The 57,671-nt window shown below is 65.6% G+C and carries 51 protein-coding genes and 2 tRNA genes (2 of these 53 running past the window's edge); 37 read left to right on the top strand and 16 right to left on the bottom strand.

Annotation, left to right across the window (positions count from 1 at the left end; translation table 11 throughout):
• The 6 genes from SPMU_RS09575 to SPMU_RS09550 all read left to right on the top strand — a co-directional run.
• Positions 1–1,558, top strand: partial view of a type VI secretion system Vgr family protein gene (locus SPMU_RS09575; RefSeq protein ID WP_140418441.1) — the 3' portion only. 473 nt of this gene lie to the left of the window's left edge; only the last 1,558 of its 2,031 coding nucleotides appear in the window; the start codon falls outside the window, past its left edge; it ends in the stop codon at positions 1,556–1,558.
• 31 nt (positions 1,559–1,589) lie between these two features.
• Positions 1,590–3,023, top strand: a complete 1,434-nt coding sequence (gene tagH, locus SPMU_RS09570; RefSeq protein ID WP_088333611.1) for a type VI secretion system-associated FHA domain protein TagH — start codon at positions 1,590–1,592, stop codon at positions 3,021–3,023.
• A gap of 29 nt (positions 3,024–3,052) precedes the next feature.
• Positions 3,053–3,388 (top strand): PAAR domain-containing protein, encoded by a 336-nt coding sequence (locus SPMU_RS09565; RefSeq protein ID WP_088333610.1) that lies wholly within the window; start codon positions 3,053–3,055, stop codon positions 3,386–3,388.
• Positions 3,360–6,695 carry a DUF4123 domain-containing protein gene (locus tag SPMU_RS09560; protein ID WP_088333609.1) on the top strand — a complete coding sequence of 1,112 codons (3,336 nt, stop codon included), beginning with the start codon at positions 3,360–3,362 and terminating at the stop codon, positions 6,693–6,695. The genes SPMU_RS09565 and SPMU_RS09560 overlap by 29 nt, the downstream gene beginning before the upstream one ends.
• A 1-nt stretch (position 6,696) precedes the next feature.
• Positions 6,697–7,389, top strand: coding sequence for a hypothetical protein (locus SPMU_RS09555; protein WP_088333608.1), 693 nt, complete (start codon positions 6,697–6,699; stop codon positions 7,387–7,389).
• Positions 7,390–7,640: 251 nt separating this feature from the next.
• On the top strand, positions 7,641–8,015 hold the full coding sequence (locus SPMU_RS09550) for a hypothetical protein (protein WP_140418440.1): 375 nt from the start codon (positions 7,641–7,643) through the stop codon (positions 8,013–8,015).
• A 412-nt stretch (positions 8,016–8,427) separates the two neighbouring features.
• Here SPMU_RS09550 and SPMU_RS09545 read toward each other — a convergent pair.
• A tRNA-Ser gene (locus SPMU_RS09545) sits at positions 8,428–8,517 on the bottom strand.
• Between the two features lie 118 nt (positions 8,518–8,635).
• Here SPMU_RS09545 and hspQ point away from each other — a divergent pair.
• The 8 genes from hspQ (at position 8,636) to ychF (ending at position 14,460) form a co-directional block, all read left to right on the top strand.
• Complete coding sequence (hspQ, locus tag SPMU_RS09540; protein WP_088333606.1) at positions 8,636–9,013, top strand: heat shock protein HspQ; 378 nt, start codon at positions 8,636–8,638, stop codon at positions 9,011–9,013.
• Between the two features lie 112 nt (positions 9,014–9,125).
• A complete protein-coding gene (gene rplU / locus SPMU_RS09535; RefSeq protein WP_046406359.1) occupies positions 9,126–9,431 on the top strand; it encodes a 50S ribosomal protein L21 in 306 nt (101 codons plus the stop codon).
• A 25-nt stretch (positions 9,432–9,456) separates the two neighbouring features.
• Positions 9,457–9,726: a 50S ribosomal protein L27 gene (rpmA, locus tag SPMU_RS09530; RefSeq protein ID WP_046406357.1), complete on the top strand. Its 270-nt coding sequence runs from the start codon at positions 9,457–9,459 to the stop codon at positions 9,724–9,726.
• 177 nt (positions 9,727–9,903) lie between these two features.
• Positions 9,904–10,458, top strand: coding sequence for a GNAT family N-acetyltransferase (locus SPMU_RS09525; protein ID WP_245832977.1), 555 nt, complete (start codon positions 9,904–9,906; stop codon positions 10,456–10,458).
• 193 nt (positions 10,459–10,651) lie between these two features.
• The gene (locus SPMU_RS09520; protein ID WP_088333605.1) at positions 10,652–11,248 is read left to right on the top strand and encodes a TetR/AcrR family transcriptional regulator; all 597 of its coding nucleotides are present in this window, start codon (positions 10,652–10,654) and stop codon (positions 11,246–11,248) included.
• Positions 11,249–11,339: 91 nt separating this feature from the next.
• Positions 11,340–12,389 (top strand): GTPase ObgE, encoded by a 1,050-nt coding sequence (gene obgE, locus SPMU_RS09515; protein WP_088333604.1) that lies wholly within the window; start codon positions 11,340–11,342, stop codon positions 12,387–12,389.
• Between the two features lie 271 nt (positions 12,390–12,660).
• Entirely contained in the window at positions 12,661–13,245 is a 585-nt protein-coding gene (locus SPMU_RS09510) for a TIGR02466 family protein (protein WP_088333714.1), read from the top strand.
• Positions 13,246–13,359: 114 nt separating this feature from the next.
• Positions 13,360–14,460, top strand: coding sequence for a redox-regulated ATPase YchF (gene ychF, locus SPMU_RS09505; protein WP_088333603.1), 1,101 nt, complete (start codon positions 13,360–13,362; stop codon positions 14,458–14,460).
• 54 nt (positions 14,461–14,514) lie between these two features.
• Here the strand turns inward: ychF and SPMU_RS09500 are convergent, their stop codons facing one another.
• From SPMU_RS09500 to SPMU_RS09490, 3 genes are all read right to left on the bottom strand, one after another.
• Entirely contained in the window at positions 14,515–15,663 is a 1,149-nt protein-coding gene (locus SPMU_RS09500; protein WP_088333602.1) for a hypothetical protein, read from the bottom strand.
• Between the two features lie 73 nt (positions 15,664–15,736).
• Positions 15,737–18,655: a glycosyltransferase gene (locus SPMU_RS09495; RefSeq protein WP_088333601.1), complete on the bottom strand. Its 2,919-nt coding sequence runs from the start codon at positions 18,653–18,655 to the stop codon at positions 15,737–15,739.
• A gap of 223 nt (positions 18,656–18,878) precedes the next feature.
• A complete protein-coding gene (locus tag SPMU_RS09490) occupies positions 18,879–19,859 on the bottom strand; it encodes a hypothetical protein (RefSeq protein ID WP_140418439.1) in 981 nt (326 codons plus the stop codon).
• 220 nt (positions 19,860–20,079) lie between these two features.
• Here SPMU_RS09490 and SPMU_RS09485 point away from each other — a divergent pair, with 220 nt between their 5' ends.
• Positions 20,080–23,613 carry a glycosyltransferase family 2 protein gene (locus SPMU_RS09485; RefSeq protein ID WP_088333599.1) on the top strand — a complete coding sequence of 1,178 codons (3,534 nt, stop codon included), beginning with the start codon at positions 20,080–20,082 and terminating at the stop codon, positions 23,611–23,613.
• Positions 23,614–23,640: 27 nt separating this feature from the next.
• On the opposite strand, the gene dnaA is transcribed toward SPMU_RS09485, so the two are convergent.
• Entirely contained in the window at positions 23,641–25,038 is a 1,398-nt protein-coding gene (gene dnaA / locus SPMU_RS09480) for a chromosomal replication initiator protein DnaA (protein ID WP_088333713.1), read from the bottom strand.
• 430 nt (positions 25,039–25,468) lie between these two features.
• Positions 25,469–26,434, bottom strand: a complete 966-nt coding sequence (locus SPMU_RS09475; RefSeq protein WP_342746442.1) for an MDR/zinc-dependent alcohol dehydrogenase-like family protein — start codon at positions 26,432–26,434, stop codon at positions 25,469–25,471.
• An 86-nt stretch (positions 26,435–26,520) separates the two neighbouring features.
• On the opposite strand from SPMU_RS09475, the gene SPMU_RS09470 reads away from it, so the two are divergent.
• Positions 26,521–27,024, top strand: a complete 504-nt coding sequence (locus SPMU_RS09470) for a DUF1003 domain-containing protein (protein WP_088333598.1) — start codon at positions 26,521–26,523, stop codon at positions 27,022–27,024.
• Between the two features lie 7 nt (positions 27,025–27,031).
• Here the strand turns inward: SPMU_RS09470 and SPMU_RS09465 are convergent, their stop codons facing one another.
• A complete protein-coding gene (locus tag SPMU_RS09465) occupies positions 27,032–27,628 on the bottom strand; it encodes a histidine phosphatase family protein (RefSeq protein WP_088333711.1) in 597 nt (198 codons plus the stop codon).
• Between the two features lie 195 nt (positions 27,629–27,823).
• Between SPMU_RS09465 and SPMU_RS09460 the strand changes: the two genes are divergently transcribed.
• From SPMU_RS09460 to SPMU_RS09420, 8 genes are all read left to right on the top strand, one after another.
• Positions 27,824–28,942: an NAD-dependent epimerase/dehydratase family protein gene (locus SPMU_RS09460; RefSeq protein ID WP_088333597.1), complete on the top strand. Its 1,119-nt coding sequence runs from the start codon at positions 27,824–27,826 to the stop codon at positions 28,940–28,942.
• Entirely contained in the window at positions 28,939–30,030 is a 1,092-nt protein-coding gene (locus tag SPMU_RS09455) for an SDR family NAD(P)-dependent oxidoreductase (protein ID WP_088333596.1), read from the top strand. The genes SPMU_RS09460 and SPMU_RS09455 overlap by 4 nt, the downstream gene beginning before the upstream one ends.
• The gene (locus tag SPMU_RS09450; RefSeq protein WP_245832974.1) at positions 30,027–31,154 is read left to right on the top strand and encodes a glycosyltransferase family 4 protein; all 1,128 of its coding nucleotides are present in this window, start codon (positions 30,027–30,029) and stop codon (positions 31,152–31,154) included. The genes SPMU_RS09455 and SPMU_RS09450 overlap by 4 nt, the downstream gene beginning before the upstream one ends.
• Complete coding sequence (locus SPMU_RS09445) at positions 31,151–32,263, top strand: CgeB family protein (protein ID WP_088333594.1); 1,113 nt, start codon at positions 31,151–31,153, stop codon at positions 32,261–32,263. Before SPMU_RS09450 ends, SPMU_RS09445 begins: the two co-directional genes overlap by 4 nt.
• Complete coding sequence (locus SPMU_RS09440; RefSeq protein WP_088333593.1) at positions 32,260–33,348, top strand: CgeB family protein; 1,089 nt, start codon at positions 32,260–32,262, stop codon at positions 33,346–33,348. Before SPMU_RS09445 ends, SPMU_RS09440 begins: the two co-directional genes overlap by 4 nt.
• Positions 33,345–35,429 carry a bifunctional glycosyltransferase/UDP-glucuronate decarboxylase gene (locus tag SPMU_RS17470; RefSeq protein ID WP_169715668.1) on the top strand — a complete coding sequence of 695 codons (2,085 nt, stop codon included), beginning with the start codon at positions 33,345–33,347 and terminating at the stop codon, positions 35,427–35,429. The genes SPMU_RS09440 and SPMU_RS17470 overlap by 4 nt, the downstream gene beginning before the upstream one ends.
• Positions 35,430–35,440: 11 nt before the next feature.
• Complete coding sequence (locus SPMU_RS09425; protein WP_169715653.1) at positions 35,441–35,596, top strand: hypothetical protein; 156 nt, start codon at positions 35,441–35,443, stop codon at positions 35,594–35,596.
• 150 nt (positions 35,597–35,746) lie between these two features.
• Positions 35,747–37,705, top strand: a complete 1,959-nt coding sequence (locus tag SPMU_RS09420) for a hybrid sensor histidine kinase/response regulator (protein ID WP_245832971.1) — start codon at positions 35,747–35,749, stop codon at positions 37,703–37,705.
• A gap of 101 nt (positions 37,706–37,806) precedes the next feature.
• Here SPMU_RS09420 and SPMU_RS09415 read toward each other — a convergent pair whose 3' ends face one another.
• Complete coding sequence (locus tag SPMU_RS09415; protein ID WP_088333591.1) at positions 37,807–38,886, bottom strand: alkene reductase; 1,080 nt, start codon at positions 38,884–38,886, stop codon at positions 37,807–37,809.
• 63 nt (positions 38,887–38,949) lie between these two features.
• On the opposite strand from SPMU_RS09415, the gene SPMU_RS09410 reads away from it, so the two are divergent.
• The 6 genes from SPMU_RS09410 (at position 38,950) to SPMU_RS09385 (ending at position 45,053) form a co-directional block, all read left to right on the top strand.
• Positions 38,950–39,864, top strand: a complete 915-nt coding sequence (locus tag SPMU_RS09410) for a DMT family transporter (RefSeq protein ID WP_088333590.1) — start codon at positions 38,950–38,952, stop codon at positions 39,862–39,864.
• 80 nt (positions 39,865–39,944) lie between these two features.
• Positions 39,945–40,613 (top strand): COQ9 family protein, encoded by a 669-nt coding sequence (locus SPMU_RS09405; RefSeq protein ID WP_425442163.1) that lies wholly within the window; start codon positions 39,945–39,947, stop codon positions 40,611–40,613.
• A gap of 81 nt (positions 40,614–40,694) precedes the next feature.
• Entirely contained in the window at positions 40,695–40,949 is a 255-nt protein-coding gene (locus SPMU_RS09400; protein ID WP_088333589.1) for a FeoA family protein, read from the top strand.
• Between the two features lies 1 nt (position 40,950).
• Positions 40,951–42,807, top strand: a complete 1,857-nt coding sequence (gene feoB, locus SPMU_RS09395) for a ferrous iron transporter B (protein ID WP_088333588.1) — start codon at positions 40,951–40,953, stop codon at positions 42,805–42,807.
• Between the two features lie 9 nt (positions 42,808–42,816).
• Positions 42,817–43,386 (top strand): single-stranded DNA-binding protein, encoded by a 570-nt coding sequence (gene ssb, locus SPMU_RS09390; RefSeq protein ID WP_088333587.1) that lies wholly within the window; start codon positions 42,817–42,819, stop codon positions 43,384–43,386.
• Between the two features lie 122 nt (positions 43,387–43,508).
• The gene (locus tag SPMU_RS09385; protein WP_245832968.1) at positions 43,509–45,053 is read left to right on the top strand and encodes a sensor histidine kinase; all 1,545 of its coding nucleotides are present in this window, start codon (positions 43,509–43,511) and stop codon (positions 45,051–45,053) included.
• Here the strand turns inward: SPMU_RS09385 and SPMU_RS09380 are convergent.
• The 3 genes from SPMU_RS09380 to metX are packed head-to-tail and all read right to left on the bottom strand — an operon-like array spanning position 45,028 to position 47,158.
• A complete protein-coding gene (locus SPMU_RS09380) occupies positions 45,028–45,423 on the bottom strand; it encodes a response regulator (RefSeq protein WP_211275757.1) in 396 nt (131 codons plus the stop codon). The two genes, SPMU_RS09385 and SPMU_RS09380, sit on opposite strands and share 26 nt — an antisense overlap.
• Positions 45,420–46,046, bottom strand: a complete 627-nt coding sequence (gene metW, locus SPMU_RS09375) for a methionine biosynthesis protein MetW (protein WP_088333585.1) — start codon at positions 46,044–46,046, stop codon at positions 45,420–45,422. The genes SPMU_RS09380 and metW overlap by 4 nt, the downstream gene beginning before the upstream one ends.
• Positions 46,043–47,158 carry a homoserine O-acetyltransferase MetX gene (gene metX / locus SPMU_RS09370; RefSeq protein WP_088333584.1) on the bottom strand — a complete coding sequence of 372 codons (1,116 nt, stop codon included), beginning with the start codon at positions 47,156–47,158 and terminating at the stop codon, positions 46,043–46,045. Before metX ends, metW begins: the two co-directional genes overlap by 4 nt.
• A 185-nt stretch (positions 47,159–47,343) precedes the next feature.
• Between metX and hisC the strand changes: the two genes are divergently transcribed.
• Positions 47,344–48,441, top strand: coding sequence for a histidinol-phosphate transaminase (gene hisC / locus SPMU_RS09365; protein ID WP_088333583.1), 1,098 nt, complete (start codon positions 47,344–47,346; stop codon positions 48,439–48,441).
• A gap of 145 nt (positions 48,442–48,586) precedes the next feature.
• Positions 48,587–49,495 carry a prephenate/arogenate dehydrogenase family protein gene (locus tag SPMU_RS09360; protein WP_088333582.1) on the top strand — a complete coding sequence of 303 codons (909 nt, stop codon included), beginning with the start codon at positions 48,587–48,589 and terminating at the stop codon, positions 49,493–49,495.
• A gap of 19 nt (positions 49,496–49,514) precedes the next feature.
• On the opposite strand, the gene SPMU_RS09355 is transcribed toward SPMU_RS09360, so the two are convergent.
• The 4 genes from SPMU_RS09355 to ftsE are packed head-to-tail and all read right to left on the bottom strand — an operon-like array spanning position 49,515 to position 52,359.
• Complete coding sequence (locus SPMU_RS09355) at positions 49,515–50,228, bottom strand: lysophospholipid acyltransferase family protein (RefSeq protein ID WP_342746441.1); 714 nt, start codon at positions 50,226–50,228, stop codon at positions 49,515–49,517.
• Complete coding sequence (locus SPMU_RS09350; RefSeq protein WP_088333581.1) at positions 50,229–50,762, bottom strand: YdcF family protein; 534 nt, start codon at positions 50,760–50,762, stop codon at positions 50,229–50,231.
• Positions 50,759–51,655, bottom strand: coding sequence for a cell division protein FtsX (locus SPMU_RS09345; RefSeq protein WP_088333580.1), 897 nt, complete (start codon positions 51,653–51,655; stop codon positions 50,759–50,761). The genes SPMU_RS09350 and SPMU_RS09345 overlap by 4 nt, the downstream gene beginning before the upstream one ends.
• Positions 51,652–52,359 (bottom strand): cell division ATP-binding protein FtsE, encoded by a 708-nt coding sequence (ftsE, locus tag SPMU_RS09340; protein WP_088333579.1) that lies wholly within the window; start codon positions 52,357–52,359, stop codon positions 51,652–51,654. The genes SPMU_RS09345 and ftsE overlap by 4 nt, the downstream gene beginning before the upstream one ends.
• A gap of 154 nt (positions 52,360–52,513) precedes the next feature.
• On the opposite strand from ftsE, the gene SPMU_RS09335 reads away from it, so the two are divergent.
• The 3 genes from SPMU_RS09335 to trhO all read left to right on the top strand — a co-directional run bounded on the left by SPMU_RS09335 (position 52,514) and on the right by trhO (position 54,596).
• A complete protein-coding gene (locus SPMU_RS09335; protein ID WP_088333578.1) occupies positions 52,514–53,362 on the top strand; it encodes a zinc-ribbon domain-containing protein in 849 nt (282 codons plus the stop codon).
• A gap of 149 nt (positions 53,363–53,511) precedes the next feature.
• Positions 53,512–53,598 (top strand) — tRNA-Leu (locus tag SPMU_RS09330).
• Between the two features lie 65 nt (positions 53,599–53,663).
• Positions 53,664–54,596: an oxygen-dependent tRNA uridine(34) hydroxylase TrhO gene (gene trhO / locus SPMU_RS09325; protein ID WP_088333577.1), complete on the top strand. Its 933-nt coding sequence runs from the start codon at positions 53,664–53,666 to the stop codon at positions 54,594–54,596.
• Between the two features lie 223 nt (positions 54,597–54,819).
• Here trhO and SPMU_RS09320 read toward each other — a convergent pair whose 3' ends face one another.
• Complete coding sequence (locus tag SPMU_RS09320; RefSeq protein WP_088333576.1) at positions 54,820–56,151, bottom strand: MFS transporter; 1,332 nt, start codon at positions 56,149–56,151, stop codon at positions 54,820–54,822.
• Between the two features lie 150 nt (positions 56,152–56,301).
• Here SPMU_RS09320 and cyoA point away from each other — a divergent pair, with 150 nt between their 5' ends.
• Together cyoA and cyoB are read left to right on the top strand one after the other, a co-directional pair.
• On the top strand, positions 56,302–57,474 hold the full coding sequence (cyoA, locus tag SPMU_RS09315; RefSeq protein ID WP_088333575.1) for a ubiquinol oxidase subunit II: 1,173 nt from the start codon (positions 56,302–56,304) through the stop codon (positions 57,472–57,474).
• A 16-nt stretch (positions 57,475–57,490) separates the two neighbouring features.
• On the top strand, positions 57,491–57,671 hold the 5' end (the start) of the coding sequence (cyoB, locus tag SPMU_RS09310; RefSeq protein WP_088333705.1) for a cytochrome o ubiquinol oxidase subunit I. It continues 1,808 nt past the right edge of the window; 181 of the gene's 1,989 nt are visible here — the first part of the coding sequence; the start codon lies at positions 57,491–57,493; its stop codon lies off the right edge, out of view.

Here is a 57,671-nt window from a genome sequence, read left to right as displayed (position 1 = left end):
CCGCCTGATGGAGGAAGAAGGAATCTATTATTTCTTCCAGCACAAGGCCGACCGGCATGTGATGGTGCTGTGCGAGGGGCCGTCCGCGCACCAGCCGGGCACGCCGGCCAAGCTGCGCTTCAACGCCAATGCCATGTCGGTGTTCACCGCCAATTCCAAGAGCCGCTTTGACACCAGTCCGAAGGACATCCTGCAAAGCTGGGTCGAGCGCGTCGCCTCCACCGGTCAGGCCAAGGTGACGGTGCGCGATTTCGACTTCGAGTCGCCCGACCAGCCGCTAGCGACCGAGAGCGCCGGTGAGGGCGGCCATGCCCGCGACGACCGTGAAATCTTCGTCTATCCCGGCCGCTACACGCGCGAGAAGACCGGGCGCGGCGAGCAGGAACAGACTGGCAAGGAACGCGGCCAGACGATGCTCGACGCCCAGCGCGCCGGCCGCCGCACCTTCACCGGCGCCAGCCAGGCTTCGGGCATCTGCACCGGCCAGCGGCTCGACGTGACCGACCATCCCGCGGGCCGGCTCAATGGCTCGTTCATCGTCACCTCGGCGGTGCATTCGATCGCGTCCGAGGCCTATCGCTCGGGCGAGCAGGACGATGAGGAGCCGTTCAACGTCCAGTTCGAGGCGATCCCCGCGGACACCACTTTCCAATCGCCCGCCGACACGCCCCGGCCCCGGGCGCTGGGACTGGAGACGGCAACCGTCACCGGCCCCGCGGGCGAGACGCTCTTCACCGACGAATACGGCCGGGTGAAGGTGCGCTTTCCCTGGGATCGTGGCGATACGCCGGGCGAGAAATCCACCTGCTGGATCCGGGTGTCACAAACCGGCGGGCTGGGCAACGTCATCCTGCCGCGTGTCGGGCATGAGGTGCTGGTCGATTTCCTCGACGGCGATCCCGACCGCCCGATTGTGATGGGCCGCGTGTTCAACAAGTCGCACATGCCGACGTACGATCTGCCAGCGAACAAGACGCGCGCCTTGTGGCGCACGCTTACCTATGGCGACTCGGGCGAGTATCCGGAGACCGAGCCGCTCGACAGCGGGCAGAATCGCACCTCCAACGAGATCCGCTTCGAGGACAAGGGCGGTGCGGAGGAGATCTTCGTTCACGCCGAGCGCGACATGAACAGCCGGGTTCGCTTCGACCAATCAAACCATGTGGGCCATAACCAGAACCGACGCGTCGGCCTTGACCGGACGACCCGGATTGGGCGTGACGATACGAAACTGATCGTTGGTAAGCGCGAGACACACGTTCAGAAGACTGACGCCTTGCTCGTCGATGACGTTCTGTCGATCGAGTCGAAAACCGCGATCACGATCCGTGTCAAGAATTCCAAGATTACGATCGGGCCCGACAAGATCACCATTCAGTCGCCCACTGTCGAGATCCAAGCCAACGATCACGCGCTGGTCAACGGCGGCACCGACACACGCGTGAACGGCGGCAGCAAGCTGCTGCTCAACGGTGGCCAGACCGACATCAACCCCGAGGGCCTCTCGGGCGACGCGTTCGGATCGCCGGCCGATCTCGGTCCTGCGGCGGGCGATTGAGCATGATGATCGCGGGGGCTGCTGACCAGCGATGATGCTGACGCTGTCGATACGAGGCGGGGCTACGGCCGGCGGCACCGTGCCGCCCGAACTCGTTCTTGATCGTCACGGCGCCTTTGTCGGGCGAGCGGCGGAATGCGACTGGGTGCTGCCCGATCCGACGCGGCACCTCTCCTCGCGCCATTTCGAGATTCGCTACGACGGCAGCAATTACCTGCTCGTCGATCATAGCTACAACGGCACCTTTCTTACCCGCACCGGCGAGCAGGTGAGCGGCCAGCATGTCATTGGTGATGGCGACCTGATCAGCGCCGGCCCGTTCACGATCGCCGCCTCACTCGGCGCAAATGGTCAGCAAGCCCCATGGCGTGGCTGGCACGATGAGGACCCTGGTGAGCCTTCGGCTACTGGATGGGCCAGCGAAGCACCCGCTCCACCCGTTGGCTGGGCACCGGCGCCATCGGCCGGCAACACCGGCTGGGGGCCGCCCCCCTCGCGCAGCCAAAGCTGCGATTGGAAGCCGCAGACCGGACCCGCGCTTGCCCGCCAGGATCCACACCGCGCCGCCGCCGGGTGGGACGCAGTACCGGCCCCGCCAGCATCGCACGCCGGCTGGGCGACCCCAGCCGTCCCCCCCACCCCGGTCCGATCGGCGTGGGACACCGCTGCTCCCCCATCCGATCCTGCCTCGGCGTGGTCGAGTGCGGCGCCAGACCGCCCGCCACCTCCCTCGCCAGACGACCTCTGGGGCCGGATCGCGGAGGGTAATGTCGTGGATTGGGCACGCGGCGGCTTCGGTCAGCCGGTTGAGCCTCCCCGCGACCCGCTCGGCCTCGCGCCGCCCCCCACTTCGCAATCGGCACCGCCACCGGCCAGCCCCGCACAACCCGCCCCTCAGCCACCCGCCGATGCCTTTCTGTCCGCGCTGGGTCTGGATCAGGCCCGCCTCGGGCCCACAGCAGTCACGAGCGCCGCCCTTCTGTTTCGCCGCCTTGTCGCGGGCATGGTGGTGATGCTGGAGGCGCGCGCGCGCGCCAAGGCGCAGTTGGGCGCGGAGCCCACTGCCTACAGTCCGGACGGCCACAATCCGCTGAAGTTTGCCCGTGCACCCGAAGACGCGCTAGCAATGCTGCTCGGCCCACCGCAGCCAGGCTTCATGCCTCCTGATCGCGCCGTCGAGGATGCCTTTGAAGACCTGCAGTCCCACCAAATGGCCACGCTTCGCGCCATGCAGGGCGCCCTTCGCACCACCTTGGAACGCTTCTCACCCTCCGCGATCCGCGCGCGCGCCAAGGCGAATGGTGTTCTCGAACGCATCTATCCCGCCGCGCGCGATGCTGCGCTCTGGCAGGCCTATGAGCGCGAGTTCGGCGGCGTCGCACAAGGCTCCGACGAGGCATTCCTCGACATGTTCGCCAAGGAATTCCGTGAAGCCTACAACCAGCAGGCACGCACCCGCCGATGAGCTTGTCTCTCGCGTTCGCAGGATAGACCATGCCCCCAGCCGCCAGAGTAACCGATATCGAATCCTGCCCGCACACGTCTGCCGGCCCGATTGCCTTGGGCTCGCCCAGCGTCACGATCGAGGGTCTGCCCGCGGCCCGCGTCGGCGACAAACTGGATTGCCCCGGCGGGCCGACGCAGATCGAATCCGGCGCGCCGACCGTTAAGATCAACGGCCACAAGGCGGCGCGTATGGGCGACACGACCTGCCATAAAGGCAAGATCGTGAAGGGCGCCGCGACGGTGACCATCGGCAACGGCAGCGGCGTCCGCTCCACCACATTGGACCAGGCCCATCGTGACGGCACGCCCTTCGTCCGCGGCTGAACCGCCGCCGCCGGCGGTGCGCATCCGGCCGGCCGAGTCGGCGCTGGTGCAGCGCGCGGCCGAGGCCGGACACCTTTACGCCGTGGTCGATCCGTGCGTCGATGATGGCGCAATCGGCTGGCTTCGCGCACTGGGCGAGGATCGTGCGTCGAGCCTGTACATCGGCGAGGCGCAGCAGAACTACGGCGACAAGGCTCCGCACGTGGTCCGGGTTGATCCCGCCCTACTGGCGACACTGCCCGCGCGCTTCGGCGACAGCGCGTGGGGTTGCCTTCTCGTCAGCGATGCGCCGCCGGGGCGCGTGCGGCAGCATCTGCGCTCCTGGTTGCAGGTGCGCTCGCCCGAAGGCGAGATGTGGCTGTTCCGCTTCTGGGATCCACGCACGCTGCCGATCTTCCTGCGCGCCTCGACCGCGGCGGAACTCGACGCCTTCTTCGGCCCGCTCGCCGCCTTTGCGATGCTCAGTGCCGCGGGGCAGACGTTCGTTGCGGAGCGCGCAGTGGCGAGCCCGACCCCGCGCCGCCGCGTCGGTGAGCGATCGACGATCAGCCCCGCACAGATTGCTGCGCTTCGCCGCGTCGGCCTGGGCGACCGGCTCGCGGCGAGCTTCGCCAATACGAAACTGGAGGCGCGCCGAGAAACGGGCAGCGGGGACGTGCTGCTGCGCGCCCCCGACGGTGGGGTCAGCCGCATCCATCTCGCCGACGATGGCCAGATCGGGGGCACGACCAGCCCATCCGGCCGTCGCTGGCGCACCGTCCACCGCGCGGACGGCAAGCTTGCCACCATGACCACGCCCTCCGGCGCGCATCTCGCAATTGGCTATGACGCTGCCGGCAACGTCGAAACCGTAGCGCGCAACGGCAAGGACCGCTTCCGCGCCGAACATGACCGCCACGGCCGAATGGAGCGCGTCCAGTTCCCAGACGGCACCGATGCCCGCATCGCCTATGCGTCGCAGGGCTACGCCGCACTTGCCGATCCCAGTGGCGAGATGATCGAGGCTCGCCGTGACCGGATCGGCCGCACCGAGCGCTTCGAATATCACGGCCAACAGCTCGCGACGATCATCGACGGGAACGGCAACCGCACCGAGGTGAAGCGCGACGACAGCGATCGCCCCGCCGGCTTCCGCTTCGCGGACGGTCGCGAGGAGAGCTACCGCTACGATCCCGCCGGCCACCTCGCGGCAATCGTCCGGGGCGGCGGCGCTAGACTTGATGTGACGTGCGACGCGAATGGTCGGGTGAGGCTCCTGCGCACGACGGACGGCGAAGAAGCTGCGTTCGACTACGACGAGGCCGGAAGAATGATCGCCGCGACCAACGCCGCGGGAACGGTCGTCTGGCATTACGACGAGATCGGTCGCGTCGTGGAGGAGCGTAGCGCCGACGCGACGGTCGGCTACGACTATGACGAGGTCGGGCTTGTCGGCCTCACCTATCCCGATGGCTCCACGATTCACTACGTCCGCGACCGGGACCAGCGTCTCGAGGCGTTGTGCGACTGGACCGGTGGCTGGCATCGTCTAGAGTACGCGCCCGACGACACCGGCTGGCGCAAGACCTCACCAGACGGCACGATTGTCACGACGATGCTTGACAGCATCGGCCTGCTCGCCAGCCAGCAGGTAGAGCATAACGGTAAGCTGCTTTGGCAGTCTCGTCACGTGCACGATGACGAGGACAGGCTGCACGAACGCCACGATAGCCGTCTCGGCACAACGGGTTTCGACTACGACGCCGAGGGCCAACTCACCCGCCACGTCCGTTCCAATGGCGCGGTCGACGAATTTAGCTACGACGGGAACGGCAACCGTACGCACAGCCCCGCCGGCTCCGCACAGTTCGATGCCACCGACCGCATCGTCGAACAGGGCACCTCGCACTACACGCACGACGACAATGGCTCGATGGTAGCCCGCGTCGGCCCGGACAGTGCCTGGCGCTTCGCTTATGACGGCTTTGGCCGCCTGATCACCGCCGAGGACGCCACCGGCAGACGCATCGGCTACGGCTATGACGCGCTCGGCCGCCGCTTATGGAAGCGCGTCACGGGCGACGGACAAGATCGAACCACGCGCTTCATTTGGGCCGGAGAGCAGGTAATTCGGGAAGTCAGCGATGGCGCCGCGCCGCGCGACTATTGCTACTGGCCGCAGACCTATACGCCCCTCCTGCTCCGCGATGGCGACCAACTTTATCACTTCCACTGCGATCAGACCGGCACGCCGCAGCGGCTGACCGCCACCGACGGCAGCATCGCTTGGGAGAGCGACGGTGACGCCTTTGGCAACACGTGCGTGCTCCACGCAACCGTAGCACAGCCGCTGCGCCTTCCCGGGCAATACGCCGACGAAGAATTCGGCCTCACCCTCCACTACAATCGCTTCCGCTTCTACGACCCCGCGCTCGGCCGCTACATCAGCCCCGACCCGATCGGCTTCGCCGGCGGTCTGAACCTCTACACCTACGCCGGTGGCGATCCCGTCAACCGCGCAGACCCGCTCGGCCTGTGGTGGAAAGCCGCGCTTACCATCGCTGCCGGCGTCGTCGCTGCCGTCGCAGTCGTCGCATTGGCCCCCATCACCGGACCATTGCTCATCATCGCCGCAGGTGCCGCAGCGGGCGCCGCCGCGAGCATGATGAACGAGGCGCTCAATCAGGAAACGTTCTGCGCTTCGTGCATCCTGCTGGCGGGTATTCGCGGCGCCGCCGTTGGTGCGCTTGCCGCCCTGCCTGTCGCCTGGCTGCCCGCCACCGCCAGTTTGGCGGCATTCTTCGGCCTCAGCGCGCTCAGCGGCTTCACCGGTTACGTCTCCGAATGGGCACTGAGCCCGGGCATGGAATTCAACTGGCAGCACGCCGCGATCGCGACCGGTGTCGCCGCCGCCACAGGCGGGCTCGGGCGCGTTGCTGCGGGTGCCTTCCGGCCGCGCCCGCCCGCGGTCGCACCGCCGCCCGCCCCGCGCCTGCCGCAGGATCTGCGCGTTAATCCGACCCCGCCTGCGCCGCTGCCGCTCAGACGTCCAATCGGGCAGAGCCCCACCCAGAATGCCGCGATGCAATCGGACATCGCCGCTGCCCGGGCTGCGGGCGCGACCGATTTCCGGGTCAACCAGCAACAGGTCAACGCCAGCGGGCAACGCGTGGGCACGAACCGTCCCGATCTGCAATATACCGACGCTAATGGGCGCCGCGTCTACATCGAATATGATACGTCCAGTTCGACGCGTGGCCCCGGCCACCAGACCCGCATCAACTCCAACGATCCGTCCGGACAGGTGATCTTGAAGGAAGTCAATTGACATGAACGAGTTATTTGGCGGCAGGTTCGCGCCAATCACCGACACGATCGGGTTTCTGCGCTGCAATCCAGACCGTGCCGTGGAGGCGTTCCTTTCGTGGCAAGGTGACGTCCAGAGCCAGCGTGGCGTCGAGTTGGAGGCATCGACAGCGCAGGTCGACCTGAGTGAGGCCTTGCCGAAGTTGCTGCCGTTGACCAGTGTTGAGCGGCGGCGGTTCCTCTTCGTTCCTACGCGCTCCGATTGGACCGCATTCGTCGACAACGGCCACGAAGGCACCGATGCCTTTTCGCACATTTCCTACCTGGCGGAGCAGATCGGCTGCGACGGCGTGCGGGCGACCTGGGTGCCCGAGGAACGGCCCGGCCAATGGCCTGCGACGGTCCTGGAACTATACGGGCCGGAGAAGACGGACTTCCTCAACACGATCCGGTCGATCGCCGTCTCGTTTGACGGATCCAAATGGTTCTTTTCCGCGGATGGGGAGGTGCAGTCGTTTGAGGAGGTGTCGCGTTATAAGGAACGCTCGATCAAGAAGCGCTTCGACGGCTCGCTTCTCGACACCTACCTTCGGCATCTCGGCATCTCCATGTTCGACGAAAGCTTCTTCACGCCGACTGGAGCCCGCACTACCCTGGTAGAGAAGTTCGGCCCGATCGCTCCGGCAGCGCAGGAGTTCGGCCTTAAGATGCGCTAACAGCCGTCCGCAGCGGTTTGGCGCCGCAGAGAGCGCGGGAGCACGGCCGGCAAGCCGCTGCCTTCCGCGACCATCGCCGAATCTGCTTCGCGGCTAGTCCTGGACGGTAGGCAAAGGTCGTTAATCACCATACTGATCAGACCCGCATCAACCTCAACGATATTCGTTTAATTGACCTTGAAGGAAGTCGTCTGACATGAATGGTTTATGCGGTGACAACTTCGCACCGATTTTCGCCCCATGAGCAAGCCATGAGTGCGGCGTCAGGCGCCCAGATCTCGCCCGGGAGCATGTTGGCGCTCCAACGCCTGGCCGCAGCCGCCGATGACCTGCTGGTCGACCTCCAGGCAGCGATCTACCTTTATGGCGAGCGCACGCCGCCGAAGGACCCGAGTGCGGCAGACGATGTGGCGCGCTATCTCGCGCTGGTCGCCGAGCGCGTGTCCACGAACAACGCGGAACTGGCGCTGCGCGGTGCTAATCTGCTCACCACCGTCAACAAAGGCGTGGGCGATCCGGAGACCTCGCCGGCCGACCGGCCGCCCACCGAAAAGGCTTTCAATGTGCTCCGCGCCGCGATCGCGGCGGCACAATCGCTCCGTGGGGACGTAGGAACCCATTATTGACCGCATCGAGTGACAGGAACTATGGGCCAGTACCGCTTAGAGCACGGCAAGTTCCGGCACGCGCCGAGGGGCTGCCGCGCGATCGTCGCAGCATCCGCAGGCACATCGACCAAAGCGGCCACCGTTCCCGTTCTCGCCACTTCAATCTCTGCCACAAATCGTTCAGTCACCTGGCGTCGAAACGATTGACCTCCGATCTCGAAAGCCGTCCACATCGCTGCGTCAGGTTTGTTTTGCTGATCGCCGACCGACACGTGACGGGGTCAAAGCTCAGCAGCTAAAATTCGCCATCAGCGAACCTTCCCCCATGCGCGATCAACTGCATCTCGTCCCAGCTTTTTGTGACACCCGGACGGTTAAAAAGCGGCGATTTGCGAGATAGTTGAGGAGCGACAATCGGTTAGGAAAGTCGTGGCGGAGAGGGTGGGATTCGAACCCACGGTACCCGTAAAGGCACAACGGTTTTCGAGACCGTCCCAATCGACCACTCTGGCACCTCTCCGCAGAGGCATCCGGGCCGCTTTGCGCAGACCGGGCGATCGAAGGCGGCGCCTCTAACGCGGTTGGTTGCGATGCGCAAGCGTGCTTGTGCAGCGCGCAACAACCACTAGATTGGCGGCATGTCAGCTGTTCCCGGCCACACCTTGATTGATGGCGCACCTGCCGCGCCAACCGTTGCCCATGCGCGCTTCACGATCGGTGATGTCGTGCGGCACCGTATGCTCGATTTCCGCGGCGTTGTTTTCGATGTCGATCCCGTCTTCGCCAATACCGAGGAATGGTATCAGTCGATCCCGGAAAGCATCCGGCCGCGCAAGGACCAGCCATTCTACCATCTGCTCGCCGAGAACGCCGAATCGACCTATGTCGCTTATGTGAGCCAGCAGAACCTGGTGCATGACGAAAGCGAGGAGCCGGTCGACCATCCCGCGATCTCCGGCCTGTTCACCGGCTTCAGCGATGGGCGCTACCTCCTGAAACGCGAACACCGGCATTAAGCCATCTTGGCGCAAGCCGCGCGTTGACAAAGCGCGGCGATTCCCCTAGCTGCGCCGTTCCTCCTGGCCCGGTTGACCGGTCCGGGCACAAGCATTTGGATAGAGTCAGGCCATGTTCGCAGTCGTGCGCACGGGCGGCAAGCAGTATCGCGTTGCCGCCGGAGACAAGATCGTCGTCGAGAAGCTGGAGGGCGATGCCGGCGCCTCCGTCACGCTGAGCGACGTGCTGCTGGCCGGCGAAGGTTCGGAGCTGAAGCCGACTGACGGCCTCACCGTCGCCGCCGAGATCATCGCGCAGGCGAAGGGCGAGAAGGTCATCGTCTTCAAGAAGCGCCGCCGTCACAACTATCGCCGTCGCAACGGCCACCGTCAGAATCACACGATCCTCAAGATCGTGTCGATCGGCGCGTCGGCCTGATCGCGCAGCGTAAGGAGCAAGCACAATGGCACATAAGAAAGCAGGCGGCTCGTCGCGTAACGGTCGTGATTCGGCCGGTCGTCGCCTTGGCGTGAAGAAGTTCGGCGGTCAGGAAGCGATCGCGGGCAACATTCTCGTTCGTCAGCGCGGGACGAAGTTCTACCCGGGCCGCAACGTCGGCATCGGCAAGGACCACACCCTTTTTGCGCTCGTCGACGGCCGCGTGGTGTTCCACGACGGCAAGCTCGGCCGCAAATTCTGTTCGGTCGACATGATTGCCGAGGCGGCAGAATAACATCGGGTGACCATCCGGGTTGCCCACCAGGGCGATCCGGAGCCTCCGCAAGGGAGGCCAGCCAAAGATAAGGGAGCCGGGTCCGCCCAGGCTCCCTTTTTCATGCTCCCTCAACCAAGCGCTGTCGCTGAGCCGTCATCAGGCTCGGTTAGCGGCGCGTTCGGGAGGAGAGCGCACATGTTCGCGCGGACGAAGAGACTGACGCTGCGGCCGGGATGGCCGGAAGAGGCTGAGACGCTGGCAGGTGCCATCGCGCACGAAGCGGTCGCGACAAAGCTCGCGCACGTGCCGTGGCCCTATACCGTCGCAGATGCCGAGGCTTTCCTCGCCCTGCCTCACCGCCCGAATGATGCCCGCTTCCTGATCTTGTCGCACGAAGGCGCGTATCCGGTTCTGGTGGGCGGTATCGGGCTGAGTGCGCTTGCGCCTGGTGTCGCCGAGTTCGGCTATTGGCTGACGCCCAGCGCCTGGGGCCGCGGCTATGCCACCGAGGCCGGCCGCGCCGTCGTCCAGACCGCGCGGCATTCCCTGCCCTTGCGGCAGCTTCATGCGCGTCATCACCTCGACAACCCATCGTCGCGTCGCGTGCTGGACAAATTGGGCTTTCGCGAAGTGCGGCGCGAGGCAAGTTTTTCGCTTGCGCGTGGTCGTCACGTCGACAGCGCGGTGCTGACGCTTGCGGTGGACGAGGGCGTCGAAGCCGAGGTCGACCGAATGGCGATGGCGGCCTGACCCAAGGCCGCCCTCCCCCCCCCTCTCGCCTCCGTCCCCTGCCGCCGCGGTTTCGCCCCGGGACGGCGGGGTGCGCGTCGGCGTGATCGCCAGCTCATGACGAGCTGCGCAGCCGCGGTCCAAGCCGACACTTTTGCTCATCTGTTTCGAGCGTGCATTGCAAATTTGCCGGGAAGGTTCGAGAGCCGGGTCAATGTCAGCCCTGCGTACCTCCGAAGTGCCCGTCCGCCGTCGTCTCAGCCCTGAGGAATCGCGCGCCGCCGCGCTTGCCGCTGCTCGTGAACTGCTGGTGGAGGCTGGACCTCAGGCGGTGACGTTGAAGGCGGTAGGGGCGCGAATCGGCCGGACTCACGCCAATCTTCTCCACCACTTCGGCTCCGCGGAGGGACTACAGAAGGCGCTGATCGCGCACATGGCGTCCTCCATCGTCGGCACGATCAAGGCAGCGGTGATCCGCTCGCGCGAGCTCGAGGATCCGGCAGAGGTGGTGGATCTCACCTTCGACGCGTTCGGCCAGAATGGCGCCGGCGCGCTGGCGAGCTGGATGATCCTCACCGGCAATGAGGACGCACTTGATCCGATCCTGAACGCGATTCACGTCCTCGTCGATGATCTGGTTCGCGATGTGCCGGCGCACGGCAAACCCATTCACGAAGAAACGCTTCAGCTTGTTCTGATGGCGCTGGGTGATGCGCTGCTGGGCGCACCGATGGCGAAGGCGCTTGGCCTGCCGCGCGACACGGCACGCCAGCTCGCGCGGCGGATGCTGCTGGCCGATCGCGGACGGTAAGCAGGCGTCATACCATCAGCCGCTGCAAAGGTGATCGACCCGCCTGCCGCGGGAGGTCGCTTTACCTGCCCGAAGGCGCTAAGTGGCGCCCATGCATTTCCTTGATCAAGCAAAGATCTTCGTTCGTTCAGGTTCCGGCGGCCCCGGTGCGGTCAGCTTTCGGCGTGAAAAGTTCATTGAATATGGCGGGCCGGACGGCGGGAACGGCGGCAAAGGCGGCGATATCATCTTTGAGGCGGTCGCTGGCCTCAACACGCTGATCGACTTTCGCTACACGCAGCATTTCCGCGCCCCGCGCGGCCAAGGCGGGTCTGGCTCCAACCGCACTGGTGCGGGCGGCGAGGATCTCGTGATCAAGGTGCCGGTGGGCACGCAGGTGCTGGCCGATGACGAGGAGCGCACGCTCCTGCTCGATCTTACCACCGTCGGCCAGCGCGAGATCTTCCTGCGCGGCGGCGACGGTGGTCGCGGGAACGCCAGCTACAAGACCTCGACGAACCGGGCGCCCCGGCAGCATGGCACCGGCTGGCCGAACGAAGAGGCGTGGGTGTGGCTTCGCCTGAAGCTTCTTGCCGATGCCGGTCTCGTCGGACTCCCCAATGCGGGCAAGTCGACGTTCATCAACGGCGTCACCAATGCCCAGGCGAAGGTGGGCGCTTATGCCTTCACCACCACCCGACCGCAGCTGGGCGTCGTTCGGCACAAGGGACAGGAATTTGTCGTCGCCGACATTCCCGGCCTGATCGAAGGTGCGGCGGACGGTGCGGGCATCGGCGATCGCTTCCTTGGCCATATCGAGCGCTGCCGCGTGCTGCTCCACCTCATCGACGCGAATGATGCGGACGTGGCGGAGAGCTACCGCATCGTTCGTGAGGAGCTTTCCGCGTACGGTGGCGGGCTCGACGAGAAGCCGGTCGTGGTGGCGCTCAACAAGATCGACACGCTCGACGACGAATTGATCGCGGCGCTTTCCGCTGAGCTCGAAGAGGCCAGCGGCGCGGAGGTAATTCCCATCTCCGGCGCCAGCGGAACGGGTGTCGACTGGGTGCTCGACAAGTTGCTGGAAAATATCGGACCCGATCATGCACCTGTCGGGCCAGATGACCAGGGCGAAGAGCCGGTGGAGTGGTCCCCGGTCTGAACGCGGTTTTGATCGACCGGATCGGCAGGCCATAATGGTCGTTTCTGCTTCAGCAACACCGCATTCGGTGTTGCTGGGAGCTGTATTCGGCTAGTGGCTATGATCACCTGATGTGTTCTACGCTTTCTCGCTACTGATCCCCGCGATGTTGGCGTGGCTCCTGACCGGGCTGACGTTCACCCATCGCGCGGTCAGCGGTTGGCAGCGCCACCCCTCGACCGATCGCGCCGGCACATCTTGGCATGTGTGTTGGACCTGCTACCGCCGCCTCATGGCTGTTCGGTCCTTATTCCCCACCCACTTCTACGAAGGCGACATCGGCGAAGAATCGTTGATTGCTGAGCTGGATCGTTCCGTGCGTGCGCTCGCGAGCGACGACACCGCAGGCAAGCGCTGGTCCAAGGCGCACGGCTATCGCGGCTACACATCCTATGCCTCGCTTGACGATCTGCCCCAGCGGGATCCGGCATTTGCGGATCTGAAGCGGCATCTGGATCGCCACGTCGCCCGCTTTGCCGAAGCCTGCGGCTTTCAGCTGGGCGGTCGGCGGCTGAAGCTGGACAGCCTGTGGGTCAACCTGTTGCGGCCGGGGGGTACCCACTCCGGCCATATCCATCCGCACAGCGTTGTTTCCGGTACCGTCTATGTCACGGTGCCGGCCGGATCGGGCGCGCTCCGGCTGGAGGATCCACGACTTGGCCTCATGATGGCCGCCCCGCCGCGCGAGGACATCTTTGTTCATGCCGAGCCGGCGCCAGGCACGGTCTTCCTGTGGGAAAGCTGGCTGCGGCATGAGGTGATGCCAAACACGGCCAAGAGCGACCGGATCAGCGCCAGCTTCAACTACCGCTGGTGACCACCGGCGATGTCGCCGCCGTCCCTGCGATAACGGCATAGGGTGGCGCGCTCACGCCGCGCGCGGTAGGGCGCGGTACGTCATATACTCTATAAGCTTTACCAAGGATCGATCATGGGTTTCCGCTGCGGCATCGTGGGCCTGCCGAACGTGGGCAAGTCCACCCTCTTCAACGCGTTGACGGAAACGGCCGCAGCGCAGGCGGCCAATTATCCGTTCTGCACGATCGAGCCGAATGTCGGCAACGTCGGCGTGCCCGATCCGCGGCTCCAGAAGCTGGCCGAGGTCGCCAAGTCCGCCAAGATCATCGAGACGCAACTCGCCTTCGTGGACATCGCCGGCCTGGTGCGCGGCGCCTCCAAGGGCGAAGGTCTGGGCAATCAGTTCCTGGGCAACATCCGTGAGGTGGACGCAATCGTTCACGTGCTGCGCTGCTTCGAGGATGGCGACGTCACCCATGTCGAAGGCAAGGTGGACCCGATTGCCGATGCGGAGACCGTAGAAACCGAACTCATGCTTTCCGACCTGGAAAGCCTGGAAAAGCGCGTGCCCAACCTCGTGAAAAAGGGTCAGCAGGGGGACAAGGAAGCCAAGATCGGCGCGGCAGTGCTCGGCCAGACGCTGGAGCTACTGCGCGAGGGCAAGCCGGCACGGCTCACCCAGCCAAAGGACGCCGAGGAGGCGCGCGTCTTTGCCCAGGCGCAACTAATCACCGCCAAGCCCGTGCTCTACGTCTGCAACGTCGAAGAAGCGAATGCCGCCGCCGGTAACGCCCATAGCGCGCGCGTTTTTGAAAAGGCCGCGGCGGAGGGTGCCGAGGCGGTGGTCGTATCGGCTGCGATCGAGGCCGAGATCGCCACCATGCCGGCGGAGGACCGCGCCATGTTCCTTAGCGAGCTTGGCCTGGAGGAGACCGGCCTCGCCCGTGTCATTCGCGCGGGCTACAAGCTCCTGAACCTCCTCACCTTCTTCACCGTCGGCCCGAAGGAAGCGCGCGCCTGGACCGTGTCTGCTGGATCCAAGGCGCCGCAGGCAGCTGGCGAAATCCACACCGATTTCGAGCGCGGCTTCATCCGGGCCGAGACGATCGCGTACGATGATTATATCGCGCTTGGTGGCGAAGCCGGTGCGCGCGAAGCGGGCAAGCTGCGGCAGGAAGGCAAGGAATATGTCGTCCACGACGGCGACGTGATGCTGTTCCGCTTCAACGTCTGAGAACGCGAGGTCGGCTGTGGTCGACTGCCGGCCTCACATCCTTACCCCTAGTCTTCAGCGCCGCCGAATCTTGCCGCGCCGGCGCCCGGCAGTGGCCCGGATGACACGCTCATCCGTGGGGAAGCGGGCCGCTGCGGTGTCAATCGCAGCAGCGGCAGCCGCGTCGTCGCCGCTGTATCGCAGCCGGTCCGCGCCCCAGAGCAATTGATTGGCCATCGCTTGCGCCTGCAGGCTCACCATTCGATCAGCCAGAGCTTCCAGGAACTCAGGCGACACTTCCTCAGTATATCGGCTCGGTGCAAGGTCGCTGGCGGGATAGGAATAGCGGGTGATCCCGAACTCCTGCGCCAGGAACGCAACGTCCTCCCGGCTTTGCACATAGGCCTTGCGGCGGGCCGCGTCGGGAAGATCAAACTTCTGCCCTGGTAACCCGAAGAACGCCCTTGGCTCCATCCCGGAGCGTGCCGGATTGCGGCGGCCGCCGATACGCTGGGGCACACGAGCATTGTATCGGCCGAGCATCAGCGCAGCTTCCATCGACAGCGATTCGTTCACCGCGCCAATGTCGCTCCCCACGAGGGCGCCGGCGACGTTTGCCGGTAGCCCCGCCGCGCACGCAAAGCGGGCGGCGAAGTGCTCGCGCTCGGCCGACAATTGCTCGTATTCCAACACCGTGACGGCGCGCGGGCCGAACGTTTCACGGAAGCGTGTGATGATCTTGGACCAGCGCGGCGGCTCAGGCTCGGCAAGCAGCGCCTCCACCTCACCGCGCGTTTTCAGGCGCTGCTGTGCAACGCTGACCGCCCAATCGACCGGATCGCGCACGACGAAGATGATCTGAGTCGTGTCCACATGCCCGGCGAGCCAGCCAGCGAAGTCTTTCAGTTCGCCGGGCGAAAAGCCGGCCACCGCTTCCGCGGAAAGCACCATTGTGTGCCAATCCGCACCGCAAAGCTCAGAATGCAGCGCCTCACGGGCGCGCTTGCGATCCGAAGCGTAACGGACGCGCGGCGATGGTGCCTTTACCACCTTGCCCGCGTGGAAGATGCCCGACAGCGCGTATGAATGATTTGGCTCCGGGAGGGGATAGATCACGCCGGCATCAAATAGCGCGCTGCGGTTTGCGTGAAGGTGGTTCTGGATGAACGTCGTACCGGTCTTCTTGTGGCCGATATGGACGATCGCGTGCCGTTTGCCCCTCATGAGCGCCCCTCCGGCACGCGGCGCGGAGCGTCATCGCTAATCATCGGTGCCCTTGCCGAAAGCTCGGCTGCGGTCATTGACGCAGCACGATCGCTTGGTCGTACAAGGTTCGATACGCGGCCGCACATGCCTCCATGCTGAAACGGTCTGCGACCTCGGCGGTCAACGCGCTGGCCGACGCGCGGAATGCCGGATCTAGGAACTGCTCCATCGCGTCGGCGACGTGGCGGATGAAGGCATCAGTATCGCGCATGTTCGTCGTCACCACGCCTGCCACGCCCTTGTCGGACGTCAGCATGCTGCGGATCTCGCCCACGTCATTGCCCAGCACCGGGCAGCCTTCCTGCAGCGCCTGAATCACGCACAGGGGAAAGGATTCCCCTTCGAAGCGGGTGGGCACCAGCGCGCAATCGCTCAAACGGTAGATGCCGTTGATACATGATTGATAACCAAGGAAGTGGATTGCCGGATCCCTGCCGGCGATTTCCTGCGAGCGCTCGGCAAAGCGCCCTTCGCCGATCATCAGGAGGTGCATCTCACGATTGGGATGCCTTGCCTTCAGCAGCTTGAATGCCTCCACCGAGGCGCGCCAGCCTTTGCGCTGAATGCCGCGCGCGATGAAGGTAAAGACGGTCGCGTCCTCGCCGATCCCCAGGCTCGCGCGCGTGAACGGCGCTTCACGCTCATCACGTGGCATGCCGTTCGCCATCTTGATGAAGCGCGACCGATCAAGGGGAAGCCCGGCGAAGACGTCGAGGTTCTTTTCCGCGGTGTAGACCCAGTAATCAACGTTCCGCAGCGAGCGGAACAGCAGCCGGTCAAGCGCTCCGCCCGGCAGATTGTGCGAGCCGTGCATGGAGACCACATACGGTCGATCAAGCATGCCGCTGCGCTCGAAGAACAGGTTCTCGATCAACACGCTGTGGGAATGAACCACATCAATGCCTGCCCGGTCCAGCAAGGAGGCCGGACCACCCGGAAACATGTCGTCCCGCGAATAGACCGGCACGCGAGAGTCCAGCCGCGCCACCATGTCATCGTTGCGATCGGTGAGGTTGGCGGCAATCAGCGAGACCATCACTCCCTGCCGCGCATATTCATTGGCGAGCAGCAGTGGGAAAAGCTCTCCCCCGCCGGTCTCGAAGCCCAGGAATCCGATCGCGATATGCGCCGCGCGTGGCTCCGAAGGCATCAGCGCGCCGGCGGAAAAGCGATCTTCGAAAGCTCCATGCTCCCGATAGACGGCGAAATGGCGGTATTGGTGCGATAGATCTGCAATAAACTGGGCGCCTGCGTCTTCGTCCACGCGCCAATAACGCCGAATCTCCTGCTGAACGGCCCAGCATTCATCGTAATAATAGATCTTATCGAAGTTGCGCGCCGAGGTGTTCGCTTCATGTTGCCGGAAGTAGCTGACCGCCTCGGGGGAAAAGGCGAGCTTTCCGCTGCCAAGCAGGTGAATGTAGAGAAACCAGTCGCCGGCGATCCGAAATTGTGCGGCGCGATCCCACAGCTCCCCAGCTATCTGCTGATTGCGGAACAGGCAGCCGCCCACATTGGTGACGATGTTTCGCTTGGAAAAGGCAGATCGAAACCATTGCGCCGCGGGTCGTGACACAGGCTGGTTCCATATGCCCGGTTCAGCCCCGTCTCGAAAGCCGGCCATTCCTGCCATGGGCGACCCGTCGCCGCGGCAGAATTCGATGCGCCCGAGCGCCATTTTCACCGACAGGTCCGCAAAACTGGGAACCAGATGCTCGAGAAACCGGCTGTCCGCGAAATCGTCGCTCTCGCAAATCCAAATGAGCGACCCGCTCGCCATGGACAATCCGCGCTGCCACTGGCGGAAGGGACTGCCCGTGCCGGTATCGTTGAGGGCTGTGAGGAACGGAAATGGACATTGTTCGAGCAATCGGGTGATCACCTCCCGACTATCGTCGCTTGAGGCATCGTCCAGCACGATCAGCTCTATGTTGCGATACGTCTGATCGTAGATCGAACGCAGCCGCTGTTCCAGGAAGCGGGCATGATTGTAGTTCGGCACGATCACGGACACCAACGGCGCGAAATCGGGCTGATGGTGATAGGGGATCGCCGGGCGCTTCTCATGCCGCCCATAGTTCACCCAGTGGAGGAACGGGTTGATACCCGCCGCCGCAACCTCGGGGTTGGTTTCCAAATAATAAGACGTGCTGAAAAGCGGCGAAGGATCCAGACGCAGGCGCCAACCGCTATCCATGAAATGGCGGTACAGCGATATGCCATCGGGGACCGAGTCAAGCTGCGCCGCATAATATGCCGGGTCGAAGAGAGCCGCAGCAGGACTGTTGTCCGGGGTCGCCTCGGGGGCATTCGCTGGCGGGGCGGCGTGGCCACTAGCCGGTTGGCCCGCTTCTGGTCCTTCGTTCGGCGGGCATGCAGTGCGCCGGCCCTCCGCCCGTCCGTGCCGAACGAAATGCAGCAAGGGATTGATGCCTCGCTCCGCGACATCCGGGTTGGCGCCCAGATAATACTCGGTGTCGAAAGACTTTGACGGACTGAGCCCTTGTCGCCAGCCGCTCTGCAGATAATGTTCCAGCAGATCGCCGTTGAACGGCAGCGCCAGTTGATCGCGATAATGATCTTCGTCGAAGAGTTCGCGCAGTTGCGCCATCATCGTTTCGACGGACGCAATCCCCGGCCCCACGCTTCGGTCCGACGACGGAACCTCTGCCCCGCTGAAACGCCCGATGGAGGCATGATATTCAAGCGGCGAACACCCAGCCGCCCGCGCATCTTCGTGCAACGCGAGGTACAATTCGGTGGAGAAGCGTGGCGAGGGATCAAAGCCCGCGATCCATCCTTCCTCCAGATAATGGCGCAGCGCGCGCTGAGGCAACGGATCGACGCCCGCCTCCCGCAATTGCTTGCGATAAAAGGCTGGATCGAACTGTTCAACGATCCACTGACGTGCGTCCGCCTTGACGATCTGGTTAGGCGCACTTTCTTCCACGAACGCGCATCTCCCCAACACCCTGTCCGTAGCCGCTCATCCTCGCGCACCTCGCAAAGGTCAACCCAGCCGCTCCGCTTATCGCGGGCGCTCGCTGCCAACGGTTGCCAACTGGCACCGCAAGCCGCGGCTTCGTGCCTGTGAACGGCACTCTCCTCGTCAGTCCCCTGCTCGCACTCTTGTGGGCGCAAACGAAACGCAGCGCCGCCGCGCTACCTCGGGGTTACCCGTCGCGGACCAGCGCGGCGAGGATCGTCATGATCACCCGAAACTTTTCGTCTGTGAGTTGATCGCCTGAGAGATACCGATACTTCTGATGATCCACGAGCGGGAACAGCCGAGGGCGCCCCCGGAAATACTTACGGCAGACCGCCTCATTGATCGGGCGATAGAACTCGATGATCTTGTCGCGTTGAGTCTGCGTCAGCAGCGAAAGCTTTCTAGTCTCCACCAGCGAGCGCCCGGTCAGTTCGTTCAGCGCATTGTAGAATTTGTTGTCGTGCACATCTGCGAAGATGTTGCGATTGCCGGCCACCATCATCGTGATCGCATCAGTGACGGATGGATTGGAGTCACCCTGCTTGTAATCGAAGGTGTCGGCCTTCTCTCCCAAACCGATGGCGTCGACAAAGTCGTGAAGCAGATCACCGTCCACGAAGCTGTCGCGATCGAATACCCTGACCACCATTGCGTCCGCACCGGCGTGCTCTTCCCACTCGGCGAGCACCTCGTCCCAGTGACCGAACTGCCTAAGCGCCAGGATTAGCCAGGCATGGAAATCGCTCTCCAGCTTGGACGCCCACTGCTGCCAGGCGGAGGTGAGCAGTTCATCCTGCCGCCTTAGATACATCACGACGCGCAGGTCGTAATGGGCAGCGAGCCCCTCGATAAGCGCGCTGTTGCCGAGGTTGGAAAGGTTCTCCGCCGATAGCAATAGAGCTCGCGCAGCTCGATTCGAGCCATCGAAGATCGCGTCGATCCGTTCGCGCAGGCCGCTCGCATCGCGTTTCTTTGCCAACGCTTCGAGGGCAAATACATGCTCACCAGAAACTTGGTTTCCGGTCGAAAGCGACGCGTCCGGAATCACATACCCCAGCCGGTTGAAGACGAACCGGTTACGGCGAAGAAAGGATTGGATTGAAGACGACCCGGCCTTTGAGGCTCCGATGTGCAGAATGACTGTTTTTCGCATTGAACGCGCCACTGCTCCCCGAAGCTTACTTTTCTACCCACACGACGCGAGCAGAAGCAGGGGGATAGCGCCGAGTTCCCGGACTTTGCAATTCGCCCTCCTGATCAACTGATTTATAGTGGTTCTTTTCTCCCAACTAAGCTGACGCCGCGTGAGATGGACGCAGGGCCGGCAACACCGTAGCAGGCGCTGAAGCGCCGCCTTTGCGGCCAGGAGGAGTCGGGGCAGCGGGATGGAGGGGCCAATCATCATTCCGCGCGATCATGATCGCGTTCTCGACCTGCCACTCCCCACGATCCTCCGAGAGCAGCTTCACGCAACGCCGCAACGATGCACGCTGGTCGTCACCTACGTGACTGATAGTGGCGCCCAGACCATTGCTGCCACGCACGACTTCGCGCCGCTCACCGCACGAGGGCAGACGGCTTTCTTGCGCAAGCGACTTCCCGCGCCGCCATCGGACCTTCGCGCGCTTCGCCTGACGTTCGAAGCAGGTGACCCACTGGCGTCGGCCGATTGGCCGGCACTGTCACCTGATCTCGCCGATTATGGAAATGGCTCGGTCTCTTTCGGCGATCTGCCAGACTTTTTTCCTCCCGGCGCATGCGCTGCCCTCCCCGTCACCGTGCGCAATGAGTCCCCGTATCTCTGGGAAGGCGGACCAACGGGCGCGGCGTTGCGAGTTGATCTGGACGGCGAGGTGCAGCTTACCTCGCTGCCGGCGACGCTGCTGCCCGGCACCGAATGCACGTTCGACATCCCGCTTCAGATACCGCGCACTCCCGGCGAGCGACCGGTGGCTTGCTCGCTGGTGCTGGCCCCCTCGCTCCCGTTCGGACGCGGGCGCACGTTCAAAGCGGCACGGGGCCGCATCCATGTCGCGCACGAACCGGTCGGTGACGACGATCATCCTGCACTCGGCTGCCACGTTGCGATTACGCCGCCGGCAACGCCGTACCTTCCTGGCGCGGCCGTCACCTTGCTGGCACATGTTCGAAACGCAGGCGCCATCCGGATTGAGGCAGCCGATCCGGGCGGCATCAGACTACGCGCGCGCTGGCGTCGGGTCCCTCGAACAGGCGTGCCGATCCGCGATCCGGTGTCAGTCCTGCTGCCCTATCCGCTTGAGCCCGAGTGCTCCTGCATCGTTGCGCTCGACGCGACGGCGCCGAGCGAGCCGGGCGACTATGAAGTTGACGTTATCGCCGAACAGATCGGCCTCGGCGCTCGGCTAAGCCGCCAGCAGTGCGAAAGCCCGGCCGTCATGATCTCGGTTGCAGACCCGGAACAGCTCGAAAAAGCTGAAGAGCGCCGCGTGCGGGCAGAAAGCGCTGCGGCGGACGAGCAGGCCGCGCGCGCCGCCTATCGCGACTGGGCGCGTCATGCTGACACCTTCGCGGATGCCGCCGGTTGCGCCGCGGCAGCGGGGCTCGATAACTGGCCTTCTCATCCTGCGATTGGCGTGATGCTGCCAAAAGATACACCGGACAGCGTCGTGGAGGACGTGCGTCGCTGGCTGATGTCACAACCCTATCCCGCTTGGCGATTGTTGCTGAGTGGCGACCGGCCGGAGCTCGGTAATCCGGGGTCCACTACCGAGGACGAGCGCTCCGGATCGATCCCCCTGCTCTTGCACTGGGATCCAAGCAGCGGCCGCTTGGCGGATCACGCCTTGCTGTTTTTTGCCGGCGAGTTCGCGCACGATCCTGCGCTCGCGTTTGTGTATGCCGATTATGACATGATAGAGGAGGCAGGGCGCCACAGCCGCGTCTTCCTTCCCGCACCCGACCCCTTTTTCGCGCGCGCACAGCCACAGCTGGCGACCGTTTGCGCAGCGCGGACGAGCGCGCTTGCATCTGTTGGGATCTCGCCGGACGATCCGCACGGCGCGGCCCGGCTGCTCACGCTTTTGCCCGAAACCGCGCTCGCGCATGTCCCCCAGGTGCTGTTCCATGCCTACGGCTCTCCGCCGGTCTACGAAGGCCAGCGATCGATCACGAGTGGCCCGTGGCACAGCGTCAATATGCATGATGCGCCCGGCTATGCCGTTCATGCAGCGGTGCCAGCACCGGCCCCGCGTGTCGCGCTGATCATCCCGACGCGGGATCGGCTCGATCTGCTCGCTTCCTGCATCGGCTCGGTACTTGATCGAACGACATACCCCGAATTCGAGCTCCTCATCATCGACAACGGCTCGGAGAAGCCAGCGACCCTCCAGTATCTGCGCTGGCTGGAAAGCGAGGGCATTGCGCGCGTGCTGCGCGACGACGGCTCCTTCAACTGGTCTCGGCTGAACAATCGCGCGGCCGCGTTGACCGATGCGGAGATCGTTTGCTTCCTCAACAATGATGTCGAGGTGACGTCGGAGCGCTGGCTGAGTGAATTGGTCGGGCTCGCCAGCCAGCCCGAAGTCGGCGTCGCGGGGCCCACCTTATGGTTTCCCAACGGAACAATGCAGCATGTCGGGGTGGTCTTCTCCTCGCGAGGCAGCCCGCTGCATCCGTTCCGCGCCGCCCCGCGCGGCACCGCCCCCTTCTACCTTCGCTCGCTCCGCACCCAACCGGCGGTTACGGGCGCTTGCCTAACCGTGCGCCGCGCCGTCTTTGAGGCGGTGGGCGGCTTTGCCGAGTCCTTTCCGCTCGGCTTCAACGACGTCGATTTCTGCCTGCGAGTAAAGGAGACGCTCGGCCTGCCGTCCGTCTGCACCCCGGCCGCGGAGCTGCTGCACAAGGAAAGCGCCTCGCGTGGTCGCTTGCGCAGCGAAAGCGACCACGCACGCTTCCTCCACGATCTTGCTTTGTTCGAAGGGCGGCACCTGGAAACAGCACTAGCCGATCGCTGGGCAGCCACGGTCGCGCACGAGGCCCGCCGCAATGCGCCGCTCACCATGGTGGCGCGCAAGGCTCCGGGCGCGCGTGCTGCCGCGCGCCGCTACCGCCGCATGGCCGCGCCCAGAACCGCCTTTATCCACATTCCCAAGACCGCGGGCACCGCGATCCGCAAGGTGCTGGAGCGTGCGCTCCCCGATCGCGCGGTGATCAGCCTTGGCGCCCGCGCCGTCGTGGAGGGACATGCCGGCGACCTGGCGACAGCAGCGCGCCTCGCCCCGCTGCTGCGCAACGCGGAAATCCTGATATCGCACGTCAGCCACGGCTTTGGCGAGGCGATCGGTTGGCCATGCCGCTATGCGACCGTCCTGCGCGCACCGCGGGAGCGTGTTCGCTCGCACCACGGATTTCTGGTCGCGCCGCCCAATGCGCCGTTGCGCGACACGCCCGTCGCCGACTGGTCGATCGCGCAACTGCTCCGAAAGGGGATCATCCCGGGCAATCTCATGCTGGCAAAGGTACTAGGCACCGCGCCCGAGCCCGTAGGCTGGCCGGCCATCGACGGTCGCTTTCCGCGTTACGCCGGCTTTGGACTGCCCGCAGCGCTGTGGCACGGCGACATGGCGGCGCTGGCTGCCCTGCCCGACATCGCGCCGGATCAGGACGAAGCGAAGGTCGCCGCTGCGCTTGCCATCATCGAACGCGACTTCATGTTCGTCGGCCTGCAAGAGCGGCTGGACGAACACCTTCCGCAGTTCGGTCGATTACTGGACGTGCCGGACATCGGCTCCATCCCACAGATCAATGGCGCGCGCTTGGCGGAACGCCCACTCAGCGAAGAAGATCTGGCCGCGATCGATGCCTATAACGCGCTCGATCGCTTGCTCTACGACAGCATAGCTGCGCGTCCGGGGGGCCTCTTCCTTTCGGAGCGATAGAGCAGAGCGCCTGTTATCAGCGCGTGCTCAGCCCTCCAGCTCGCGCATCAGCACCCGCACCGCCCCGTCGACCTCGCGATCAGTATCGCGCAGTTCCTCGATCCGCCGCACGGCGTGGATCACCGTGGAATGGTCGCGCCCGCCGAACTTGCGGCCGATTTCGGGCAGCGACCGGGTCGTCAGCCGCTTGGACAGATACATTGCGATCTGCCGCGGCCGTGCCACGGCCCGCGCGCGGCGTGCGGAGACGAGGTCCACGGGCTTCAGGTCGAAGTGCGTGGACACCAGCTTCTGGATCTCATCGATCGTCACCCGGCGCTGGCTGCCGCGCAGCACGTCGCCCAGCGTGGCGACGGCAAAGTCCAGATCGATCGTCTCGCCGGTCAGTTGCCCATAAGCGACCACCCGGTTGAGCGCGCCCTCGAGCTCGCGAATATTGCCCGTGATCCGCGCCGCCAGCATGTCCAGCACGTCGCAGGGCACGTTTGCATCCGCCATATCGGCCATCTTGCGATCAAGGATCGTGCGGCGCAGCTCCAGCGACGGCGCCTTGATGTCCGCCACCAGGCCGATCGCCATCCGCCCAATGATCCGCTGCTCGATGCCGTCCAGTGCCTGTGGGCAGCGGTCAGCGGAAATCACCAGCCGCTTGCCCGCACCCATGATCTCGTTAACGGTGTGGAAGAATTCTTCCTGGGTCGCGTCCTTGCCGGCGATGAACTGCAGATCGTCGATCAGCAGCAGATCGGCCGATCGCAGCCGCGCCTTGAACGCGAACGTATCGCGCGCACGCAGCGCAGCGACGAAATCGAACATGAAACGCTCGGCCGACATCGCGATGACGCGCGCGCCGGGCACGGCAGCCAAGAAGAAATGGCCGATCGCATGCATGAGGTGGGTCTTGCCCTGCCCCGTACCCGAATGGAGGAACAGCGGGCTGAACCGCACCGGGCCGGGCTCGGCCAGTGCCTTGGCCGCATTGAACGCCACGCGATTGGACTGATCCACCACGAACCGGTCAAAAGTGTAGCGTGGCTCGAGCGCGGGGCGCTCCACGTCCGACAGCGCTGCCGGCTCGGCCATGGCCGGAGCTATCGGCGCCTGCGCCTGCACTGGCGCGATCGCGACTAGCGCCGGCGCCTCACGGGCGGGCGCCGTTTCAATGGCGACTGCGCGAACATACGGCAGGATCGCGCGGAATTCGTGATAAAGCCGGTCGGCATAATGGCTGCGGACCCAGTTGGTCATGAAGGCTGACGGCAGCGTCAGGCGGATGCGATCCGCGTCGCCGCTGTCGTCCAGCTGGATTGGCTTCAGCCATTGATCGAACAGCCGTGCGCCGGCGGACTCGCGCAAATTGGTCCGCACCTGTGCCCATGCCTGTGCCAATTCCCCTGCATCATCTGGCACCAAAATCTGTGACAACGGCACGCACACCTTTCCTGCGGCCGCGACGCGAGGTCACGACCAGAAATCAACAGAGCAAAACTGTCCCCCGATGTGGCCCCCGCCACGTTCGGCTACGACGATGGTTCGTTTGAGCGCCTCAGGCAGAACGTGCCGTGGCGACTGACCAAGGTTTAGGAACAGGCTCGTGAGTCGATCAAGTCCGCGCCCTGCCACATTTTCGAAATATACCGCCTTGACTCGATCCGGCCCGCGAAAATGCGTCGAAAAACTTATAAGATACTGGATTTACTTAATAATACTCGATCATCGTCGAACGACGACTATCGCGAATCGCGGATGATCCTAGGATTCTTGCAGCCGCGCTTTCCGGTGCTTCAATGGCGCGTCGAAAGTCCCGTCGCGGTCCTTCCGAGCTAAGCCATTGAAGCGCCGTGCGCTGCCGATGTCAGGCCATGGTAACCAGCGCCTTTACGAATCTGCCGGGCTTGTCGCGCGTTGCCGTCAGCGCCTCACCGAGTCGGTCTAGCGGGTATTGGCCGGTGTAGAGCGGCGTTGGATCCAGCCGACCGCTGGCGACGAGTTCGACGGCCTCGCGCAAGCCCCGCATCTGCACCGCCAGATCGCGTTCATGGGCATTGATCACGTCAATGCCCTTCCAGTTCCAGTTCTGCACGTTCACCTGCCGCGGGCCGTCCTGATGGTAGCCGGCGATCACCAATCGGCCGCCGAACCCGATCAGCTCGCCGGCGAGGTCAAGCGGCCATTGCTTGCCCACCGCCTCGATCACCCGCGGGCAGAAGCTGCCGCCGGTTCGCTGCCCCACCTCACCGATGATCTTGTAATGATCGATCATCGGGATCGTGACTTCCGCGCCATAGTGGCGGGCGAGTTCCAGCGATTCCTCGCGGCGGGAAATGGCGATCACCTTGGCGCCCGCCTCGCTCGCCAGCCGGGTCAGGATCGCGCCCAGGAAGCCGATGCCGATGATCGCCACCCACTGGCCCGCCTCTATCTGCGCGCGGCGGAAGATGTTGACGGCGCAGGCGATCGGCTCCCCCGGAAACGGCTGGCCGTCCAGCGCAGGTGGTAGCGGCACTACCTTCTCGACGGGCGCGACGTCATAACCCGCAAAGGCGCGTTCGGAGAGCATCGCCACGCGGGTGCCGACCTCCAAATCGGCGCCCTGCCCGATGGCGTCGACGACGCCCCAGGCCTCGTGCCCCAAGCCGCCGGGCGCGCCCGGCCAGCTCGACCAAGGCTGCCCCTCCCACGGCTCGATGTTGGAAGCGCAAACCCCGCAACCCTCGATCCGCACGCGCACTTCGCCCGGGCCGGGCTGCGGCACCGGCACCTGTTCGACACTGACCGTGCCTGGTCCCTGGAGCACCGCTGCCTGCATGAATTGATTCACGTCATTCGCCTTTCGGACAATGTTGGTTGGTCGATGTCGCCGGCCTGGGCGTTTGCCGCCGGCATGTATGTCAGGACAACAGCACCATGACCGCTCCTCGGATGGCTCACACGCTGCGCGAGAATATCGAACGTCTCAGCGCGCGGGCCGAACGTCAGGCGGAACACGCGCCAGTCGGCGATCGGATTGCCGACGCGATCACGCGGTTTGCGGGATCGATGCGCTTCGTGGCGCTTCATGCGCTGCTCTTCGGCGGATGGATTGCCTGGAATCTGGGCGTGATACCAGGGCTCGCGCCCTTCGATCCCACGTTCGTCGTGCTGGCAATGGGCGCTTCGGTAGAGGCGATCTTCCTGTCCACCTTTGTGCTGATTTCGCAGAACCGGATGGCGGCCGCGGCGGACCGGCGCGGCGATCTGGATCTTCATATCTCGCTGCTCACCGAGCATGAACTGACACGGTTGGCCGGCATGATCGAGCGAATGGCGCAGAAGATGGGCGTGAGCACCGATCCCGAGATCGACGAGATCAAGCGCGATGTCTCGCCCGAAGAAGTGCTCGATGCTCTTGACGAGAAAAGCAGCAACTGATCGATCATCAGGGGGCTTGGACGTTCAGCGACAGCAGCCGTCCGCCCCACTCACCTACGACCAAGCTGGTAATGGAACCGGGATCCACGTCAAAGGCCAGCATCCGGTCCAGCGATAGCCCGAGATAATGCGCCACCACGCCGCGGATGATATCGGAGTGGGACACGCAGACGATCGCGCCCGGCCAAGTGCCGGCGCCGAGCGTATCAAGATGGGTGACCGCACGGGTCACGGCATCCGTCATCCGCTCTCCGCCGGGGATGCGCGCCTGTGATCGCACGGTGTTCCAGTGCGTCCAGTCAGGATCCCCGTCCAGATCAGCGATCACGCGGCCGGTCCACTCACCAAAGTCGAGTTCGTCCAGCGCGGGCGCCACCCGAGGGTCACCACCGCACGCCTTTGCGATCACCGCGGCCGTTTCCCGTGTCCGCCGCTGCGGGCTGCTCTCCACACGAACGACGTTCCGGCGCGCCAGGTATCCGGCGGCCCAGGCCGCCTGCGCCGTTCCCGCCGTCGCCAACCCGTCGTCCCCGCCCCGCCCGGTAAGCACCCGTCCTGCATCGGCATGCGCGCCATGCCGCACGAGATGGATAGTTGCTGCCAACAAGCCCCCCAGAAACGCATCTTTGTTGAAGATGCCGCCTGAACGGTCGGGAGGCCGCTACGTTCCTCCGCCGAACCACAAAAGGAGCGGAAGTCATATCGCTTCGGGAACAAAAGGGTAGATGAAGATGTTCCTGCTTCCGTGGGGCCGCTCCTAAGCCGGCGGAAAACCAATACAAACACGAAGCGGGGATCAATGAGCGAACATATTCTGATCACGGGCGGAGCCGGATTCATCGGCCGCTTTGTCACTGAAGAATTGCTCCGCCGCGGCCACCGCGTGCGTATCCTCGACAATTTGCTCCCGCAAGTCCACGGCGACAGCGGCGCGCGCCCGGCGAACCTGTCGCCGGAAGCGGAGTTGATCGTTGCCGATGTGCGCGACGGTGACGCCGTGGCCAAGGCGTTCGACGGGGTCGACAGCATCGTCCACCTCGCCGCCGAAGTTGGCGTCGGGCAGTCGATGTACGAGGTGGAACGCTACACGTCGGTCAACGATGTCGGCACGGCGGTTCTCTTCGAACGACTGATCGACAAGCCGGTCCGCCGCGTCGTCACCGCCTCGTCGATGAGCATCTATGGCGAGGGCCTGTACCGCGACGCGGACGGCAGCCTCGTCGAGGATGCCGCGCGCGGCGTGATCCGCGACGGCCAGCGCCAATGGGATCCCACCGACGCGCAGGGCCGGCCACTCACGCCGGTCGCCACGCCGGAGACGAAGCGCCCAGCGCTTTCCTCGATCTATGCGCTCAACAAATATGTGCAGGAGCGCACGACCCACATTATGGGCGCGCCGTACGGCATCGAAAGCGTCTGCCTGCGCTTGTTCAACGTTTATGGTCCCGGCCAGGCGCTCTCCAATCCCTACACCGGCGTGCTCGCGATCTTCGCCTCGCGCCTCCTCAACAAGCAGCGCCCGATGGTGTTCGAGGACGGCGAGCAGCGCCGCGACTTTGTCCACGTCGGCGATGTCGCCCGCGCCTTTGCCGACTCGCTCTTCCTCCCGGAAGCGGTCGGCGGCACGTTCAACGTCGGCTCGGGCAATGATCGCTCCGTCACCGAAGTCGCTGAGGCGCTCGGCCGCGCGATGGGCCAGAACGACGCCACCCCGGAGATCGTCGGCAAGGCCCGGGTCGGCGACATCCGGCATTGCTTCTGCGACACCGCGCTTGCCGAGCAAAAGCTGGGCTTCCGCGCCACTGCCGACTTCGAGACCGAGCTTGCCGTGCTGGCCGACTGGGTCGCGCAGCAGACCGCCGAGGATCGCGTCAGCCACGCGCGTGCCGAACTCGAAAAGCGCGGCCTGGTCGCATGACCAGCGGCCCTCTTAACGGTGACGAGCGCCCGATTCTGGTGACGGGCGGCGCCGGCTTCATCGGCAGCAACATCGCACATCGGCTGGCCGGCGAAGGGCACCGCGTCATCGTTTACGATGCGCTGGTGCGCGAGGGCGTGAAGCGCAATCTCGAATGGTTGAAGGCAAACCACGGCGACCGCATCGACGTGCGCATCGCCGACATTCGCGACGAGGGGGCAATGACTGCCGCGGTTCTAGCGTCGCAAGCCGTGTTCCACATGGCGGCGCAAGTCGCCGTGACCACCAGCCTCGTCGATCCACGGGCCGACTTCGCGATCAACATCGCTGGGACGCTCAACGTCCTGGAGGCCGCGCGCCAGTCCGAAGCGCCGCCGGCGGTGATCTTCGCCTCTACCAACAAGGTGTACGGCGATCTCGCCGATCTCACCTTTGACGAAACGGCGAACGGCTATCAGCCGGTCGATCCGCTGGTGAACGCGTACGGGATCAGCGAAGCCCGCCCGCTCGACTTCCACACGCCATACGGCTGCTCCAAGGGGGCGGCGGACCAATATGTCCTCGATTACGCGCGCAGCTATGGCATTCCCGGCGCCGTCCTGCGGATGAGCTGCATCTATGGTGAGCGCCAGATGGGCACCGAGGATCAGGGATGGGTCGCCCATTTTCTGATCCGCGCGCTCGAGGGGCGCTCGATCGATATCTATGGCGATGGCCATCAGGTGCGTGACATCCTGGAGGTCAGCGACGCCGTCGACACCTATCTCGCGCTCTGGCGGCAGATCGATCAGCACAGCGGCCGCGTCTTCAATCTTGGCGGCGGCCCCGACAATGCGGTCAGCCTGCGCACCGTGTTGGCGGAGATCGAAGCGATCGTTGGCCACCCCATCGATCTGCGCTTCGGTGATTGGCGCGCCGGCGATCAGCGCTACTTCGTCGCGGACCGCCGTGCGGCCGACGCGGCACTTGGTCTCGAGAGACCCGCAGATTGGCGCAGCGGCCTCCGCCGCCTCGCCGCTTGGCTCTCCGCCGAACGCGACCTTCCGCTCGGCACCGCGACGCAACCCGCGATGAAGGTGGCGGTGTGACGCATCGGTTGCGCCGCATTTTGATGACGGTTGATGCGGTAGGCGGCGTTTGGCGCTACGCTGTTGATCTGGCGAATGAGTTGGCAGAGACCGGCATCGAAACGGTGCTGGCGGTGCTTGGCCCGCCGCCGTCCGATGCGCAGCGCGCGGAAGTGGCGGCGCTGCGCCGGGTGACGCTGGTCGACACGGGCGAACCGCTGGACTGGCTCACTGATGATGCCGTTGCGGTCCGCCATGCCGCCGCGACGGTCGCCGCGCTGGCGACGCGACACCGTGCCGATCTCATCCATGTGAACCAGCCGGCGCTTGCTGCCGGGCTCACCGGCGATCTTCCCGTGGTCGCGGTGGCGCATGGCTGCGTATCCACCTGGTGGGAGGCTGCGCGGCCGGGCACCACGCTTGATCCCGCCTTCGCCTGGCACCGTGCGCTCGTCGCGGAAGGGCTTCGTCGCGCCGCGTGCGTCGTAGCGCCCAGCGAAAGCTATGCGCGCACGGTGGCGCGTCACTACGGCCTGTCAACGCAGCCGATCGCCGTTCACAACGGCCGGCATCCGGCCTTGGTCATGCCAGCGCCGATGCGGCACATCGCCTTCACCGCAGGCCGGCTGTGGGACGAGGTGAAGCGCACGCCGCTGCTCGATGCGGCTGCAGGTCGCCTTGCCGCCCCGCTCTATGCAGCAGGCGCCACCCGCGCACCGCATGGCGCCTCCGTTCCGGTGGAGCACCTCCGCCTGCTGGGAGAACTGACGCCGGACGGCATTGCCGCGATGCTCGCCGCGCAGCCCGTCTTCGTTTCCGCAGCCTCGTTCGAGCCATTCGGCCTTGCCGTGCTGGAAGCGGCACAGGCCGGCTGCCCGCTTATCCTATCGGACATCGACACCTTCCGCGAGCTGTGGGACGGCGCCGCGCTCTTTGTCGCAGGCGATGATCCCGCCGCCTGGGCCGATGCGATCGCCGACGTGATGGGCAACGATACCAAGCGCGCGCGTCTGGCCGACGCCGCGCGTGAACGCGGCGCCCATTTCACAGTGAGCGCCACGGCAAAGGCGATGCGTGCGCTCTACGCCGATGCGGTCGCCGCCGGCGCCTCCCCCGTCGACACCAAGGAAAGGGTCGCGGCATGAAGATCATCTATTTCACCCACAGCCTCGCCTCCTGCTGGAACCACGGCAATGCGCATTTCCTGCGCGGCGTGCTCAGCGACCTCGTCGCCCGCGGCCATGACGTCGTCGCCTTTGAGCCAGAAGGCGCGTGGAGCTTGGCGAGCCTCCTCGCCGATCATGGCGAGGCGGGACTGGCGGCGTGGCGCAGCAGCTATCCCGAGCTGACCTCCCGCACCTACGATCCCGCTACGCCGGTCGACCAGCTCACCGAGGGTGCCGATCTCGTCATCGTGCACGAGTGGAATGATCATGCGCTCGTCGCCGCGCTTGGCGACCAGCGCAAGCGCGGCGCGCGCCACACGCTGCTGTTCCACGACACACACCATCGCGCGGTCAGCGAACCGGAAGCGATGCGCGCCTATGACCTCTCCGGCTATGACGGCGTGCTCGCCTTCGGCGAGACGCTGAGCGAGATCTACCGTGGCTGGGGCTGGGGCAAACGCGTTTGGACCTGGCATGAGGCGGCCGATCTGCGCCGCTTCCACCCGCCGGAAGTCGAGGGTGATCGGCAAGGGCTCGTCTGGATCGGAAATTGGGGCGATGGCGAGCGTACGGAGGAACTGGAGCGCTTCCTCTTCGCGCCCGCACAAGCGGCGCAGCTGCCGCTCGACATCTACGGCGTCCGCTATCCCGCGGAGGCGCTGACCACGCTTGATCGCTACGGCGTGCGCTATCACGGCTGGGCGCCCAACGCGGCGGCGCCGGGGATCTTCGCGCAGCACCTCGCCACCGTTCACGTGCCGCGCCGCTATTATTCGACCATCCTACCCGGCATCCCGACGATCCGCGTGTTCGAGGCGCTGGCCTGCGGCATTCCGCTCGTCTCGGCGCCTTGGGACGATGCCGAGGGCCTGTTCAGCCCCTGGCAGGACTATCTGGTCGCCCGCGATGGCGCGGAAATGACCCGCCACCTGACTGCCCTGCGCGACGACGACGGCCTGCGCCGCTCGCTTGTCAGCCATGGTCTTGCCACCATCAAGGCGCGCCACAGCTGCGCGCACCGTGTCGATCAGCTGCTGGCCATTGTCGCTGGCCTGCGCACGGACACCACAACGAAAGAAGCCGCATGAAGATCGCCTTCTACGGATCAAGCCTGCTCTCCTCCTACTGGAACGGCGCCGCCACCTATTACCGCGGCATCCTGAAGGCGCTCGCCGCTCACGGCCACCAGATCACCTTCTACGAGCCCGACGCCTTCGATCGCCAGGCAAACCGCGACATCGATCCGCCCGAATGGGCCACCTCCGTCGTCTATCCCGCGACCGAAGAAGGCCTGCGCTCCGTGCTAGCCGAGGCGCACCATGCCGATGCGGTCGTAAAGGCGAGCGGCGTCGGTGTGTTCGATGCGGAACTGATCGCCGGAATCGTGGAGCACGCCCGCCCCGACGCGCTCAAGATTTTCTGGGACGTCGACGCCGCCGCCACGCTGGACGAGATCCGCGCCGATCCCGCGCACCCCGTCCGTGCCGCACTCCCCAACCTCGACATGGTGCTGACCTATGGCGGCGGCCCGCCGGTGGTCGAAGCGTATGAGGCGCTCGGCGCCGCGCGCTGCATCCCGGTCTACAACGCGGTCGATCCCGACACACACCACCCCGTCGCGCCCGACGAGCGCTTCGCCTGCGACCTCGCCTTCCTCGGCAATCGCCTGCCCGACCGCGAGGCGCGGGTGGAGCAATTCTTCCTTGCCGCCGCTGCCGCGCTGCCCGAGCAGAGCTTCCTGATCGGCGGCAGCGGCTGGCACGACAAGCACATGCCGCCCAACGTCCGCCACCTCGGCCATGTCGGCACCGCGGATCACAACGCGTTCAACTGCACGCCCCGCGCGGTGCTCAACATCGCGCGCGATTCGATGGCGGCGGTTGGCTTCTCCCCCGCCACCCGCGTGTTTGAGGCCGCCGGCGCCGGCGCCTGCCTCATCACCGATTACTGGGAGGGCATTGAGCAGTTCCTGGTCCCCGGCGAGGAAGTGCTCGTCGCGCGCACCGGGCAGGACGTCGCCGACCTTCTGGCGGACCTCACCGCCGAGCGCGCCCGTGCCATCGGGGAAGCCGCCCGCAAGCGCGTCCTCGCCGAACATACCTATGAACTGCGCGCCAAGCAGGTGGACGAGCTGTTCCGGGCCCATGTCGCAACGTCGAAGGTGGCCGCATGAAGCTGGTCGTCCTCGGTCTCAGCCTCGGCTCCTCCTGGGGCAACGGCCACGCCACCACCTGGCGCGCGCTCCTGTCGGGCTTCGCCGCCCGCGGCCACGACATCCAGTTCCTTGAGCGCACCGTCCCCTGGTACGCCGGCGACCGCCGCGACCTGATCGATCCGGATTTCTGCCGGCTCGACTATTATGCCGACCTCGCCGATCTCCAGAACTGGCGCGAGACGATCGCGGCGGCGGACGCGGTCCTCGTCGGTTCCTACGTCCCCGAAGGCGTCGCAGTATCGGAATTCGTGCAAGCCACTGCCAAGGGCGTCACGGGTTTCTACGACATCGACACGCCAGTCACGCTCGCCAAGCTCGACCGCGGCGAGTACGAATATCTCTCGCCCGAGGTGATCCCCGACTTCGACCTGTACCTGTCGTTCACCGGCGGCCCCACGCTGGAGCGGATCGAGCGGCAATATGGCGCCAAGGCCGCCCGCGCGCTCTACTGCACCGTCGATGCCGGGCGTTACCAGCCGCTCGACACGCCGAAGCGCTGGGCGCTATCCTATCTCGGCACGTACAGTGACGATCGCCAGCCCACGCTCGAGCGGCTGCTGATCGAGCCGGCTCGCCGCCGCCCGGACCTGCAATTCGCCGTGGCAGGCCCGCAATATCCCGACAGCATCGACTGGCCGGCCAACGTCACCCGCATCGATCACTTGCCGCCCGCCGATCACCCAGCGTTCTACAGCGAGTCGCGCATGACGCTGAACGTGACCCGCGCGGACATGATCGCCGCCGGCTGGTCGCCCTCCGTCCGCCTGTTCGAGGCCGGTGCTTGCGGCACCCCGATCCTGTCCGATCGTTGGGAGGGCATCGATGATCTGTTCGCGCCCGGCGCTGAGATCATGCTCGCGGACACCGCCGAGCAGGCGCTCGCCGCGCTGGATCAGGACACCACCGCGCTTGGCGAAGCTGCCCGCACCCGGGTTCTCGCCGCGCACACGGCCGAGCACCGCGCCGCCGAGCTCGAAGCCTATCTCACCCAAGCCGCAAGGCCCCACCCCAGCCGGAGCACGCCCCGCATGGACACGACCGACGCTCCCATCACCCTCGTTGCCGGCGGGGCCGGCTTTATCGGTTCGCATCTCTGCCAGGCGCTGCTCGAACGCGGCGAGACCGTACTGTGCCTCGACAATCTCCAGACCGCGCGTGCGACCAACCTTGACGATCTGATCGCCCATCCACGCTTCAGCTTCGTCAAGGCTGACGTGATCGACAAGCTGCCGGCCGAGGTGACTGATCTCACCAGTCGGATCGCCCGCGTGTACAATCTCGCCTGCGCCGCCTCGCCGCCGCATTATCAGGCCGATCCCGAGCACACGATGCTCACCTGCGTGCTCGGCACCGCTCACCTGTTGCGTCTCGCCGAGCAGTCCGGCGCGCGCTTCCTGCTCACCTCCACCAGCGAGGTCTATGGCGACCCCGAGGTCCACCCCCAGCGCGAGGATTATCGCGGCGCCGTCAGCTGCACCGGCCCGCGCGCCTGCTATGACGAAGGCAAGCGCGCAGCCGAGGCGATGGCGCTCGATTTCGCCCGATTGAACCGCGCCGACGTGCGCATCGCGCGCATCTTCAACACCTACGGCCCGCGCATGCACCCGGATGACGGCCGCGTAGTCTCCAACTTCATCTGCCAGGCGCTGCAGGGCGATACGATGACGGTGTACGGCGATGGCAGCCAGACGCGCAGCTTCTGCTACGTCAGCGATCTGGTGGACGGTCTCATTCGCCTGATGGACAGCGACACGGTCGGCTCCGAACCGGTGAACCTCGGCAACCCCAATGAGCTGACCGTCGGCGATCTCGTCACCCGCATCGTGGCGATGACAGGGACCAAGGCGCGGGTCGATCATCAGCCGCTGCCGGTCGACGATCCCCGGCGCCGCAAGCCGGATATCACCCGCGCGAAGAACCTGCTTGGCTGGGCGCCGCTGGTGCCACTCGAAGATGGCCTGTCGCGCACCTGCACTTGGTTTGCCGAGGAACTGCGCCAGACGGATCGAATGCCGTTGCTATCGGTTGCCGCCGAATAAGGAGAGCGACTGTGGACAAGAACGGCACCAACGAAACCGAACGGCCAAACCTGTCGACCGAGCACCAGGAGGACGGTGACGCGATGCGCCCCTCCGACACGCTCGACAAGGGTCAGAAGAATGAACAAACCATCGAACGCAAGACGTCACTGACGAAGAACGAATAAGCGGGTGCGAGCCGCCGGGGATCGCTGCGCGCCGCAGCGCACCCGGCGCAGCACGACGAATAATTTGGTCAGGAAAACTGCCCGTTCTCATCAGTAACCCGCCATTTTCATTGCGGAAATGTTGCCAGCCCCATACGCCGGGTTTCATCAATGAGCGCGATCCGCAACCAGCACCTGCTCGCCATGGAGAATGAGCGTCGTATCCAGCTTTTGCTGGACGCGGTGAAGGATCACGCCATTTATCTGCTCGATGCGGATGGCTTCGTAGCCAGCTGGAATACGGGCGCGCAGCGTTTTAAGGGATATAGCGCCCACGAGATCATCGGCGAGCACTTCTCCCGCTTCTACACGCCCGAGGACCGCGCAACCGGGCTGCCAGAGCGCGCGCTGCAAACCGCGGCTTCTGCCGGCAAGTTCGAAGCGGAAGGATGGCGGGTCCGCAAGGACGGGCAGCGTTTCTGGGCCAATGTGGTCATCGATCCTGTCCGCGACGAAACGGGCGCCTTGATCGGCTATGCCAAGGTCACGCGCGACATCAGCGAGAAGAAGGAAGCGGAGCGCGCGCTGTTCCGCAGCGAGCAGCAGTTCCGCCTGCTGGTGCAAGGCGTCCGTGATTACGCGATCTACATGCTCGATCCCGATGGCAATGTGTCCAGCTGGAACACCGGCGCGCAGGCGATCAAGGGCTATGACGCCGATGAAATCATCGGGCATCATTTCTCGCGCTTCTATTCCGCGGCGGATCGAGAGGCAGGTGAGCCGGCCAAGGCGCTGCGCACCGCGCTGCTTCAAGGTTCCTTCGAAAAGGAGGCGCGGCGTGTTCGCAAAGATGGGACGACGTTTTGGGCGCACGTAGTCATCGTTTCCATTTACGACGATGCGGGCGTGCTGACGGGCTTTGCCAAGATCACCCGCGACGTCACCGAGCGGCGGCGGGCGCAGGAGGACCTGGAGATCGCGCGCGAAGCGCTGGCGCACAGCCAAAAGATGGAGGCGATCGGGCGGCTGACCGGTGGGGTCGCGCACGATTTCAACAATCTTCTCACCATCATTCGTTCCTCGGCTGACCTGCTGCAGTTGGGAAATCAAACCGAAGCGAAACGGCAGCGTTACATCTCGGCGATCGCGGAAACCGCCGATCGCGCGGCACAGCTGACGGGCCAATTGCTCGCATTTGCCCGCCGTCAGCCGCTGGAGCCCGAAGTCTTCTCGGTTGGGGAGCGGGTTCGTGGGCTGGAGCGGCTGATCAGCACCACAGTCGGCTCGCCGGTGACGGTGAAGATCGAGATCGACGCGGACATAGGCTCGGTAGCCGCAGATCCGAACCAGTTCGAATCGGCGCTGCTCAACATGGCGATCAACGCGCGAGACGCGATGCCCAGTGGCGGGGAGTTGCGGATTTCGGCCCGCAACGTCCGCCAGGTCCCTTCGGTTCGCCGACATGCGGCGATCGAGGGCGATTTCGTCGCGGTGGACATTGCGGACACCGGCACCGGAATGGACGCCGAGACCCAGGCCCGCATTTTCGAGCCGTTCTTTACCACCAAGGAAGTGGGCAAGGGCACCGGGCTCGGCCTCAGCCAAGCCTATGGGTTCGCCAAGCAATCGGGCGGCGAGATCAGCGTGCAGAGCCGCTCCGGCGAGGGCAGCACCTTCACCATCTATCTCCCCCGTTCCACGGCGCGACCAGCGGCGGAAGAGGCCCGGCCCCTCCCCGCGCAGTTGCGCGAGGAACTGCCGACGCAGCGGGTGTTGATGGTGGAGGACAATGAAGTCGTTGGCCGGTTCGCGCTCGCCTTGCTGGAGGAACTCGGCCAGTCCACCGCCTGGGCAACCAATGGCGAGGCCGCGCTCAAGACCCTGGAGGCCGAGAACGGCGCGTTTGATCTGGTATTCACCGATGTGGTGATGCCCGGAATAAGCGGCGTGGACCTTGCCAAGCAGGTGGAACGCCGCTGGCCGGATTGCCGCGTGGTGCTGACCAGCGGATACAGCCATGTGCTGGCGGAGGAAGGCAACCACGGCTTCCCACTGCTGCGAAAGCCGTATTCGCTGGAGCGGCTGATGGAGGTGATCGGCGTCCGAGGGCCAACGAACGCTGAGGCCTGAGCTCTTGCGCAGGCCGGCGCTGTACCCGTGCGCGGTCAAGCCAGTTTAAAAGCGGGGCGAAGGTGCCACCACGCCTTACGGCGCGGCGGCACCCTGATCGGTCAGGCCGCGGCCTGCTCCTGATATGCCGGATAGTCGATATAGCCTTCCGGCCCCTTCGAATACCACGTCTTGGGATTGTCCTGCGCCAGAGGCACGCCATTGCGCAGCCGCTCCACCAGATCGGGATTGCCGATAAAGGGGCGCCCGAATGCGATCGCATCGGCGACGCCGGAATCGAGATCGGCCTGCGCCTTTTCCAGCGTATAATCCTGGTTCAGCACCAGCGGGCGCGTGAAGGCCTTGCGAATATGCGGGCTCAGCTTGGGGACCGTGGTCGCACCAAAGGTGCCGTCAGGCGCCTGCTCGCGCAGCTCGAGGAAGGAAATACCAAGCTCGTCCAGCACCTTGGCCGCCGGAATGAAGACGGCTTCCGGGTTGCTGTCATCAGCGCCCTGGGTCTCGCCGTTGGGCGACAGACGGATGGACGTGCGCTCGGCGCCGGCCACTGCGATCACCGCTTGCACGGCTTCCTTCATGAAGCGAATGCGGTTTTCCGGCGAACCACCGTAATCGTCATCACGCAGGTTCGTGTTGTCGCGCAGGAATTGGTCGATCAGATAGCCGTTCGCGCCGTGCAGCTGCACGCCGTCGAAGCCGGCGGCGAGCGCGTTGCGGGCGGCTTCGGCATATTGCTCGATCGCTTCCTTGATCTCGTCCAGAGTCGCGGCACGCGCTTCGCCATAGGGGTTCTTGTCCGGCACGGGATAAGGCGCCCGCGTAACGGAGGCCGACAGCGGCTGCAGCTTGTTCACGTCCGGACGCGCCAGACGGCCTTGGTGCCAGAGCTGCGCGATGATCTTGCCGCCCGCCTCGTGAACCGCCTCGGTGATCGGCTTCCATGCTTCGATCTGCGCCTCGCTCCAGATGCCGGGCGCATTGGGCCAGCCCAGGCCCTGGGGGCTAATGCCGGTCGCCTCGGAGATGATCAGGCCGGCGCTGGCGCGCTGGCGATAATACTCGATCATCATCTCGGTCGGCACGTGATCGGCATCGGCCCGCGTGCGGGTCAGCGGGGCCATCAGCACGCGGTTGGCGGCGCGGATCGCGCCCAGTTCGATTGGGTCGAATAGGCTTGGCATAAAACTCCCCTTCCGTTTCGCTTTGCTACGGGACTTGCCCGACGTAGGTGGTTACGGGGCAGCATGCACGAGGGACCCGCCCCAAGAAAAGCTACATCGCGCCCAAGCGGCGGGGCGCTGGCCTTTGTCGCCTTGCTCGGTGGCAACATCGCGCTTGCCTTCGGACCGTGGTTCGTTCGGCTGGCTGACGTCGGGCCCGTGGCTGCCGGCTTCTGGCGGATCGGCCTCGCCACCCCGCTGCTTCTCGCCCTTGCAACGCTTACCGGCGGTCGTCCGATGGCCAGCGCCCGTGGGCTTGCCTGGGTGCTTGCCGGCTCGGGGCTCCTGTTCGCTGGCGATCTCGCTAGTTGGCATGTCGGCATTCTTCATACCAAACTCGCCAACGCGACCTTGTTCGGCAACGCCGCCACTTTCGTGTTCCCGCTCTACGGCTTTCTCGTGGCGCGAGCCTGGCCCACGCGGATGCAGGGGCTAGCGCTCGGCCTTGCCGCGGTTGGTGCGGCACTGCTGATGGGCCGGTCTTATCAGCTCGATCCGCAGAACCTGGTCGGCGATCTGCTCTGCCTCGTGGCGGGCATCCTCTATGCCGGCTATTTCATCCTCATGTCGCGCGCGCGCGCCAGCATGGCGCCACTGCCCGCGCTGGGCCTGTCCTCCGCCGCAACGGTCTTGCCGCTTCTGATCGCTGCTGCCCTGCTGGGCGAGCGCATCTGGCCTCAGGACTGGACGCCGTTGCTCGGCCTCGCCTTGTGCAGCCAGGTGATCGGCCAGGGACTGATGATCTATGCGCTTGGACGTTTCAGCCCGCTTGTGATCGGGCTTGCCCTTCTGACGCAGCCGGTGGTGGCGGCAACGGTCGGCTGGCTCGCCTATGGCGAAGCGCTTGGTACGGCGGATTTCGCCGGCGCGGTGCTCGTGGCGGCGGCGCTGGTGCTGGTGCGAATTGCGCCCGAACGGCGCGCGTCGGTGACGGGCTGAACCGACGGGCGAACGAACCTGCGCGCGGTCCACGTCAGAGTGGCGCCGCAAGGTGGCAATTGCGGTGCCATCGCGCTTATATGCAGATCATGACCGACACCGCAGACCTCACGCTTGACGAGATCCGAGTCCTTCTCGCGCCCGCCATTGCCGAGAATGCCGCGTTTGACGGGTGGGGACCGGCGGCGCGGGACATGGCCGCGGAGATGAACGGCGTCGATCGCGATGTCGCCGCGCTCGCCTTTCCGGGCGCGGCTGTGGACATGATCGATGCCTGGTTCGCCAGCGTAGACGCAGCAATGATCGCGGCGCTTCCTGCCGAGCAGCTCACGGCCATGAAGATCCGGCAGCGGATCACTGCCTTGGTCGAGGCGCGGCTTGCCGCCACCGCGCCGCACCGCGAAGCGCTCCGTCGTGCGTTGGCGATCCTCGCGATGCCGCAGAACATCGCCACCGCCGCCAGGCTTGGCTGGCGCAGCGTGGATGCGATGTGGCGCGCCGCGGGAGACACCGCGACCGACTATAATCATTATACCAAGCGTGGCTTGCTGTTCGCCGTTTATGGCGCGACCGTCACTGTCTTCCTGGATGACGAGAGCGAGCACCACGCCGATACGCGAGCTTTCCTCGCGCGCCGGATCGACGGCATCATGCGATTTGAAAAGGCGAAGGCCAGCATGACACGGCGCGCCCAGCACCGGCCAAGCCTGTCACGCTTCGTCGGCCGGCTCCGCTACCCCGCAGTCTAGGGGCGTTCGGCTCGCCCCATTGCGGCCTGCAATCGGGCGTGGTGAATTGATAATCGTTCGCAATCCGTTTACAGGGCGCCTGTGCTCGCTCCTGCCCCCCTCCCGCTCGAATCGCTCCCGCTGCGTCGCCGGGCGACGATTGCCGAAATCGCCTGGGGCAGGTTGGCCTTGCCAGAGGCGCGGCGGCTGCGCGAATTCGGTTTCGAGGAAGGGATGCATGTCGAGCTGCTGCATCGCGCCACCTTGTTTCGCGGTCCCGTCGCTTGTCGCATCGGCCGCATGACGGTGGCGCTGCGGCGCAACGTCGCCGCCGCCATCACGGTGACGGTCGACTAACATGAGCATTCTTCCGCTGGTCGCGCTTGTCGGCAACCCCAATGCCGGCAAGTCCGCGTTGTTCAACGCCCTGACGGGTGCCCGGCAAAAGGTCGGCAATTACCCCGGCGTTACGGTGGAGCGGCATTCCGGCCGACTGTCGCTCGACGATGGCCGCCCGGTGGAGCTCGTGGATCTTCCCGGCACTTATAGCCTCGATCCGTCTTCACCTGACGAGCAGGTGACGCGCGACGTCCTCTTTGGCCGGCAGGTGGGGGAGCGCCGGCCGGATGTGCTGGTGGTGGTGGTAGATGCCGCCAATCTTGATCTTCACCTTCGCTTCGCTCTCCAGCTGATCGCGCTTGGCCTGCCGGTCGTCGTGGCGCTCAACATGGTCGATCTTGCCGAGCGCGACGGCCTCACCCTGTCTGCCGAGGCGCTTTCACGCGAATTGGGCGTGCCGGTGGTGCCCACGGTCGCCGTGCGCAAGCGCGGCCTGGACGTGCTGCGCGCCGCCCTCACCACCGCGGTCGAGGGAAGCGGCAAGCAGGCGCCGGCAGCCGATGCCCCTGAAGAGCAGCCGATCGCGCAGCTTCAGCGCCGCGCACGGGAGATCGCGCGCGCCGCCACTGTGTCCGAAACGCCCACGCGTCGCTGGAACCACGCGCTCGACACCATTGCCTTGCATCCGATGCTGGGGCCGATCGTGCTCGTCGCGTTGATGTTCGTCATGTTCCAGGCGGTGTTCAGCTGGTCCGAAGCGCCGATCGGCTGGATCGAGGGCGGCTTCGCGGCAGTGGACGAAGCGGTCCGCGGTGCAATGCCGGAAGGCCTCCTGCGATCCATGATCACCGACGGGTTGATCGCGGGTGTCGGCGCCGTGCTCGTCTTCCTTCCCCAGATCCTGATCCTGTTCGCGTTCATCCTCGTGCTGGAGGCGTCGGGATATATGGTGCGCGCCGCCTTCCTGATGGACCGGATGATGGCCGGCGTCGGCCTGTCCGGCCGCGCCTTCATTCCCTTGCTCTCCAGCTTCGCCTGCGCCGTGCCCGGGATCATGGCGACCCGCACGATCAGCGACGAAAAGGACCGGCTCACCACGATCCTGATCGCCCCGTTGATGACCTGCTCGGCGCGCCTGCCGGTCTATACGATTATCATCGGCGCCTTCATCCCCGATCGCAGCGTTGCGCCCGGCGTGGGGCTACAAGGCTTGGTGCTGCTCGGCCTGTACCTCGCCGGGATCGCCGGTGCCTTCGTCGCCGCGCTCGTCCTGCGCCAGACGGTGACCAAGGGCGATTCCTCGGGCTTCATGATGGAAATGCCGCGCTATCAGATGCCGCGCCTCTCCGACATTGCGATCGGCCTGTGGAGCCGTGCCTGGATATTCGTGAAGCGCGCCGGCACGATCATCGCGCTGACCACCATTGTCCTCTGGGCCCTGCTCAGCTTCCCGCGCGCACCCGAAGGGCAAAGCCAGGTCGATCACTCGATTGCCGGCCGCATCGCCAGCGGAATCGAAGTCGTGGTGAAACCGATCGGCTTCAATCACGACATCGCGCTGGCACTGCTTCCGGCGATGGCAGCCCGCGAGGTTGCGGTGTCGGCGATCGGCACGGTTTACGCGGTGGACGATGCCGAAGATGCCGCGGGCGCGCGCACGATCGTCGAGAATCTGCAGCGCCGCTGGTCGCTGCCCACCGCGCTCGCATTCCTGATGTGGTTCGTGTTCGCCCCGCAGTGCATATCCACCATCGCGGTGACGCGGCGCGAGACGAACGGGTGGAAGTGGCCGCTCTTCATGGTTGGCTATCTGTTCGCCGCCGCTTACATCATGGCCGGAATCACATACTGGCTCGCGGTCGCCGCGGGCCTCTGAGGGGCCCCAATGGCAGGCAGCGTTAACAAGGTAATTCTCGTCGGCAATCTCGGGCGCGATCCCGAATCGCGCTCGTTCCAGAACGGCGGCAAGGTGGTGAACCTGCGTATCGCCACCAGCGAAAGCTGGAAGGATCGCAACAGCGGCGAGCGCAAGGAAAAGACCGAATGGCATTCGGTCGCGATCTTCAACGAAGGCCTGGCCAACGTCGCCGAACGCTTCCTGCGCAAGGGCTCTAAGGTCTATATCGAGGGCCAGCTTCAGACCCGCAAATGGCAGGACCAGAACGGGCAGGATCGCTATTCCACCGAAGTGGTGCTGCAGGGCTTCAACAGCGTGCTGACCATGCTGGACGGCCCGGGCGGGGCCGGCGGCGGGGCTGGCGGCGTCCGCGATCCGGGCGGCCGCGACGATTTCGGCGGCGCTGATGATTTCGGCGGTGGCGGCGGCGGCGGTGGCGGCGGCGGCGGTGGCGGTGGCGGCGGTGGCGCAAGCCGTGGCGGCGGCAACAAGGGCGGCGGCTTCGGCCAGTCGCGCGGCGGCTTCGCGGACGATCTGGACGACGACGTCCCCTTTTAGGATCAAAGGCCGGCGCTGGCGGTTGATGACTGGTCCGTCTGGAGCATCCAGCCGGCGCCACCGCGAGGTACGATGGCCTTGCTTGACCGCCGCCGACTGCAGCGACTGACCCGATTGGAACCGTGACGCCTTCTTCTCCGCCAATCCTCGACGAGACCGCGCGTGAGCGGATCCTGGCGCTGTACGATCTCGCCGGCGCGCGGGACGATGGCGTGCTGGACGATCTGGTCTCCTTCGCGGCGGAGCTGTGCGCCGCGCCGACGGCGCTGGTCAGCGTGGTGGAAGAGGAGGCGCAGGTCTTCCTGTCGCGGGCGGGCACCGACCTGGAAGGCACGCCGCGCTCCCAGTCCTTTTGTGCCTATGCCATGCACGGCCAGCACATGATGGAAGTGCCGGACGCGCAGCAGGATGCGCGCTTTGCGGATAATCCGCTAGTCACCGAGGCACCGCACATCCGCTTCTACGCCGGCGCGCCGCTGACGACCCGGGAAGGCGTTCCGATGGGCGCGATCTGCGTGCTGGACGGTGCGCCGCGCGAAGGCCTGACGCCATTCCAAACGCGCGGCCTTGAGATACTCGCCACCACGGCAATGGCGCGCCTCGAGGCGCGGCGCGCAGCCCGCGAGCAGCGGGAGCAGCGCCGATCGGCGGCGCAGGCACGTGCCGCGCTGGCGGATAGCGAAATGCGGTTCCGCACGCTGGCGGATACGATGCCGCAAATGGTCTGGTCGACGCAGCCGGACGGCTTCCACGATTATTACAATGCACGCTGGTATGAGTTCACCGGCGCACCCGCGGGCACCACCGATGGCGTGGGTTGGAACAACATGTTCCACCCCGACGATCAGGACCGCGCCTGGCAGGTCTGGCGCCACAGCCTGACGACGGGCGAGCCCTACCAGATCGAATATCGCCTGCGGCACTTTGACGGCACCTATCGCTGGGTGTTGGGCAGAGCCTTGCCGATCCGTGACCAAGCCGGCGAAATCACGCGCTGGTTCGGCACGTGCACCGACATTCACGAACAAAAACTCGCGCTGGAAGAGCGCGAAGTCATCAGCCAGGAATTGTCCCACCGGATCAAGAACATCTTCGCCGTGATCGGCGGGCTGATCCAGATAGCGGCGCGTGCCGACCCGCCGCTGCTGCCGCTCGCCGCCGATCTGCGGGAGCGGATCGCCGCGCTCGGCCGCGCGCATGATTTTGTCCGACCGCACAGCCCCAATTCGCGTCCAACGGCGCACCAGGATAGCTTGCGCGGTTTGCTGGACGAACTCCTGGCACCCTATCAGTCACATCCGGGTGAGCGTGTGACGATCACGGGGGTGGACGTGCCTGTCGACGATCGCGCTGCCACGCCGCTCGCGTTGCTCTTTCACGAGCTCGCCACCAACGCGAGCAAATATGGCGCGCTATCCACCGCTACCGGGAGAGTGACGATCGACATCAGCCGTGAGGGCGCGCGATCGCGAATTCTCTGGCGGGAAGATGGCGGCCCGCGTGTCGATCCGGCGACAAAACCGGCCGGGTTCGGCAGCCAGCTGATCGAGCTAAGCGCCGTGCGTCAACTCGGCGGGACGGTGAGCCGCGATTGGCGGCCCCAGGGCTTGGAATTGGTGTTGGACCTTCCGAACGCGTCGTTCAGCCGCGCGCACCGATCCGGATGACGTCATCATCCGCGGCGCTATCCTGATGGCCGGTCGCCAGTGCTGCCGCCGCTAGGATCGCACGATCGCTGAACGGCTTGCGCACATATCCCAATGCCTCGGACGGGATGCCGATCTGCGACGGATTGGCGGTAACGAAAACGACCTTCACGCCATGATCGCGCGCGATCTGCTCGGCGATCTGCGGCCCGGTTGGCCCATCACGCAGGTTGATGTCGACAAAAGCAAAGGAACAGCCCGGCGCTGCGGCAAGCGCCTGGTCGCTGTCCGCTGCGATGGCCGCGACCTGATAGCCGGCATCAACAAGGATCCGTTCGAGATCCAACGCGACGAAGATTTCGTCTTCAATGATCAAAGCTGTCTTGGTCATGATATGTTGCCGTGCAACACAGAAGAAGCCCGATCGGTTCCACGAAGAAGAAATATTGCATGTTCGGCCAGGACATTCGCCGCGGCTGATCGCGTCTGCTTGTCACCCGACAGGAACCAGGCCCCTTCAACTGTGATGCCCCGCTCGTGCAAATGGGCGCGAAAATCGTCCACGGTCAGATGGTGGATGTTGGGCGTGTCGTACCAGCGCTCGGGCAAGAGACGGGTGACCGGCATCCGCCCGCCCCACAGCAGCGACAGCCGCACGCGCCAATGGGCGAAGTTTGGAAAGCTGACAAAGGCGTGGCGCCCGATCCGCAGCAGCTGGCCGAGCACCGCATCCGGCGCACGGCAGGTCTGCAGCGTCTGACTCAGGATCGCGTAATCGAAACTCGCATCGGGATAGCCGGACAGATCGATATCCGCGTCGCCTTGGATCACGCTGAGCCCGCGGCCCACCGCCGCGCCCACGTTGCGCGGATCGAGCTCCAGCCCGCGCGCATCCGCCTGTTTGGAATCGCGCAGTGCCGCCATCAGCGCGCCGTCACCGCAGCCCACGTCGAGCACGCGGCTTCCCGGCGCCACATGATCGGCAATGATGGCAAGATCCGCCCGCAAGGTCATGATGCCGTGCCCAAAAAGCCTGCGACGACGCGGTTCATGTCCGGCGAGTCGAGCAAAAACGCGTCATGGCCATATGGGCTCGATAGCTCCACGAAGCTCACCGGCGCGCCGGCGGCATTGAGCGCCTGCACGATGCTGCGCGATTCGCGGGTAGGATACAGCCAGTCCGTATCGAAACTGATCAGCGCAAAGCGCGCACGGGTTTGTCGAAACGCGTTGGCCAGCAACCCGCCATGCTCCTCCGCCAGATCGAAGTAATCCATCGCACGGGTGATATAGAGGTAGGAATTGGCATCGAAGCGATCGACAAACGCGATGCCTTGATAGCGCAGGTAGCTTTCCACCTGGAAATCGGCATCGAAGCCGAAGCTCTTCGCCTCTCGCGCTTGCAGCCGCCGCCCGAACTTCTCGGTCAGCCCCGCTTCGGACAGATAGGTGATGTGCGCCGCCATGCGCGCCACCGCCAGCCCGGCGGCCGGCACGTCATGCCCATAATAGTCGCCGCCGCGCCAATTGGGATCGGCCATCACTGCCTGCCGCCCGACCTCGTGGAACGCGATGTTCTGCGCCGAATGCCGCGCCGCCGACGCGATCACCACCACCGCTTCCACGCGATCGGGGAAGGTCGCGGGCCAGCTCAGCGCCTGCATGCCGCCCATCGACCCACCGATCACCGCCTTCAGCCGATCGACCCCCAGGTGATCCAACAACAGCGCCTGCGCGCGTACCATGTCCCGGATGGTAATCACCGGAAAGCTCATGCCGAATGGCTGCCCGGTCGCATCAACGGTCGCCGGACCGGAAGATCCCATGCAGCTGCCGATCACATTCGCGCACACCACGAAAAAGCGATCGGTATCCACCGGCCGCCCCGGTCCCACCATCTGCGTCCACCAGCCCGGCTTTCCCGTGCGCGGATTGGCGCCCGCGACGTGCTGGTCCATCGTCAGCGCGTGGCAGATCAGGACGGCATTGCCGCGATCGGGCGCAAGCGTGCCATAAGTCTCATAGGCGATCTCAACCGGCGCAAGCTGCCCCCCGCCGTCCAACGGCAGCGGACCTGGCAGAATGACGTGGCGCTGGAGACCGAAACGCTGGTCGTCGGCGGACATGGCTGCGCGCTAGCATCCCGGCGCGGGCGGGGGAAGCGACCTGACACGCACGCGAAGCACCGAGCCGCGAATTGTCGAAATCCCGTTATGCCGGGAGAAGCTTGGCGCGATCGCGCTAGTCGACGACCGCAGCACGATGCCCACCCGTTGCCATCCCCCGCGCCCGCCCGCTATGCGCCCGCTCCATGACTGGACCCGTTCCCAAACCATGGATCATGCAGATCGCCCCTTATGTGCCCGGGCGATCGACAACCGACGATGGACGCAAGGTCGCCAAGCTATCGTCCAACGAGAACCCGCTCGGCACCAGCCCCAAGGCGCGTGAGGCGTTCGCCGCCGCGGCGACCAGCCTGGAGCGCTATCCCGATGCCAGCGCCAACGAGCTGCGCGAGGCGCTCGCCGCCAAGCACGGGCTTGATCCCGCCCGCATCATCTACGGCAATGGCTCGGACGAGGTGCTGCACCTCGTCGCCGGCGCGTTCGCCGGGCCGGGCGACGAGGCGATTTACGTCAACTACGGCTTTGCGGTCTATCCGATCGCGATCCGCCGGGTGGGTGCCACACCGGTGATCGCGCCGGACCAGGATTATGCGACTGACGTTGATGCGATCCTCGCCGCAGTGACCGAGCGCACCCGGATCGTGTTCGTCGCCAATCCCAACAACCCAACCGGCACCTACGCGCCGCGTGCGGAGATCGAGCGGCTCCACGCTGGCCTCCGTCCCGACATCCTGCTCGTCCTCGATCACGCATATTCGGAATATATCGACGGCGGCGACGATGACGGCGGCATGGCGCTGGCGGCAAGCGCCCCCAACGTGCTCGTCACCCGCACCTTCTCCAAGATGTACGGGCTGGCGGCGGAGCGGATCGGCTGGGGCTATGGCGCGCCGGCGATCATCGAGGCGATGCACCGCATCCGCCTGCCATTCTCGATCACCATCGCCGGCACGGCAGCGGCAGTGGCGGCGCTCGGCGACACCGACTTCGTCGCACACACTGCCGCGCACAATGCCAAGTGGCGGGCGTGGTTCTCCGACGAGATCGCGAAGCTCGGCAACGCCGGCCTGCGCGCCATCCCGAGCCAGGCGAACTTCGTCCTCGTCGTCTTCGAAGGCGATCTGACCGCGGAGGCCGCCTACAAGGGGCTGATGGACGCCGGCTACATCGTCCGCTGGCTGCCCGGCCAGGGGCTGCCGCAGGCGCTGCGCATCACCATCGGCACCGAGGATGAGACCAAAGGCGTCATCGCCGCGCTTCGCCAGATGACGGGCGCGGCCTAAGCGCCCGGAACAAACTCTTCGTGCATCACCCCGGCCTTGTGCCGGGGGCCATGGTTCCGCAAACTCATCGGTCATTGAGTGCGCGGCTAGCTGGATGCCGGGGCGAGCCCGGCATGACGACGAAGCGGGTTAACGGAGATTGGAAGTGCTACCCTTTGCCCGCGTCTCCATCATTGGCCTCGGCCTGATCGGCTCCTCGGTCGCACGGGCGGTGCGCCAGCACATGCCGACCGTGCGCCTCACCGGGCATGATGCAGATGCGGACGTGCGCGCCCGCGCCGATGCGCTCGGCATTGTCGACGACATCACCGACACGCTGGGCGCCGCCGTGACCGATGCGGAGCTGGTGATCCTGTGCGTTCCGGTCGGGGCGATGGGCGAGGTCGCCGCCGAGATGGCGGCCGACCTGCCGTCAGAAGCGATCGTCAGCGATGTCGGCAGCTGCAAGGCGGAGGTCGTGCGCGCCCTCACGGCCGCGTTGCCCGGCACCACCATCGTTCCCGCTCACCCTGTCGCCGGCACGGAGCAGAGCGGCCCCGAGGCCGGATTCGCCAGCCTTTTTCAGGGCCGCTGGTGCATCGTCACGCCGCTGCCGGATGGTGACCCGGTCGCTACCGAGCGGGTCGCCGAATTCTGGCGCCGGCTCGGCAGCATGGTGGAGATCATGGCGCCCGATCACCATGATCGCGTGCTGGCGATCACCAGCCACCTGCCGCACCTTATCGCCTATACCATCGTCGGCACCGCCAACGATCTGGCAGAAGTCACCCAGTCGGAAGTGATCAAATTCTCGGCCGGCGGCTTTCGCGATTTCACCCGCATCGCCGCATCGGACCCGACCATGTGGCGCGACGTGTTCCTCGCCAACAAGGAGGCGGTGCTGGAAATGCTGCAACGCTTCAGCGAGGATCTGTCGCACCTGCAACGCGCGATCCGCTGGGACGATGGCGACACGCTCCACGATCTGTTCTCGCGCACCCGCACCATTCGCCGGTCGATCGTCGATCAGGGCCAGGATGACGCCGCGGCGGATTTCGGCCGCAAGCACGATTGATCGGGAGGGAAGCGCGGAATCAGCCCGCCGCCTGCCCCACGCGCCCTTCCAGCTCCAGCGCGTTGATCGCCTCCCACACGCGCTGCTCCGCTTCCCGCCGCGGCAGCCCCGGCGGGATCACCTCGCCGATCCGGATGGTGACGACGCCCGGCCGCTTCGCGCCCTTCTTTGGCAGCAATCGCCCGCTATCCAGCGCGATCGGCACCACCGGCAGGCTCAGCGCCTTGTAGAGCCCGGCAAAGCCTGATCGCAGCGGCGGGGTCTCGCCCGGCGGCACGCGCGTTCCCTCGGGATAAACAATCACGGAACGCCCCCTCGCCCGCATGGCCGCGCCCTCGGCCATCAACTGACGCAGCGCCTTGGCCGAGGCTTCGCGGTCGACCGCCATCGATCCATATAGCCGCGTCGCCCAGCCCCACATGGGAATGCGCGCCAGCTCGCGCTTCAGCACCATCGCCGGGCCGCCCAGGATCAGTTGCAGCTCGGTCGTCTCGTACATTGCCTGATGCTTGGCGGCGAACAGATACTGCCCCTCCGGTATCGTACCTTCCAGCCGGGTGGTGATCCCCAGGATGTGGCGCGCCGTCCAGCGCTGTAGACGCGCCCAGCGATGCGCATGGTGGATCACCGCGCGCTCGCCGAATGGCGCAAACAGCGCCACGCCCAGCACGATGAACACCGATCCGGTGTAGAAGACGATCTGGTAGGCGATCGTCCGAAGCCAGTTCATCATTCAGTCGATCCCGGTCCACAAGGCGATCCGGCGCAGGATCAGCTTGTTATACTCGTTCACCAGCCGGCTCAGCCGATGCTCCGCGGGCACCCCGTCGCGCAGGATCTGGACGTCCCGGTCCAGCATCGCGCCCAATTCCATACGCGCGCGCGCCATGTGCCAGTCGGCCGTCACGAGCCGAATGGATTTGTAGCCATGTTCGCGCACCCAGCGGCTGGTCTCCTCCGCGTTGGAGCGTGTATCCACCGCTTCCGGCCCCAGATCGACGCAGCAGGCGATCGCCGCCGCATGACCGTTGGCCGCGACGAGATCCGCCTTGCGCAGCCCGGTTGCCACGCCGGTGACGAGCATGCGCTTGGCGCGCTTGTCGTCAATCAGGGAAAGCCCGCGCGGAATGCGCCCCGGCCCGCCCGTCGGCACCACGAGCGCGTCGGTCGTGAGCCGTGGGTCCGCCGGTTGCGCCAGCGTCAGCATGAAGACGGCAAAGCCAAGGCTCCAGGCAACCGCCACCAGCGCGATCAACCGCGCGATCACAGCACTGACTCCAGCGCGCGCGTGATGGTGAAGCGCGCGGCGAGCGCCGCCAGCAGCACGAACGCGATCGGGAGCATGGCAAGCGTCGCCCAGCCCGATGGCCCGAGGCTCGCCTGGCCCAGCAGTTGCGATCCAAGCTCCGCCGCCTGCGCACTCACGAGGAGCAGCATGGCGATCGCCGCCAGGCTGCCGATCGCCGCGCCCACGCCCGCATCGCGCGCGATACGCCGCTGAAACAACCGCGCGACCTGAACGTCGGTCGAGCCAAGCATGTGCATCACTTCGATCGTGTGGCGGTGCGCGTCCAGCCCGGCGCGCGCCGCCAGCACCACCACCGCCGCGGTCGCCGTCGCGAGCAGGACGACGAGCACGAACGCGATCAGCACGACCAGATCGAGGAAGTCGGCCACCGGCGCCATCCACGCCTCCTGCGCATCGACCCGGGCCGAGGGCGCCACGCGGTTCAGCGCAGCACGCACGCGCGACAATGTTGCCGGCCCTTCAGTGGCGAGCTCCAGGTCGATCATCGTCGGCACCGGCAGGTCGGGGTCGGCGCCATCATCGCCGAGCCAGGGGCGCAGCAGCGCCGCAAGCTCCTCCCGGTCCACGAGCTCGGCACGCCGCACGTCGGGCATCCCGCGCAACGCCGACAGAGCCTTTCCCGCCTCCGCCTCCTGCCGCGTCGGATCGCTCGCCACCAGTTGCACGGTCGCCCGTCCGACGAGCTCGCTTTCCAGCGCATTGGCCGCGTTGCGCGTCGCCAGCCCCAATGCCGCGCCCAGCACGGTCAGGAACAGCATGATGGCGATGATCCACACCATCGCGCGCACGCCGCGCGCTTCGTCCAGCACCCGCCGGGTGCGCTCGGCGTTCTGGGCAACGGGCCCGCTCATGCCGGTTCCCGCGCGGGTGGGTGGCGCAGCGTGCCCGTGGGATCCTGCAGGCGCCCCTTCACCAGCCGCATCATCTGCGCGCCCGACACCCGCTGCATCAACTGAATGTCGTGGGTCGCCACCACCACGGTGGTGCCCAGCCGATTGAGCGAATCGAACAACAGCAGCAATCGATCGGCCATCTCCGGATCGACGTTGCCGGTCGGCTCGTCCGCAACCAGCATCTCGGGCCGCGCGATAACCGCGCGCGCGATCGCCACGCGCTGCTGCTCCCCGCCGGACAGCGTCTCCGGCTTCGCATCAGCCTGGTCGGCCAGCCCCACCCAGGCGAGCATCTCGCTGACCGGGTCGGCGATCTCCGCTTCCGGCATCCCCGCAATACGCAGCGGCAGCGCGACGTTATCCGCGGCCGACAGATGCGGCACCAGCCGGAAATCCTGAAAGACCACGCCGATACGCCGGCGAAATCCCGGCAGCCGGCCGCGTGGCATGGTCACCGCATCTTCGCCGAACAGCCGGATGATCCCGCGGCTTGGCCGCTGCGAAAGATACAGCAGCCGGAGCAGCGACGTCTTGCCCGCGCCGCTCGCGCCGGTCAGGAAATAAAAGGATCCCGGCGCCAGGGCGAAGCTGATGTCGGACAGCGTTTCTGGCCCGTTGCCATAGCGCAGCCCCACATTTTCGAACTGCACGATATTCGCCATTGCGGCGCCGTTCGTCCTTTACCCACTGATGCCCCGCACCCGCCATCGCACGATGCGCCGCAATCCTTCAACCTCCGCTTGCATGCGGCGCAAGGGGCGTGTTTAGATTCGCGATGGCTTCAGCCCTTTCGTTCCCCGCCGGTAGCGCCCTGCGATGATCCTGCAATGTCCCGAATGCCGCACCCGCTATCTGGTGCCCGACACCGCAATCGGCGCGGAAGGGCGGACGGTTCGTTGCGCGCAATGCCGGCATAGCTGGCATCAGGAGCCCGACGCGCGCGCTGCGGAGGCGATCGCCGCCGCAGCAACAGCGCCCGCCGCACCGCGTCCGTCCGTATCGCCGGCGAGTGATCAGGCACCATCCCCGGGTGCCCCGCTTGCTTCTGTTCCGTCAGAGGCGACGGCCCCCGCGGCTCCGCAGCAGGCTGCTACCGCCCCGCTCGCGGGCCATGCCGACCCATCACCAACGCTCGGCCACACGCCGCCGCCGCTGTCGTCGGCACAGCCGGCGCAGCCGCCGCTCGGCCAGCCCCCGGCGTCAGGCGATGCCAAACCGTCGCGCCCCCGCCCGCGCACCAATCCCGCGCGCCGCTGGACGCTGGCTGCCGTGCTCGCGGCGCTCCTGATGCTCGTCGCGGTGGGCGCGATCCTGTGGACCAGCGCGCCAGGGCTCGCGACTCAGCTCGGCCTGTCCTTGGGCCCGAAGGAATCGCCCCTGCGGCTCATCGACAATCCGATCGAGCGGCGCGAGATCAGCAACGGCAGCGAATTGTTCGCGGTCAGCGGCAAGGTGCTGAACCCGTCGAACGAGCGCCAGCGCGTGCCGGACATTCGCGCCGACCTGCGCGACGCGCAGAACCGGGTCGTCTTTACCTGGACGATCATCCCCCAACAGCGCACGCTAGCGCCGAAAAGCGCGATCGACTTCAATTCGGCCAAGCTCGACGTGCCCGCCAGCTCCAAGAAGCTGGAGCTGAGCTTCGTCGGCGAAGACGGCGAATAGCCCCGCGATTGCCGGGGTGAACGGTCCTGAAGAGCATGGCCTGCCGCAATCTTTTCGCGTGCAATCAGCAAAGCCCATTGCCAGCCCCCGGAACCCTTGCTAGGGGCGCGCTCCTGCCAGCCGCCGGCTCAGCCCGGCGGACATCACGTGCGGTCGTGGCGGAATTGGTAGACGCGCAACGTTGAGGTCGTTGTGTCCGAAAGGACGTGGAAGTTCGAGTCTTCTCGACCGCACCATTGATATACGGCGGGGGCTACCAACGCTCTTCGGAGCGCCCCTCCCGTCCTCCTGACGGCACCCTATGACCCAGCCTTTCCGCACCGCGGCTCTTTATCAATTCACCCGCTTCTACGATCCCGCCGCCCTGCGCCCGCCGCTCGAGGCGATCTGCCATGCGCATGACATCGGCGGCACCCTGCTCCTCGCCACTGAAGGGCTGAACGGCACGATCGCTGGCCGCGCCGATGATCTGGAGGCCGTGCTCGCCCATTTGCGCACGCTGCCCGGCTGCGAAGCGCTGGTGGTCAAATATGCCTGGGCACCTGAGATGCCGTTTCACCGGATGAAGGTCCGGCTGAAAAAGGAAATCGTCTCCATGGGGCAGCCCGGGCTCGATCCCGTGCATGACGCCGGCACCTATGTCGCACCCGAGGACTGGAATGCGCTGATCGACCGGCCGGACACGATCGTGATCGACACGCGCAACGATTACGAAGTCGCGATCGGCACCTTCCCCGGCGCGATCGACCCGCAAACGCGGACCTTCCGCGACTTCCCTGAGTGGTTTCGCGCCAATCGCGACCAACTGATCGCCGATGGTACCAAGGTCGCGATGTTCTGCACCGGCGGTATTCGCTGCGAAAAGGCAACGGCCTTCCTGAAGGCGGAGGGCGTGGAAGACGTCTTTCACCTCGAAGGCGGCATCCTGAACTATCTGGAAAAGGTGCCCGCGGACGAAAGCCGCTGGGCCGGCGAATGCTTCGTGTTCGACGAGCGCGTCGCCGTCACACCCGATCTCGCGCCCGGCACGCACGTTCTCTGCCGCGCCTGCCGCCGCCCCGTCAGCCCGCAGGAGCGCGCCTCGCCCTTGTACGAAGAAGGCGTCAGCTGCCCCGCCTGCCACGCCGATCTTGATGACGACAAGCGCGCCCGCCTCGCCGAGCGCCACCGCCAGGAAGCGCTCGCCCAAGCCCGCGGCACCCGCCACGTCGGCGCCAAGATGGGCGACGACTGACACGCTCGTTGGTAAGCTGCTGCTGCCTGTAACTGGCGGCCCAGTCCACCGGACGCGCATCACCCAGACGCGCCGCAGCTTTCCACATATCGGGCCAGCGCCCCCCCTGACTTGCTTCGCCGCGGGCGGCTTCGATGCGTCCGTCAGCCCGTTCGACGAGCTCAGCTGTTAGCGGCGCCGCGCGCACGCGTCACAGGTGCAGGCACGCCGCCGCTGCCGGAGATCAGGCAGCCCGGCGGCCGAACTCCTTGTTCATCGCCAGTGCGCCCAGCGTGCAGATCGCACCGGACAGGAGGTATAGGCCCACCGACCACAGGCCAAAGCGGCTCGCCAGGAACAGCGCAACCAGCGGCGCAAAGCCGGCGCCGATCACCCAGGCGGCATTGGCCACGATTGCCGCACCGGTATAGCGGCTTTCCGGCGGAAAGTTGCTGTTCACCGCACCCGAGGACTGGCCAAAGGCGAGCCCCAGCAGCGCAAAGCCGCCCAGCATGTAGATCGCCTCGCCGACCTGGCCGGCGCCCAGCAGGCGCGGCGCAAAGCCGCTGTACACCGCAATCAGCACGGCGGAGACGCCCAGCACCGCGCGCCGCCCGACCCGGTCGGCAATCACGCCCGACGCCAGAATGGCGAGGAGGCCGATGACCGCGCCCAACGCCTCAATGCCCAGGAAGCGCACCGGCTCCTCCTCGGCGAACAACGTCACCCAGGACAGCGGAAACACCGTAACGAGGTGGAACAGCGCGAAGCTGGCGAGCGGCGCGAACGCGCCCAGCACGATCGTGCGCCGCTCGCGGAACATGGTCGCAAAGGCAGGCGATGGCTGAAGCTCACGGCTCTGGAACAACCGCTCGAACTCCGGCGTCGCCACGAGTCGCAGCCGCGCGAACAGCGCCACCACGTTGATCGCCAGCACCACGAAGAACGGATAGCGCCAGCCCCAGCTGAGGAAATCCTCCGGGCTCAGGATCGCCAGGAAATAGGCGAACAGGGAGGCCGCCACCAGCAGGCCGAGCGGCGCGCCGAGCTGCGGGATCATCGCATACCAGCCGCGCTTCTCCTCGGGCGCGTTGAGCGACAGCAGCGACGGCAGCCCGTCCCACGCGCCGCCCAGCGCCACGCCCTGTCCAATCCGGAACAGCGCCAGCAGCAGCGCCGAAAGGGTGCCGACCTGCGCGTAGCTTGGCAGCAGCGCCAGTGCCATGGTGGAGCCGCCGAGCAGGAACAGCGAAATCGTCAGCTTGGTGCCGCGGCCGTGGACCCGGTCCACCCACATGAAGAGCAAGGTGCCGAACGGGCGAGCAAGAAACGCCAGCGCGAAGATCGCAAAGGAATACAGCGTGCCCGTCACCGCATCGACATAGGGGAACACCAGCTTGGGAAAGACCAGCACCGACGCGATCGCATAAACGAAGAAGTCGAAGAACTCGCTGGTGCGACCGATGATCACGCCAATCGCGATCTCGCCCGGAGCGATCTCCTTGTGGCGGGCATTCACCAGCCGTGCGTCGCGCTCAAGGGGCGTTGAGTCCGCCGCAGTGGTCGATGCAGTCATTCGTCATGCTCCCGCGGCGATCCGCCGTGCAATAATGGTTGGCCCGCGTCGGGGTTCATTACTACACTCCTGTGCCGGAGGTACGCTAGTGACGGGATTGGACAAATTGTCCAATGTAGCGTCCGGCGGACTTGGCCTAGGAGCGTTCATATGCCCGACCATCCCGCCCCGCTGGCACGGCTCGCCCGTGCGGCCCTGATCCCGCTCCTGCTGTGCGTTGCCGGTTGCCAGGGCGCCGTGCTCGACCCTGCCGGCGACATCGCGCTTCAACAACGCAACCTGATCTATGCGTCGGTCGGGTTGATGCTGCTCATCATCGTGCCGGTGATGATCCTGACGGTCGTGTTCGCCTGGCGCTACCGCGCGGGCAACAAGGAAGCGACCTATGATCCGCATTTCGATCACTCAACCTCGCTGGAGCTGATCATCTGGTCCGCGCCGCTGCTGATCATCATCGCGCTTGGCGCCTTGACCTGGTCCAGCACGCACCTGCTCGATCCCTTCCGCCCGCTCAACCGGATCTCGGCCACCAAGGCGGTGGATAAAAAGCAGAGGCCGCTTCAGGTGCAGGTGGTGTCGCTCGATTGGAAGTGGCTGTTCATCTATCCCGAGCTTGGCATTGCCACGGTGAACGAGCTGGCGCTGCCGGTCGATCGGCAGGTCCGCTTCGACATGACGTCCAGCAACATGATGAACACCTTCTACGCCCCCACCCTTGCCGGCATGATCTACACCATGCCGGGGATGCGCAGCACGCTGCATGCCGTACTCAACCGCCCGGGCGAATATGAGGGCATGTCCGCCAACTATTCGGGCGCCGGCTTCTCCTACATGCGCTTCAAGCTGCGCGGGCTGGATGATGCCGCCTTTGCGCGTTGGGTGGGTGAGGTGAAGGGCCGCGGGATGCCGCTGGATACCGCCAACTATCTGAAGCTCGAAAAGCCGAGCGAGAAGGTGCCGGTGATGCACTTCGCCAGCGTCGATCCCAGCTTGTTCCAACGCGCTTACGAGCGCTGCGTCACGCCGGGCACCCCGTGCATGAGCGAGATCATGGCGCGCGATCATGCGGCCGGTGGCGGCGGCAAGCCGCATCCGATGAAGGCTGGGGAGGGCATGCCCTCGGGCCGCCAGTCGCTCCCGCGTGAAAAGCCGGAGGGCGGGCTGATGAAGGACACGGACGAAATCACGCCCGTGCCGCACAATTCGAAACCGCGCCAGCCGGGCGTACCCGGCACCACCGACCCCGACTCGCCCCGCAATCGCGACCTTTCGTTCCTCTCTCTGCCAGCCACGCCGGGCCATGCCCGCGCGGCGCGCGGCTGAGCCCCGGAGCCCTTCGATGTTCAACGAAACCGTCCTGAAGACGATCTTCGGTCGCCTCAGCTTCGAATCCTTCCCGATCCACGAGCCGATCCTGATCGCCACGTTCCTTGGCGTGGTGGTGATCGGCCTCGGCATCGTCGGCGCCATCACGAAGTACAAATTGTGGGGCTATCTGTGGACCGAATGGTTCACCAGCG

Source organism: Sphingomonas mucosissima, from assembly GCF_002197665.1.
GTDB classification, from domain to species: domain Bacteria; phylum Pseudomonadota; class Alphaproteobacteria; order Sphingomonadales; family Sphingomonadaceae; genus Sphingomonas; species Sphingomonas mucosissima.
Note: the sequence above shows the minus strand (reverse complement) of the source record. Positions and strands in the feature narration are given on the sequence as shown.

Bases quoted from the DNA above. Each gene is read 5' to 3' on its own strand.
- tagH (WP_088333611.1), top strand. From the start codon at position 1,590: ATGATGCTGACGCTGTCGATACGAGGCGGGGCTACGGCCGGCGGCACC.
- SPMU_RS09565 (WP_088333610.1), top strand. From the start codon at position 3,053: ATGCCCCCAGCCGCCAGAGTAACCGATATCGAATCCTGCCCGCACACG.
- SPMU_RS09555 (WP_088333608.1), top strand. From the start codon at position 6,697: ATGAACGAGTTATTTGGCGGCAGGTTCGCGCCAATCACCGACACGATC.
- SPMU_RS09550 (WP_140418440.1), top strand. From the start codon at position 7,641: ATGAGTGCGGCGTCAGGCGCCCAGATCTCGCCCGGGAGCATGTTGGCG.
- hspQ (WP_088333606.1), top strand. From the start codon at position 8,636: ATGTCAGCTGTTCCCGGCCACACCTTGATTGATGGCGCACCTGCCGCG.
- rplU (WP_046406359.1), top strand. From the start codon at position 9,126: ATGTTCGCAGTCGTGCGCACGGGCGGCAAGCAGTATCGCGTTGCCGCC.
- rpmA (WP_046406357.1), top strand. From the start codon at position 9,457: ATGGCACATAAGAAAGCAGGCGGCTCGTCGCGTAACGGTCGTGATTCG.
- SPMU_RS09525 (WP_245832977.1), top strand. From the start codon at position 9,904: ATGTTCGCGCGGACGAAGAGACTGACGCTGCGGCCGGGATGGCCGGAA.
- SPMU_RS09520 (WP_088333605.1), top strand. From the start codon at position 10,652: ATGTCAGCCCTGCGTACCTCCGAAGTGCCCGTCCGCCGTCGTCTCAGC.
- obgE (WP_088333604.1), top strand. From the start codon at position 11,340: ATGCATTTCCTTGATCAAGCAAAGATCTTCGTTCGTTCAGGTTCCGGC.
- SPMU_RS09510 (WP_088333714.1), top strand. From the start codon at position 12,661: ATGGCTGTTCGGTCCTTATTCCCCACCCACTTCTACGAAGGCGACATC.
- ychF (WP_088333603.1), top strand. From the start codon at position 13,360: ATGGGTTTCCGCTGCGGCATCGTGGGCCTGCCGAACGTGGGCAAGTCC.
- SPMU_RS09500 (WP_088333602.1), bottom strand. From the start codon at position 15,663: ATGAGGGGCAAACGGCACGCGATCGTCCATATCGGCCACAAGAAGACC.
- SPMU_RS09485 (WP_088333599.1), top strand. From the start codon at position 20,080: ATGGAGGGGCCAATCATCATTCCGCGCGATCATGATCGCGTTCTCGAC.
- SPMU_RS09470 (WP_088333598.1), top strand. From the start codon at position 26,521: ATGACCGCTCCTCGGATGGCTCACACGCTGCGCGAGAATATCGAACGT.
- SPMU_RS09460 (WP_088333597.1), top strand. From the start codon at position 27,824: ATGAGCGAACATATTCTGATCACGGGCGGAGCCGGATTCATCGGCCGC.
- SPMU_RS09455 (WP_088333596.1), top strand. From the start codon at position 28,939: ATGACCAGCGGCCCTCTTAACGGTGACGAGCGCCCGATTCTGGTGACG.
- SPMU_RS09445 (WP_088333594.1), top strand. From the start codon at position 31,151: ATGAAGATCATCTATTTCACCCACAGCCTCGCCTCCTGCTGGAACCAC.
- SPMU_RS09440 (WP_088333593.1), top strand. From the start codon at position 32,260: ATGAAGATCGCCTTCTACGGATCAAGCCTGCTCTCCTCCTACTGGAAC.
- SPMU_RS17470 (WP_169715668.1), top strand. From the start codon at position 33,345: ATGAAGCTGGTCGTCCTCGGTCTCAGCCTCGGCTCCTCCTGGGGCAAC.
- SPMU_RS09420 (WP_245832971.1), top strand. From the start codon at position 35,747: ATGAGCGCGATCCGCAACCAGCACCTGCTCGCCATGGAGAATGAGCGT.
- SPMU_RS09415 (WP_088333591.1), bottom strand. From the start codon at position 38,886: ATGCCAAGCCTATTCGACCCAATCGAACTGGGCGCGATCCGCGCCGCC.
- SPMU_RS09410 (WP_088333590.1), top strand. From the start codon at position 38,950: ATGCACGAGGGACCCGCCCCAAGAAAAGCTACATCGCGCCCAAGCGGC.
- SPMU_RS09405 (WP_425442163.1), top strand. From the start codon at position 39,945: ATGCAGATCATGACCGACACCGCAGACCTCACGCTTGACGAGATCCGA.
- feoB (WP_088333588.1), top strand. From the start codon at position 40,951: ATGAGCATTCTTCCGCTGGTCGCGCTTGTCGGCAACCCCAATGCCGGC.
- ssb (WP_088333587.1), top strand. From the start codon at position 42,817: ATGGCAGGCAGCGTTAACAAGGTAATTCTCGTCGGCAATCTCGGGCGC.
- SPMU_RS09380 (WP_211275757.1), bottom strand. From the start codon at position 45,423: ATGACCAAGACAGCTTTGATCATTGAAGACGAAATCTTCGTCGCGTTG.
- metW (WP_088333585.1), bottom strand. From the start codon at position 46,046: ATGACCTTGCGGGCGGATCTTGCCATCATTGCCGATCATGTGGCGCCG.
- metX (WP_088333584.1), bottom strand. From the start codon at position 47,158: ATGTCCGCCGACGACCAGCGTTTCGGTCTCCAGCGCCACGTCATTCTG.
- hisC (WP_088333583.1), top strand. From the start codon at position 47,344: ATGACTGGACCCGTTCCCAAACCATGGATCATGCAGATCGCCCCTTAT.
- SPMU_RS09355 (WP_342746441.1), bottom strand. From the start codon at position 50,228: ATGATGAACTGGCTTCGGACGATCGCCTACCAGATCGTCTTCTACACC.
- SPMU_RS09345 (WP_088333580.1), bottom strand. From the start codon at position 51,655: ATGAGCGGGCCCGTTGCCCAGAACGCCGAGCGCACCCGGCGGGTGCTG.
- ftsE (WP_088333579.1), bottom strand. From the start codon at position 52,359: ATGGCGAATATCGTGCAGTTCGAAAATGTGGGGCTGCGCTATGGCAAC.
- SPMU_RS09335 (WP_088333578.1), top strand. From the start codon at position 52,514: ATGATCCTGCAATGTCCCGAATGCCGCACCCGCTATCTGGTGCCCGAC.
- trhO (WP_088333577.1), top strand. From the start codon at position 53,664: ATGACCCAGCCTTTCCGCACCGCGGCTCTTTATCAATTCACCCGCTTC.
- SPMU_RS09320 (WP_088333576.1), bottom strand. From the start codon at position 56,151: ATGACTGCATCGACCACTGCGGCGGACTCAACGCCCCTTGAGCGCGAC.
- cyoA (WP_088333575.1), top strand. From the start codon at position 56,302: ATGCCCGACCATCCCGCCCCGCTGGCACGGCTCGCCCGTGCGGCCCTG.